Source organism: Streptomyces pseudovenezuelae (assembly GCF_029892565.1).
GTDB lineage: Bacteria > Actinomycetota > Actinomycetes > Streptomycetales > Streptomycetaceae > Streptomyces > Streptomyces pseudovenezuelae_A.
This window is the reverse complement of the sequence record NZ_JARXVH010000024.1, coordinates 1-57671: the sequence shown is the minus strand read 5'-3', so window position 1 is coordinate 57671 and position 57671 is coordinate 1. Positions and strand designations below refer to the sequence as shown.

At 68.0% G+C, this 57671-nt stretch carries 48 protein-coding genes and 11 pseudogenes; 32 read left to right on the top strand and 27 right to left on the bottom strand.

The features are described from left to right. Nucleotides 1-68 precede the first annotated feature (68 nt). Nucleotides 69-2291, bottom strand: coding sequence for an MMPL family transporter (locus M2283_RS44620; protein ID WP_280882321.1), 2223 nt, complete (start codon nt 2289-2291; stop codon nt 69-71). Nucleotides 2292-2500: 209 nt separating this feature from the next. Beyond that, nucleotides 2501-2935, bottom strand: coding sequence for a DoxX family protein (locus M2283_RS44615; protein ID WP_280882320.1), 435 nt, complete (start codon nt 2933-2935; stop codon nt 2501-2503). A 534-nt stretch (nt 2936-3469) separates the two neighbouring features. Here M2283_RS44615 and M2283_RS44610 point away from each other — a divergent pair. Beyond that, nucleotides 3470-4696, top strand: coding sequence for a sensor histidine kinase (locus tag M2283_RS44610; RefSeq protein WP_280882319.1), 1227 nt, complete (start codon nt 3470-3472; stop codon nt 4694-4696). Next, a complete protein-coding gene (locus M2283_RS44605) occupies nt 4693-5373 on the top strand; it encodes a response regulator transcription factor (RefSeq protein ID WP_280882318.1) in 681 nt (226 codons plus the stop codon). The genes M2283_RS44610 and M2283_RS44605 overlap by 4 nt, the downstream gene beginning before the upstream one ends. A gap of 161 nt (nt 5374-5534) precedes the next feature. On the opposite strand, the gene M2283_RS44600 is transcribed toward M2283_RS44605, so the two are convergent. The 8 genes from M2283_RS44600 to M2283_RS44565 all read right to left on the bottom strand — a co-directional run bounded on the left by M2283_RS44600 (nt 5535) and on the right by M2283_RS44565 (nt 15230). Continuing rightward, complete coding sequence (locus M2283_RS44600) at nt 5535-6467, bottom strand: SGNH/GDSL hydrolase family protein (protein WP_280882316.1); 933 nt, start codon at nt 6465-6467, stop codon at nt 5535-5537. A 196-nt stretch (nt 6468-6663) separates the two neighbouring features. Then, on the bottom strand, nt 6664-7335 hold the full coding sequence (locus M2283_RS44595; RefSeq protein ID WP_280882315.1) for a response regulator transcription factor: 672 nt from the start codon (nt 7333-7335) through the stop codon (nt 6664-6666). Between the two features lie 16 nt (nt 7336-7351). Then, nucleotides 7352-8515 (bottom strand): sensor histidine kinase, encoded by a 1164-nt coding sequence (locus tag M2283_RS44590; RefSeq protein ID WP_280882314.1) that lies wholly within the window; start codon nt 8513-8515, stop codon nt 7352-7354. Nucleotides 8516-8627: 112 nt separating this feature from the next. Continuing rightward, nucleotides 8628-10886 (bottom strand): MMPL family transporter, encoded by a 2259-nt coding sequence (locus tag M2283_RS44585; RefSeq protein WP_280882313.1) that lies wholly within the window; start codon nt 10884-10886, stop codon nt 8628-8630. A 284-nt stretch (nt 10887-11170) separates the two neighbouring features. Next, entirely contained in the window at nt 11171-12688 is a 1518-nt protein-coding gene (locus M2283_RS44580) for a sensor histidine kinase (RefSeq protein ID WP_280882312.1), read from the bottom strand. Continuing rightward, nucleotides 12685-13389, bottom strand: a complete 705-nt coding sequence (locus M2283_RS44575) for a response regulator transcription factor (RefSeq protein ID WP_280882311.1) — start codon at nt 13387-13389, stop codon at nt 12685-12687. Before M2283_RS44575 ends, M2283_RS44580 begins: the two co-directional genes overlap by 4 nt. Nucleotides 13390-13437: 48 nt before the next feature. Continuing rightward, nucleotides 13438-14214, bottom strand: a complete 777-nt coding sequence (locus M2283_RS44570; RefSeq protein ID WP_280882310.1) for an ABC transporter permease — start codon at nt 14212-14214, stop codon at nt 13438-13440. Between the two features lie 101 nt (nt 14215-14315). Further along, the gene (locus M2283_RS44565) at nt 14316-15230 is read right to left on the bottom strand and encodes an ABC transporter ATP-binding protein (protein WP_280882309.1); all 915 of its coding nucleotides are present in this window, start codon (nt 15228-15230) and stop codon (nt 14316-14318) included. 161 nt (nt 15231-15391) lie between these two features. Here M2283_RS44565 and M2283_RS44560 point away from each other — a divergent pair, with 161 nt between their 5' ends. The 3 genes from M2283_RS44560 (at nt 15392) to M2283_RS44550 (ending at nt 20321) form a co-directional block, all read left to right on the top strand. Further along, nucleotides 15392-16585, top strand: a complete 1194-nt coding sequence (locus tag M2283_RS44560; RefSeq protein WP_280882308.1) for an RNA-guided endonuclease InsQ/TnpB family protein — start codon at nt 15392-15394, stop codon at nt 16583-16585. A gap of 525 nt (nt 16586-17110) precedes the next feature. Further along, nucleotides 17111-17269: a hypothetical protein gene (locus M2283_RS44555; protein WP_280882307.1), complete on the top strand. Its 159-nt coding sequence runs from the start codon at nt 17111-17113 to the stop codon at nt 17267-17269. 388 nt (nt 17270-17657) lie between these two features. Continuing rightward, a complete protein-coding gene (locus tag M2283_RS44550; RefSeq protein WP_280882306.1) occupies nt 17658-20321 on the top strand; it encodes a WD40/YVTN/BNR-like repeat-containing protein in 2664 nt (887 codons plus the stop codon). A gap of 38 nt (nt 20322-20359) precedes the next feature. Here M2283_RS44550 and M2283_RS44545 read toward each other — a convergent pair whose 3' ends face one another. Continuing rightward, nucleotides 20360-20614 carry an acetyl-CoA synthetase gene (locus M2283_RS44545; protein ID WP_280882305.1) on the bottom strand — a complete coding sequence of 85 codons (255 nt, stop codon included), beginning with the start codon at nt 20612-20614 and terminating at the stop codon, nt 20360-20362. A gap of 463 nt (nt 20615-21077) precedes the next feature. Here M2283_RS44545 and M2283_RS44540 point away from each other — a divergent pair, with 463 nt between their 5' ends. From M2283_RS44540 to M2283_RS52080, 3 genes and pseudogenes are all read left to right on the top strand, one after another. Continuing rightward, the gene (locus M2283_RS44540; RefSeq protein WP_280882304.1) at nt 21078-21389 is read left to right on the top strand and encodes a hypothetical protein; all 312 of its coding nucleotides are present in this window, start codon (nt 21078-21080) and stop codon (nt 21387-21389) included. 211 nt (nt 21390-21600) lie between these two features. Next, nucleotides 21601-22374 (top strand): annotated as a pseudogene (locus M2283_RS52085) (IS1634 family transposase); the annotation flags it as partial. Between the two features lie 420 nt (nt 22375-22794). Continuing rightward, nucleotides 22795-23124: pseudogene (locus M2283_RS52080) on the top strand (winged helix-turn-helix domain-containing protein); the annotation flags it as partial. 175 nt (nt 23125-23299) lie between these two features. Here the strand turns inward: M2283_RS52080 and M2283_RS44530 are convergent. Then, on the bottom strand, nt 23300-24106 hold the full coding sequence (locus M2283_RS44530) for a carbon-nitrogen hydrolase family protein (protein WP_280882302.1): 807 nt from the start codon (nt 24104-24106) through the stop codon (nt 23300-23302). 74 nt (nt 24107-24180) lie between these two features. Then, nucleotides 24181-24954: a flavin reductase family protein gene (locus M2283_RS44525; RefSeq protein ID WP_280882301.1), complete on the bottom strand. Its 774-nt coding sequence runs from the start codon at nt 24952-24954 to the stop codon at nt 24181-24183. A gap of 417 nt (nt 24955-25371) precedes the next feature. Between M2283_RS44525 and M2283_RS44520 the strand changes: the two genes are divergently transcribed. From M2283_RS44520 to M2283_RS44500, 5 genes are all read left to right on the top strand, one after another. After that, nucleotides 25372-27270: a WD40 repeat domain-containing protein gene (locus M2283_RS44520; RefSeq protein ID WP_280882300.1), complete on the top strand. Its 1899-nt coding sequence runs from the start codon at nt 25372-25374 to the stop codon at nt 27268-27270. 6 nt (nt 27271-27276) lie between these two features. Beyond that, a complete protein-coding gene (locus M2283_RS44515; protein WP_280882299.1) occupies nt 27277-28548 on the top strand; it encodes an MFS transporter in 1272 nt (423 codons plus the stop codon). A 66-nt stretch (nt 28549-28614) separates the two neighbouring features. Further along, nucleotides 28615-30474 carry a WD40 repeat domain-containing protein gene (locus tag M2283_RS44510; RefSeq protein WP_280882298.1) on the top strand — a complete coding sequence of 620 codons (1860 nt, stop codon included), beginning with the start codon at nt 28615-28617 and terminating at the stop codon, nt 30472-30474. Beyond that, a complete protein-coding gene (ribA, locus tag M2283_RS44505) occupies nt 30471-31121 on the top strand; it encodes a GTP cyclohydrolase II RibA (protein WP_280882297.1) in 651 nt (216 codons plus the stop codon). The genes M2283_RS44510 and ribA overlap by 4 nt, the downstream gene beginning before the upstream one ends. Nucleotides 31122-31249: 128 nt before the next feature. Further along, nucleotides 31250-32086, top strand: a complete 837-nt coding sequence (locus M2283_RS44500; protein WP_280882296.1) for a formylglycine-generating enzyme family protein — start codon at nt 31250-31252, stop codon at nt 32084-32086. 24 nt (nt 32087-32110) lie between these two features. Here the strand turns inward: M2283_RS44500 and M2283_RS44495 are convergent, their stop codons facing one another. After that, nucleotides 32111-32416: a hypothetical protein gene (locus M2283_RS44495; RefSeq protein WP_280882295.1), complete on the bottom strand. Its 306-nt coding sequence runs from the start codon at nt 32414-32416 to the stop codon at nt 32111-32113. Next, nucleotides 32386-33303 (bottom strand): IS1634 family transposase, encoded by a 918-nt coding sequence (locus tag M2283_RS44490; RefSeq protein WP_280882294.1) that lies wholly within the window; start codon nt 33301-33303, stop codon nt 32386-32388. Before M2283_RS44490 ends, M2283_RS44495 begins: the two co-directional genes overlap by 31 nt. Before the next feature lie 73 nt (nt 33304-33376). Here M2283_RS44490 and M2283_RS44485 point away from each other — a divergent pair, with 73 nt between their 5' ends. Further along, nucleotides 33377-34069 (top strand): haloacid dehalogenase type II, encoded by a 693-nt coding sequence (locus M2283_RS44485; RefSeq protein ID WP_280882293.1) that lies wholly within the window; start codon nt 33377-33379, stop codon nt 34067-34069. A 235-nt stretch (nt 34070-34304) separates the two neighbouring features. Next, nucleotides 34305-34630: pseudogene (locus M2283_RS44480) on the top strand (hypothetical protein); the annotation flags it as partial. A gap of 91 nt (nt 34631-34721) precedes the next feature. Here M2283_RS44480 and M2283_RS44475 read toward each other — a convergent pair. Beyond that, nucleotides 34722-35003: pseudogene (locus tag M2283_RS44475) on the bottom strand (transposase); the annotation flags it as partial. A 335-nt stretch (nt 35004-35338) separates the two neighbouring features. Here M2283_RS44475 and M2283_RS44470 point away from each other — a divergent pair. Then, nucleotides 35339-36253, top strand: coding sequence for a DUF2236 domain-containing protein (locus tag M2283_RS44470; RefSeq protein ID WP_280882292.1), 915 nt, complete (start codon nt 35339-35341; stop codon nt 36251-36253). Between the two features lie 24 nt (nt 36254-36277). Here the strand turns inward: M2283_RS44470 and M2283_RS44465 are convergent, their stop codons facing one another. Beyond that, the gene (locus tag M2283_RS44465) at nt 36278-36439 is read right to left on the bottom strand and encodes a hypothetical protein (protein WP_280882291.1); all 162 of its coding nucleotides are present in this window, start codon (nt 36437-36439) and stop codon (nt 36278-36280) included. 58 nt (nt 36440-36497) lie between these two features. On the opposite strand from M2283_RS44465, the pseudogene M2283_RS44460 reads away from it, so the two are divergent. The 6 genes and pseudogenes from M2283_RS44460 to M2283_RS44435 all read left to right on the top strand — a co-directional run. Continuing rightward, nucleotides 36498-36923: pseudogene (locus tag M2283_RS44460) on the top strand (hypothetical protein); the annotation flags it as partial. Nucleotides 36924-37030: 107 nt separating this feature from the next. Continuing rightward, the gene (locus M2283_RS44455; protein ID WP_280882290.1) at nt 37031-38176 is read left to right on the top strand and encodes an ABC transporter substrate-binding protein; all 1146 of its coding nucleotides are present in this window, start codon (nt 37031-37033) and stop codon (nt 38174-38176) included. Between the two features lie 112 nt (nt 38177-38288). Continuing rightward, nucleotides 38289-39485, top strand: coding sequence for a sensor histidine kinase (locus M2283_RS44450; RefSeq protein WP_280882289.1), 1197 nt, complete (start codon nt 38289-38291; stop codon nt 39483-39485). Continuing rightward, nucleotides 39482-40147 carry a response regulator transcription factor gene (locus M2283_RS44445; RefSeq protein WP_280882288.1) on the top strand — a complete coding sequence of 222 codons (666 nt, stop codon included), beginning with the start codon at nt 39482-39484 and terminating at the stop codon, nt 40145-40147. The genes M2283_RS44450 and M2283_RS44445 overlap by 4 nt, the downstream gene beginning before the upstream one ends. Before the next feature lie 374 nt (nt 40148-40521). Beyond that, nucleotides 40522-40737, top strand: a complete 216-nt coding sequence (locus M2283_RS44440; protein WP_280882287.1) for a DUF6243 family protein — start codon at nt 40522-40524, stop codon at nt 40735-40737. 285 nt (nt 40738-41022) lie between these two features. Continuing rightward, nucleotides 41023-41484 (top strand): hypothetical protein, encoded by a 462-nt coding sequence (locus tag M2283_RS44435; protein ID WP_280882286.1) that lies wholly within the window; start codon nt 41023-41025, stop codon nt 41482-41484. 1 nt (nt 41485) lies between these two features. Here the strand turns inward: M2283_RS44435 and M2283_RS44430 are convergent. Continuing rightward, nucleotides 41486-41716, bottom strand: a pseudogene (locus M2283_RS44430) (hypothetical protein); the annotation flags it as partial. Between the two features lie 3 nt (nt 41717-41719). Between M2283_RS44430 and M2283_RS44425 the strand changes: the two are divergent. Continuing rightward, nucleotides 41720-42199, top strand: coding sequence for a hypothetical protein (locus M2283_RS44425; RefSeq protein ID WP_280882285.1), 480 nt, complete (start codon nt 41720-41722; stop codon nt 42197-42199). A 33-nt stretch (nt 42200-42232) separates the two neighbouring features. Here M2283_RS44425 and M2283_RS44420 read toward each other — a convergent pair whose 3' ends face one another. Beyond that, nucleotides 42233-42604, bottom strand: a complete 372-nt coding sequence (locus M2283_RS44420) for a fic family toxin-antitoxin system, toxin component (protein ID WP_280882284.1) — start codon at nt 42602-42604, stop codon at nt 42233-42235. Further along, on the bottom strand, nt 42601-42858 hold the full coding sequence (locus M2283_RS44415; RefSeq protein WP_280882283.1) for a hypothetical protein: 258 nt from the start codon (nt 42856-42858) through the stop codon (nt 42601-42603). The genes M2283_RS44420 and M2283_RS44415 overlap by 4 nt, the downstream gene beginning before the upstream one ends. Nucleotides 42859-43092: 234 nt before the next feature. On the opposite strand from M2283_RS44415, the pseudogene M2283_RS44410 reads away from it, so the two are divergent. Further along, nucleotides 43093-43325: pseudogene (locus tag M2283_RS44410) on the top strand (helix-turn-helix domain-containing protein); the annotation flags it as partial. 8 nt (nt 43326-43333) lie between these two features. Here M2283_RS44410 and M2283_RS44405 read toward each other — a convergent pair. Next, nucleotides 43334-43792 (bottom strand): annotated as a pseudogene (locus tag M2283_RS44405) (helix-turn-helix domain-containing protein); the annotation flags it as partial. Between the two features lie 171 nt (nt 43793-43963). Here M2283_RS44405 and M2283_RS44400 point away from each other — a divergent pair. The 4 genes and pseudogenes from M2283_RS44400 to M2283_RS44380 all read left to right on the top strand — a co-directional run bounded on the left by M2283_RS44400 (nt 43964) and on the right by M2283_RS44380 (nt 46590). Next, nucleotides 43964-44902 carry an alpha/beta hydrolase gene (locus M2283_RS44400; RefSeq protein WP_280882282.1) on the top strand — a complete coding sequence of 313 codons (939 nt, stop codon included), beginning with the start codon at nt 43964-43966 and terminating at the stop codon, nt 44900-44902. Between the two features lie 10 nt (nt 44903-44912). Then, a complete protein-coding gene (locus M2283_RS44395) occupies nt 44913-45632 on the top strand; it encodes a helix-turn-helix transcriptional regulator (RefSeq protein WP_280882281.1) in 720 nt (239 codons plus the stop codon). A 90-nt stretch (nt 45633-45722) separates the two neighbouring features. Beyond that, a pseudogene (locus tag M2283_RS52075) lies at nt 45723-46423 on the top strand (IS701 family transposase). Beyond that, entirely contained in the window at nt 46306-46590 is a 285-nt protein-coding gene (locus M2283_RS44380) for a transposase (protein ID WP_280882367.1), read from the top strand. The pseudogene M2283_RS52075 and the gene M2283_RS44380 overlap by 118 nt, the downstream one beginning before the upstream one ends. A 246-nt stretch (nt 46591-46836) precedes the next feature. Here M2283_RS44380 and M2283_RS44375 read toward each other — a convergent pair whose 3' ends face one another. Continuing rightward, entirely contained in the window at nt 46837-47319 is a 483-nt protein-coding gene (locus M2283_RS44375; RefSeq protein WP_280882278.1) for an SRPBCC family protein, read from the bottom strand. Nucleotides 47320-47420: 101 nt separating this feature from the next. Here M2283_RS44375 and M2283_RS44370 point away from each other — a divergent pair, with 101 nt between their 5' ends. The 3 genes from M2283_RS44370 (at nt 47421) to M2283_RS44360 (ending at nt 49748) form a co-directional block, all read left to right on the top strand. Next, nucleotides 47421-48134: a TetR family transcriptional regulator gene (locus M2283_RS44370; protein ID WP_280882277.1), complete on the top strand. Its 714-nt coding sequence runs from the start codon at nt 47421-47423 to the stop codon at nt 48132-48134. A 364-nt stretch (nt 48135-48498) separates the two neighbouring features. Further along, nucleotides 48499-49329 (top strand): IS5 family transposase, encoded by an 831-nt coding sequence (locus tag M2283_RS44365; RefSeq protein WP_280882276.1) that lies wholly within the window; start codon nt 48499-48501, stop codon nt 49327-49329. Then, the gene (locus tag M2283_RS44360; RefSeq protein ID WP_280882275.1) at nt 49326-49748 is read left to right on the top strand and encodes a hypothetical protein; all 423 of its coding nucleotides are present in this window, start codon (nt 49326-49328) and stop codon (nt 49746-49748) included. The genes M2283_RS44365 and M2283_RS44360 overlap by 4 nt, the downstream gene beginning before the upstream one ends. A gap of 176 nt (nt 49749-49924) precedes the next feature. On the opposite strand, the gene M2283_RS44355 is transcribed toward M2283_RS44360, so the two are convergent. From M2283_RS44355 to M2283_RS44335, 5 genes and pseudogenes are all read right to left on the bottom strand, one after another. Then, a complete protein-coding gene (locus M2283_RS44355; RefSeq protein ID WP_280882274.1) occupies nt 49925-50926 on the bottom strand; it encodes a helix-turn-helix transcriptional regulator in 1002 nt (333 codons plus the stop codon). 69 nt (nt 50927-50995) lie between these two features. Further along, on the bottom strand, nt 50996-54664 hold the full coding sequence (locus M2283_RS44350) for a S8 family serine peptidase (protein WP_280882273.1): 3669 nt from the start codon (nt 54662-54664) through the stop codon (nt 50996-50998). A gap of 267 nt (nt 54665-54931) precedes the next feature. Beyond that, nucleotides 54932-55405, bottom strand: a pseudogene (locus M2283_RS44345) (transposase); the annotation flags it as partial. A gap of 79 nt (nt 55406-55484) precedes the next feature. Continuing rightward, nucleotides 55485-55713, bottom strand: a pseudogene (locus M2283_RS44340) (site-specific integrase); the annotation flags it as partial. Nucleotides 55714-56010: 297 nt separating this feature from the next. Beyond that, nucleotides 56011-56655 carry a TetR/AcrR family transcriptional regulator gene (locus tag M2283_RS44335; RefSeq protein ID WP_280882272.1) on the bottom strand — a complete coding sequence of 215 codons (645 nt, stop codon included), beginning with the start codon at nt 56653-56655 and terminating at the stop codon, nt 56011-56013. Between the two features lie 144 nt (nt 56656-56799). Between M2283_RS44335 and M2283_RS44330 the strand changes: the two genes are divergently transcribed. Then, nucleotides 56800-57579, top strand: a complete 780-nt coding sequence (locus M2283_RS44330) for an SDR family oxidoreductase (protein WP_280882271.1) — start codon at nt 56800-56802, stop codon at nt 57577-57579. The last annotated feature ends 92 nt before the right edge of the window (nt 57580-57671 follow it).

The window sequence follows — 57671 nt, the reverse complement described above, 5'->3', positions numbered from 1 at the left end:
CGCGCTGCACTGCGGCAGCGGCTGGTGGGAGATGGCGGTGGCCCGGGCGCGTGCCGCAGACCGGTCGGTCAAACCGTTGTCTGGTCAACGGCCAAGGCGGTGTCGCCGGGTGTTTGCTGCTGCCCCTCCGTGCCCAGTCGTCCGCGGAGCTTCTCGCCTTCGATGTCGACGTCGGGCAGGAGCTTGTTCAGCCAGCGCGGGATCCACCAGGCAGAGCGTCCCAGGAGGGTGAGGGCGGCCGGTACGAGGGTCATGCGGACGATGTAGGCGTCGAGCAGGACACCGGAGGCGAGCGCGAAGCCCATCATTTTGATCATGGGGTCGGCCGACAGGACGAAGCCGAAGAAGACGCTGATCATGATGGCGGCGGCAGCGGTGACCACGCGTGCGCTGTTTACGAAGCCGGACACCACTGCCTGGGTCGGCTGGGCGCCGTGGACGTACTCCTCGCGCATCCGTGCGACGAGGAAGACCTGGTAGTCCATGGCCAGGCCGAAGACGATGCCGATGAGGAAGATCGGCATCATGCTGACGATCGGCCCGGTCTGGGCGACTCCGAGGAGTCCGGCCAGCCAGCCCCACTGGAAGACCGCCACCACGGCGCCGAAGGTGGCGCCCACGGTGAGCAGGAATCCCAGGACGGCCTTGACGGGGACGAGCACGGAGCGGAACACCAGCATCAGCAGCAGCATCGCCATGCCGACGACGAGTGCGAGGTAGGGGATCAGTGCGCTCTGGAGGCGGTCGGACATGTCGATGTTGAGAGCGGTCATGCCGGTGACGGCGACGGTCGCGCCGGACTCGGCGCGCAGGTCCTGGCTCTGGTCCCGGATAGTGGTGACGAGGTCGGTGGTCGAGGGGGCGTTCGGTCCGCCCTTGGGCACGACCTGCAGCAGGGCGGTGTCCCGGGCCGGGTTGACAGTGGCCGGGGAGACGCTCTTCACGTCCGTCAGTGTCTTGACGTGCTCGGTCACGTGTTGCGCCGCGGTCTGGGGGTTGGTGGTGCCTTCGGCGCTCACGACGATGACGAGGGGGCCGTTGAAGCCGGGTCCGAATCCCTCGCTGACCAGGTCGTAGGCCTTGCGCTGGGTGGTGTCCTTCGTGGCCATGCCGTCGTCGGGCAGGCCCAGGCGCAGGTCGAGGGCGGGGAGGGCGGCAACGCCCAGACCCAGGGCCGCGATGATCAGGGCGGTTGCCGGGCGCCGGGTCACCAAGGTGACCCATCGGCGTCCCATCGTGGCGCGCCCCTTCTTCTCCGCCGTCTGACTCTCCGTGCTGTTTGCGGTGACACGGCGGCCGGCGAATCCCAGGAGCGCGGGAAGGAGGGTGAGCGCGATCAGGATGGCGACGGCGACGGCGGCGGCGGCGCCCAGACCCATCTGCGCGAGGAAGGGAACGCCCACCACGGAGAGTCCGGCCAGGGCGATGATGACGGTGAGTCCTGCGAAGACGACGGCGGATCCGGCGGTGCCCATGGCGCGTGCGGCGGCCTCCTCCCGGTCGGCGCGGGGATCGGTTGCCAGCTCGTTGCGGTAGCGGGAGACGATGAGCAGTGCGTAGTCGATGGCGACTGCCAGTCCGATCATCAGTGAGAGGGTCCCTGTTGTCGGGGAGAGGTCGACGAACCCGCTCAGCGTCATGATGCCGGTCATGGCGATGCCCACTCCGATCAGGGCGGTGACCAGCGGAAGTCCGGCCACCAGTACGGAGCGGAAGGTGATCAGCAGGACGAGGGCGGCGATAGCGACGCCGATGATCTCCGTGATGCCGCCGGGGGCCTCATCTTCCAGCGCGTCGCCGCCGATCTCGACGGTCAGTCCCGCCTCGCGGGCCTCGTCGGCGGTCGACAGCAGGGCCTCGCGGGCATCCGCCTGCATGGCCTCTCCGGGAACGTCGTACGTCACCTGGCTGAAGGCGATCGTCCTGTCGGGGCTGACCGTGCCCGTATCGAAGGGGTCCTGCGCGCCGGCGACCTGCGGCCCGTGGGCCAGCTGGGCCACCGTCCGTTCGATGATCCGCCGGTTGGCCGGATCGGTGAGCGGTGAGTCGTCGGGCGAGGCGAATACGACGCGCGCGGTGGCTCCGTCGGCAGCCGCCTGGGGGAACTTCTGCTCGAGCTGGTCCAGCGCGCGTTGGGCTTCCAGGCCGGGAATCTGCTGGGACTGCGAGGTGGGGCCGGAGAGAGTGACGGCGCCGGTCACGCCTGCCACGAGCAGGGCAAGCCAGATGAGCAGCACGAGACGTCGTCGCCTGAACGACAACCGTCCGAGTCGGTACAGAAGAACAGCCATGGGGAACTCCAAGACAGGGGACCACATCGGCGTGCGGATGTCGGCCGCGGCGCGATGAGCTGGTCAGGCGGGAACGGTGAAAGGGGCGGCGAGCAGCCGGACGGACCACACGAGGGGCGACACCGGGGTGGTCCCGAGCGGCGTGGGGTGCGCGAACTCAAGCGCGCCCTGAAGGCATGGGGCCGGCCACGGCCTCAGCGGGCGCGGACTCAGCTTCTGGCAGGTGAACGCCTCGCGCGCAGCTGCTGGAGCACCGCGAGCGAGCGGTCACGGCGGAACCACGCGATGACCGCGGCGGCGATCAGCAGGATGAGGGGGGCGATCGGGCTCTCGTCAACGATGACCATGTCGGTGAGGGCGGCGCCACCCATAACGCCGGTGAGCCCGAGTGCAGCCAGCCCGGACAGACGCGGGATGAGCAGGCCGAGGCCACCGGCGACCTCCAGGGTGCCGGTCACATAGCGCAGCCACTGGCCGGCGCCGATGTCCGCGAAGAGTTCGACACTCTGCTCGCTGCCCAGCAGCTTGCCGGGACCGAAATTGATGATGAAGAGTCCACCGAGGACGATCTGGAGGATCCAGAGCGAGATGTTGCCGCCGTTCGCGCGTATGCCGTTGCCGGTAGTGGTCGTGGGCTGGTCCATGGGACGCTCCTGTTGGTGGATGAAGGAAGCAACGGGTCGCTGATTCGCCGATGGGTTTGCGGATCAGCCCGCAGCTGCACGATCCCGCGAGCAGAGCCGACCTCGCGTCCTCCATCCATGGACATTGCGCCGTACCACGGATGCAGCAGACCGCAATCCTCGCGCTGCGTCATGCCGGGGCCGCGAAGCCAGTTGCTGCCGTAACAGGGCACTGCCATCCCTTCAGCGCCGACGACCGGAGTGCGACTCTTCCAACGCGTTCGGGAAAGCAGCGTCGTGAGATGTTCAGCGGCTCAAGGCGGGGACACGGCCCAAGCCCCAAACACCTCAGGGGTAAAAGCGCAGCCACCACTACTGATCGGGCCCGCGGAAAGAGAACCCCCCGGCACCATGTCCTCGGCTCCTGTGTCGCATGGGCCCGAGGGGCGAGCCGACCGTGCGCGCCGCGTACCACGGCCGTAGTAGCGCGCTTGGTCAACACCTACCGCCGCTACACGACGCGAGCGGCACCGGTGATCCCGTAACGTCCCGGCCATGGCATATCCGGCTATCACTCACCGGCGCATCGCTGCGCTGGCCGCGCGGCACCCCCAGGCCGTGGACGTGATCATCGGTGTGCTTCTCGCGCTCGTCTATCTGCTTGCCGTCTGGGACGGCAAGCCCGAAAGCCGCCACCCGGGCCGCGATCTGCACCTGTGGGATGCAGTCGCGGCGATCGCCATCATCGGGCTCGTCACGGCGCGGCGGCACCGGCCGCGCCTGGTGCTGGTCCTGACCATGGCGGCCACGGTCATCACCATCGCGGTAGGCGAGGCGCGGTCGGCACAGACGGTCACCGCGGCGATCGCCGCATACACCGTGGCAAGCACCTATCCGCGCCGCACCGCATATCTGTTCGGCGGCTCAGCGGCGGCCCTGCTCTACGGCGCGAGCCTGATCTGGCCGGGCCCTGAGTGGCCGGGCGCCGCATGGTGGGAACGCGGGGACCTCAGCCTCCTCGCCGGTGTCGGCATGGCCGTCGCGGTCGGCGACGCACTGCGCACCCGCCGGGCTTACCTGGCGGCGGTGGAGGAACGCGCCCGCCGGGCCGAGCAGTCCCGCGAGGAGGAGGCACACCGTCGGGTGATGGAGGAACGGCTGCGCATCGCCAGAGAGTTGCACGACGTCGTGGCCCACCACCTCGCCCTGATCAGTGTGCAGGCCGGCGTGGCGAAACACCTGATGCAAAGTGAGCCCGAACAAGCAAAGGCCGCGCTGGGGCACGTTCGAGACGCCGCCGGCATCGCCGTCGAGGAACTCGGCACCGTCCTTGCCGTGCTGCGTCGGCACGACGACCCCGACCAGTCCACCGCGCCGGCACCCGGCCTGGCCCATGTGCCCGAACTGCTCGACACCGTGGCCGCGGCCGGGCTGCATGTGCGCTACCGCCAAGCGGGCCGGCCCCGCCCGCTGCCCGCGGCGACAGACCTCGCCGCCTACCGCATCATCCAGGAATCCCTGACCAATGCGCACAAACACGCCGCGGGCACCGCCGTGGAACTCCATCTCGCCTACGCCGGCGAGGGCTTGACCATCAACGTCACTAATCCACACCACTCGCCACGCGACACCCAACGCCCTGCCAGCGGACATGGACTGATCGGCATGCAAGAACGCGCAGCCGCTCTCGGCGGAACCCTCCAAGCCGCACCGGCTGTCGACGGCACCTTCACCGTGCACGCCTTCCTGCCCGCAGCCGACCCCTCAGGAGCATCCCCATGACGATCCGGGTAGTACTGGCCGACGACCAGGCCCTCATCCGGGCAGGCTTCCACGCCCTGATCGACTCCGCGGACGACCTGCAAGTGGTCGGCCAGGCCGGCAACGGCTGCGACGCCATCAAGCTGGTGCGCGACGCCCGCGCCGACGTCGTCTTGATGGACATCCGAATGCCCGTCATGGACGGACTCGCAGCCACCAAGGCCATCACCGGCGACGATTCCCTCGCCGGAGTCCGGGTCCTCATCCTCACCACCTTCGAGATGGACGAGAACGTACTCCTGGCCCTGCGCGCGGGCGCCAGCGGTTTCCTGAACAAGGGCGTCGATCCCACCGACTTGCTCGCCGGCATCCGAACCGTGGCCGCAGGCGAAGCACTGCTGTCGCCGGGCGCCACCCGCAGCCTGATCAACCGCTTCCTCAGCGAACCAGACCCTCCCCAGCCGGTCCCCGCGACGGCGCTCGACGTGCTGACCGACCGAGAACGCGAAGTCCTCACCCTGGTCGCCTCCGGACTGTCCAACCAGGACATCGCCAACCGGCTGTATGTGTCTCCCCTGACCGCCAAAACCCACGTCAACCGGGCCATGACGAAACTCCGCGTCCGCGGACGGGCCCAGTTGGTCATCCTCGCCTACGAGACCGGACTGATCCGCCCCGGCAGCACTCCCGCGAACTGACCACCACCATTCATGGATAGTGTCGGTCAGCTCGAGGAAACCATATGGACGGTGCACATGCAGGCTCCCGGGACGTCTCCGGCGCACCGCGGTGCGAAAGCCGGACGCGGGGAAGCAGCGATGACGACCAGGTCGTCCGTCGGTCCCCAAGCCGGAGAAGCTCACTGTGCCGCCCTCATGGCGCGCAGGACGATCTGTGTGATTGCACGTTGTCCGCGAGCGTTGGGGTGTACCGGTGCTGCCGGGTTACTGGGGATCAGTGGCTCGACCCATCGTGTGTCCCTGGCTGAACAGGCGCTGTGCTTCCGGGATTCCGTGTAGGTGTCCACGTACGTGGCGTCAGCAGTCCGGGCCTGTTGGCGCAGTGCCTTGTTGAGCTGTTCCTCCCTCTCCCGCAGGTAGGCAATATCGCCGGGAGCAAGGGGAAGCCTGCGTCCGCATCCCGTGCCGCCGGGCGGCAGGATCGCGGGGTAGCCGACGATATAGATATGCGCCTTGGGCGCACGCTGCCTGATCTCTTTCATCAGGTCGGACAGTGCGGTTCCCAGAGCTGTCATCCGCTGCTGCGTACTGTCGGTGCCGTCCTTGACGTAGCGATCTCGGCAGGGAGCATCCACCGAGACGTCCTTGCTGCGAATGATGATCTTGTATGCCGTTCCCATTGTGAGGCAGCGGGTCAGCATGCTGCTGAAGCCGATGTCATTGCCTCCGATACCGACGGTGACCAGTCGGGTTCGGCTGGAAAGGGCGGAGAGCTGTGCGGGATTGCGGCCGTTGTCGGTGGACTGAGACGAGGTGAAGTCCACTGTCGTTGCGCCGCTGCAGCTCATGTCGCGGAACATGCCCGGTTTGAGCTTGAGCTGGGCGGTGACCAACGCCGGGTAGTTATGGTCGGAGCGGTCACAGCCAGCGGGTTTGCCGCTCTGAGCTGGTATGCGTGGACCGGAAGTGTAGGAGTCGCCGAGAGCGACATAGGGGCCCTGCAGGTCGCTGTGCCCAGCAGTGTCGCTGTCCATATGGGTCTCGGCGACGGCGGCGGTCAGGGCTACCACGGACAGGAGAATGCCGATCAGGACGACGCGTAGGTGAGTCATGATGCCGTGTGTCCCGTCTTCTGAGTGGGGCTTGAACGTCGGTCAGGACAGGGCATGTCCGGTGCCAGCGGGCGCGGCGGCCGGGGCACGAGATTGCAGCCCTGTTGTGCGGCGTATGTGGGCGAACACTGCGAGGACGGGGCCGGCTTGTCGGCGTCCCCGGGCGTCGGGAGGGCGCCTGCCTCCGCGTTGTCGGTCACCTCGCCGGTTGTACAAGGCCGGCCTGGTAGGCGAAGGCGACGAGCTGTGCGCGATCGCGGGCATCTGTCTTGGTTTTGGCCCGTTGGACGTGGGTGCGGACGGTCAGGGGGCTGAGGAACAGTGCGTCGGCGATCTCGTCGTTGGATTTGCCTTCCGCAACCAGGGCCAGCACCTCGCGCTCTCGCGGAGTGAGGCTGCCGAATTGCTCGGGGTCGGGGGCGCCGGAGCTGGGAGCGGGGGTGGCGAGGAAGCGGGTGATCAGTGAGCGGGTGGCTAGGGGTGACAGCAAGGCGTCACCGGAGGCGACCGTGCGGATGCCATCGAGGAAGGCGTCGGCGGTGGTGTTCTTGCCGAGGAAGCCGCTCGCGCCGAGGCGCAGGGCGTGGGCGACGTGCTCGTCGGTTTGGAACGTGGTGAGGATGAGGACGCGTGTGGCCTGCAGTTCGGGCTGGGCGCAGATGGCGGCGGTCGCGGCCAGTCCGTCGGTGCCGGGCATGCGGATGTCCATGAGGACGATGTCCGGGCGGTGGATGCCGGCGAGCGTAATGGCTTGCTGCCCGTTGGCAGCCTCGTCGACGACTTCCAGGTCGTCGCAGGAGTCGATCAGCACCCGGAAGGTTGCTCGCAGCAGGGCCTGGTCGTCGGCAATCAATATGCGGATCGTCATAGCACTTACTCTCTGGTCAGATACTGATGGGGAGTTCGGCCGTGACGGCGAAGCCGCCTTCCGGGCGACGCCCCGCACGAAGGCGGCCTCCGGCGGACTGAGCGCGTTCTCGCATGCCGATGAGACCGAAGCCGCCGCCGGGTGCGCGCGGGGGCGTGATCGGGTTGCCGTCATCGCTCACGGTGATCGTCAACTGCTCTTGGGCGTAGGCGAGATGGATATGTGCTGTGTTCACCGCGGTGTGTTTGGCGACGTTGGTCAGGGCTTCCTGCACAATGCGGAAGGCGGTCAGGTCCACCCCTGCCGACAGGGGCTGAACGGGGCCGTCGACAGCGATGGTGATGTGCAGTGCGGCGGCGGCGAAGGCAGCGACCAGGTCAGGCAGCCGCTCAAGTCCGGGTGCGGGATTCAGTGATTCCTCGGCGGTCTCAGGCTGGCGCAACAGGCCTACGGTTGCCTCCAGTTCGCGCAGTGCGGCTGTGGTCGTGCCGGTGAGTTCGGTGAGGATTTGGCCGGCCTGCGCGGGGTGGGTGGAGAACAGGTGGGCGGCTGTGCCGGCTTGGGCGTTGGCGAGGGCCATGTGGTGGGCGACCACGTCGTGCAGTTCTCGGGCGATGCGGATGCGTTCTTCGGTGACGCGGTGTTGTGCTTCCTCGTAGCGGGTGCGTTCGGCGTCCTCGGCGCGTGTGCGGACGGTGTCCAGGTACGCGCGGCGCGCTCGCACTGCCGATCCGTGCAGGATGGGCAGCAGGATCCAGAAGGCCAGGCTCACCGCCTCGTTCGCCCAGGGTTTGTCCTCCGAATCCCAGAGCAGTGCGGTGGGCAGGAGGATGACAGCAACCAGGAGGCAGTGGGTGCGGATGGTCCGCTGAGACGCCTGCAGAGTCAGTTCGTACAGCGCGACGATGACCGGGAGCAGCAGGAGGGGGCCGAAGGTGCTGCCCTGGGCGCCCGCGACGGCGGTGGCGAGGGTGGTGAGGACGACGACGGTGCCGGGGCGGCGCCGGCGTGCCAGCAGGGTCGTACAGGTGACTGCGGCAAGGGCGAAGCCCGGCCACCACATGGTGTCGGTGCCGGCCCGGCGGTACTGGTTGCTGGTGGCCGCATAGATGAGCAGGAGGAAGGCCGCTTCGACGAGGCGGGGGTGCCGGTCGGCGTGACGTCGCAGGTGGATGACCATGGGCTTTCTCCTAGCTGCCGTGACCGGCGGCGTGAGGAGGTGGGCAGGGTTTGCGACCCGATCCGGGCCGCTCGCGGGCTTTTGAATGCGAGCGGCCCGGTCAGCGCGTGCGTCAGACGACCCTCATGGGGGTCCGTCGATCGTCGTTGTCAGACGAGTCGCGCGGTGTGTGTGCCTGCTTGGTGAGGGCTTCGCCCTCGACGTCAACGCGGGGCAGCAGTCGGTCCAGCCATTTCGGCAGCCACCAAGCGCGCTTGCCGAGGAGTGCCAGGACCGCGGGCACGAATGCCATACGAACGACGAAGGCGTCGAAGAAGACGGCGCTGGCCAGCCCGAAGCCGACCATCTTGACCATGGATTCGCCGCCCGTCATGAATCCGCCGAACACCGCCATCATGATCAGCGCTGCTGCCCCCACGACGTGGGCGCTGTGCCGGAAGCCGGTGACGACGGCCTGGCCGGGCTTCTCTCCGTGGATGTGCGCCTCGCGGATCCGGGAGACCAGGAAGACCTGATAGTCCATGGCGAGGCCGAAGACGATACCCACCAGGAAGATGGGCATGGTGCTCATGATCGGACCGGTCTCGTCGACGCCGAAGAAACCGGCGCCGTGGCCCTGCTGGAAGACCGTGACGATCGCGCCGAGGGCCGCGCCGACCGACAGCAAGAAGCCGAGCGCGGCCTTGAGCGGCACCAGGATCGAACGGAAGACCAACATCAGGAGGAGGAAGGCGAGACCGACGACGACCGCGAGGTAGGGAATGAGGGCGTCCTGCATCTTCTGGCCCACGTCGATGTTCAGGGCGGTGGTGCCGGTGACCTTGAAGTCGGCGCCGGTGGCCGACTCCACCGCGCTGCGCTCGCTGCGGATGGTGTGCACCAGATCCTGTGTCTGCTGGCTGCTGGGCGCGGTCGAGGGGACGGCGGAGATCACTGCCGTGTCCTTCGCCTTGTTGAAGCGTGCCGGCGAGACGGAGACGATTCCCTTGGTGCCGGCGAGCTTCGCGGAGACCGCTGTCACGGCTGTCTTCGGGTCATCGGCCTTCTTGGCATCGACGACCACGGTCAGCGGGCCGTTGAAGCCCGGGCCGAAACCCTCGGCGAGCGCGTCGTAGGCGCGGCGCTCCGTGGTTGCGGTCGACTTGGCCTCGTCGCCGGGCATGCCCATCCGCAGGTCCAGTGACGGCACCGCGAGCGCCCCGAGGCCGATCACGGACAGGAGCAGTACCGGCAGCGGCCGGCGCACCACGAACTGCGCCCAGCGAACACCCCGGGCGGCCTTCGTACTTGTGCCGGCCTTCTTGGTCCTGCCGATGCGGCTGAAGAGTGTGTTGGGGGTGGGACGTCCGCCCTTGCGATCACGGCGAGAGAGCACCGCATTGGGCCAAAAGCCCAGGAGCGCCGGCACTGCGGTCAGGGCGACCAGGACTCCGACCAGGACTGCGCCTGCCGAGCCGATACCCATCTTGGTGAGCATCGGGACGCCGACCACGGAGAGGCCCAGCAGAGCGATGACGACGGTGAGCCCGGCGAAGACGACCGCACTCCCGGCCGTGCCCGCGGCCAGGGCAGCCGCCTCCTGCGGCTGATGTCCCTTGGCCCGCTCTTCCCGGTAGCGGGAGACCACGAACAGGGAGTAGTCGATGCCGACGGCGAGGCCGAGCATCATCGCCAGTTCACCCACCGTCGAGGAAAATCCGAAGGCGCTGCTCACGGCGGTGATCCCGGCCAGGCTGACACAGACGCCGAGGATGGCGGTCAGCAGCGGCAGGCCGGCGGCGGCGAGTGAACCGAAGGTGATCAGCAGCACCACCGCGGCGACGAGAACGCCGAGTACCTCTCCCAGGCCTTGCCCTGCATCGGTCTCCAGCGCGGAGCCTCCGACCTCGACGGTCAGACCCGCATCCCGGGCCTGCTCGACTGCCTTGGTCAGGTCCGTCTTGCTGGCATCGGTGAGATCGTCACTCTCGACCTTGTAGGTGACGGTGGCGTACGCCGTCGACTTATCCTTGCCGACCGCGTTCGTGTCGAAGGGGCTGGTCGCGCCGGCGACCTGTGACCCGTCGGCCACCGCGGCAACGAGTTTGCCGATGGCCGAGCGGTTGGCTGCGGCGGTGACGTGCTGACCGTGTTCCGCGACGAACACGATGCGGGCCTCGGCACCGTCCGCCTCGGCGCCCGGGAATCGCTTATTGATCAGGTCGAACGCCTGCTGGGATTCGATGCCGGGCATGGAAGACGAGTCGTCCGGTGCCTCGGATGCGCTGGAAGCCCCGAGGAACACGGCGGCCAGCACCGCCACCCAGGCCAGCACCACTATGCGGCGCTTCCGGAAGGCCCATCGGCCCACCCGATGCAAGAAAGTCGCCATGAAAGGACATCTCCATATCTGGATATCGGGAACGTCTCTCACCCTGGCGGGCCGGCCTCTCCATGTCGTCGGCCGTTTCGACAATCCCCTGTACTGAAAAACAAGTAGGACTCGGCGGGTGTCTCATCTCCCGCGGGTAGTCACCCTGCCGCGAACGGCAGGGTGACGCGCGAACAGAACGGCGACACACCTGGGGCACGCCATCGGCTGTTCTTGGGAATCGGCTATGCGTCGGCTACGGCCGGCTGTCCGCAGCAGCTGGCCGAGGGGTTACCAGGCGGTCCTCAGGAATTGCTAACGGAGCTGTCGGGATGCAACGGCAGCAGGACGCGGAACGTGGCGCCCTCCCCTGGCCCAGAGCGAACCTCAACACGGCCGCGGTGAGCGGTCACCAGGGAGCGGACGATGGACAGTCCCAGACCGGCACCGCCGGTCTGTGTACGGCCGCGAGCGGTGTCGGCACGGTAGAAACGGTCGAAGACGTGGGCGGCCTGCTCGGCCGCGATTCCTGGCCCCTCATCGCTCAGCTCAAGGACTGCCTGATCCTCTAGCGTGCCGACACCGATGCGTACCGGCGTGCCGGGCGGGGTGTGGGCGATGGCGTTGCCGACGAGATTGGAGGTGACCTGTCGCAGTCGGGACTCGTCGCCCAGAACGGGGGCGCCACCGGGCGGACCGCCGTCCGGGCCGGTCAGGGTGATGGGACGTTCGGGGGCTAATGCCCGTAGGTCGTGCAGGGCGTCGGCAGCCAGAGTGCGCAGGTCCATGGGGGTGAGACGAAGGGTCAGATGCACGTCAGCGGTGGCGTCTTCGTCGAGCCTGGCGAGCAGCAGCAGGTCCTCGACAATGCGGACGAGGCGGGCCGCTTCGCGTTCGATACGGCTCATGGCGGCATCGACATCGGCGCGCTCTGGCATGCCACCCATCCGATACAGCTCGGTGAAGCCTTTGATCCCGAACAGCGGGGTGCGCAGTTCGTGGCTGGCGTCCGCGACGAAGGTGCGCATGCGCTCGTTGGTGGCGGCGCGGGCGGCGTCGCCGGCTTCGATACGGTCCAGCATTCCGTTGAGCGCGGCGGACAGCCGGCCCAGTTCGGTGCGGGTCGTGGCCGGCTGCGGGACACGGCTGGACAGATCCCCGCCCGCGATGGCCGCTGCCGTCGTCTCGATGCGCCGCAGCGGCCGCAGACCGGCCCGCACGGCGAACCAGGCGATGATGCCCAAGCAGACGAGCACCAGGGAATCGATCACCAGCATCCACACGCCCAGGTGCCGGATCGTCGTGTGGACCGGCGCCAGGGAACCGGCCACGACGACGCTGCCGCCCTTGGCTACGTTGGTGTCGTGGTCGGCGGCCAACGGGGCAGCGATGACACGCCACTCATCGCCGTCACCCTTGCCCGGGACCTGAAAGGGGTGCTGGTCGCGGGCCGCGATCGCTGCGGTGTCGAGGACCGGAAGTTGTGGGGTGCCATGGGTGGCCGGACGCAGCGTATGACGCAGATGCCCTTCGGCATCGAGGTAGGCGACGTAGACATCGCCCGTCAGGTCGCGCTCCACCGCGTCGCGCGTCTCCGGTGCCGTCCCGCCGGGCGTGTCTTCCGTGTTCGACAGCCGTGCCGCAGTCGTGGCAGCGGTGCGCAGCCGGTCATCCAGTTGCTGCACCAGTTGCTGTTGCAGCAGGGTGACGAGTAGGGCGTTGCTGGCCAGCAGGGCGGCGATGACCAGCAGCAACGTGATGGCCACGACCCGCCCGCGCAGCGACAGACGGCTGATTGGCCCGCGTGTGGAGGCGGTGCTCATGAGCGGGGCCGGCGCAGGACGTAGCCGGTGCCGCGCACCGTGTGGATCAGCTTCGGTTCGCCGGTGTCGATTTTGCGGCGTAGGTAGCTAATGTAGGAGGCGACGATGGAGTCGTCGCCGTCGAAGTCGTAGTGCCAGACTTGGTCTAGGAGCTGATCCCTGGACAGGACCTGCCCAGCGTTTTGCATCAGCACGCGCAGCAGGTTGAATTCGGTCGGAGACAGCTGCACCGGCTCGCCGCCTCGCGTCACCTGGTGGCTGTCGACATCGAGTTCCAGGTCATCGACAGCCAAGAGCCCATCGGGCCGGCGGCCGCTGGTGCGGCGCAGCACGGCCTGAATGCGCAGGATGAGTTCCTCGAGGTTGAAAGGCTTGGTCACGTAGTCGTCCCCCCCGGCCCGCAGACCGCTGATGCGGTCCTCGGCTGCATCCCGGGCCGTCAGGAAGAGGATCGGCGGGTGCCCGCTTCCGGAACCGGAGGGATGCTCGCGCAGGCGGCGTGCGACCTCGAAGCCGTCGAAGTCGGGCAGCATCACGTCCAGGACAATCAGATCGGGGCGCTTGTCGCGGACCGCTTCCAGGGCCTGGCCGCCGGCTTCGACCGGAATCACTTCAAAGCCGGCCAGCTGCAAGCTGGCAGACAGCAGCTCACGCAGCGTGGGCTCGTCCTCCACCAGTAGCAGTCGTTGTGTCGTCGTCATGGCACCCGTCCCCGGCTGGCGATCCTCTGTCTTCACTGTCCCGCCCGGCTAGGCGTCACGCTTGCGGAAGACGACGAACGCCGCCGTCAGCAGAGCCGCCACGCATCCGGCCATGACGCCCACTCCTGCCCAGGGACTCAGCAACGTGGGGTCCTGATAGCTGGTGATGATCTGCCCGCCGGCGATCGGCGGCCAGTACTTCGACACCCAGTCGCCGAGTCCCGCGGGCAGGGCCGGGGCGAAGGCCTGAACGATCAGCATCACGCCGAACAGGGTGGTCACCGTTGCCGTGGTGGAGCGGATCACCGTGCCCAGAGCCAGTCCGAAGAGCCCGGCCAGTGCCAGATAAAGGCCACCACCTACGATGCCGCGCAGTGCCACGCCCTCGGAGAGTGCCAGGTGCGGAGCGCCCGCCCCGGACAGCGACGCCTGCCCGACGAGAAACCCGGCCAGCGACACCGCGATCCCGACCGGGAGCGCCACACCCACCAGCACCACAGCCTTGGATACCAGCACCCGCGCCCGGTGCGGAACAGCGATCAGGGTGGGGACGATCGTGCGCGCACCGTACTCCGAGGTGATGACCAGGCCGCCCAACAGGCCGAGCGCGATCTGCGCAAGCAGGTAACCGCGCAGGCTGGTCGCCAACGGGTCGAACGAGGCCTGGTCCGCGGGACTCAGGTCCGCGAACTCACTGCCGGCGGACGAGGCATTCAGCGCGGCGAGAGCGATGCAGAACGCCAGGGTGCCCAGGATCACGTACAACGTCGACCGCATCGTACGGATCTTGATCCACTCGGCCTGCAGGCAGTGCCAGAAGGTCACCTTCCCCCTCCGCGCACGATCCGGGTCTGACTGAAGGCGGGACACGAGCAAGTACCGGCGGGCTTTTGTCGGCCTTGCAGGGAGTTGCGTAGAGGCGTGCGTCATCGGCTCGTCTCCTTCTCCGACTGGTACTCCACCGCATCCCGCGTCAGGTCCATGAATGCCTTTTCCAGCGACACCTGGCGCGGAGCAAGCTCGTGCAGTTCCACTCCGCCGAGCGACGCCAGAGCGCCGATCTCGGCAGCTTCCAGACCCGTCACCACCAAAGCATCACCGCCTTCGGTCCGCACCTGAACGGCTGCGGTGATCATGCTGCGCAGGGCCTCGGCCTGGGGGGTGCGAACAAAGACCTCGCGCTCGGAGTGTGCCTCGATGAAGTCCTTCATCGTCATGTCAGCGATCAGCTTTCCGCGGCCGATGACGATGAGGTGGTCGGCGGTCAGCTCCATCTCGCTCATCAGATGGCTGGACATCAAAACCGCGCGTCCTTGGGCCGCCATCCTCCGCATCAGCGAGCGGATCCACACGATGCCCTCCGGGTCCAGCCCGTTGAGCGGCTCGTCGAACACCAGTATCGGGGGATCACCCAGCAGGGCCGCGGCGATGCCCAGCCGCTGACGCATTCCGAGGGAGAACGTCCCCGCACGCCGGCGACTCACCTTCTCCAAGCCGACTTCCGCCAATACCTCCTCCACCCGGCGGCGCGGAATCCCGTTGCCGGCCGCCAACGCCGACAAATGATGATAGGCGGTGCGACTGGGCAGCACTGCGCCCGGATCCAGGAGCGCCCCGACCACCTTCAGTGGCGCGGGCTGCACAGCGTACGGCCGTCCGGCCACTGTCGCGGTCCCGGAACTGGCAGCGTCCAGGCCCAGGATCATGCGCATCGTGGTCGACTTGCCGGCTCCATTGGGCCCCAGGAACCCGGTCACTTCCCCAGGCCGGACAGCGAATGTCAGATCATCCACAACCAGGACCTCGCCATAGCGTTTCGACAGGCCGCATACTTCGATCATCGGGCCTCTCCTTTGTGGATACCCCCGGCTTCAGCCGGGGGAGGAAACGAAGTTCCTGCGAAGCAGGGCAGGGAAGGCCGGTTCGCCGCCCGGGCGGACCGGCGTGCGTCGTCCACCGGCCGACACCTGTCGATCACACGGAATCCGATAAGGTGTGAGCTATGGCGCGGCAGGTCAAGCGGGCGTTCAAGTACCGCTTTTACCCCACAGGCGAGCAGGCGGCGGAGCTGTCGCGCACGTTCGGCTGCGTGCGCCTGGTTTACAACAAGGCGCTGGAGGAGCGCACCCGGGCCTGGTACGGCGAGCAGCGCCGTCTGTCCTACGTGCAGTCGTCGGCCGCACTCACGGAGTGGAAGAAGACTGCGGAGCTGGCCTTCCTGGCGGAGGTGTCGTCGGTCCCGCTGCAGCAGGCGCTGCGCCATCTGCAGACGGCGTTCGGGAACTTCTTCGCCCAGCGTGCGCAGTATCCGCGTTTCAAGTCCCGCAAGAAATCCCGTGCGTCGGCCGAGTACACCCGCTCGGCCTTTTCGTGGCGTGAGGGACGGCTGACGTTGGCGAAGATGGCCGCCCCTTTGGACATCCGCTGGTCGCGTCCACTCCCGGAGGGCAGCGAGCCGACCACGGCGACCGTGTCCCGCGACGCGGCGGGACGCTGGTTCGTGTCGCTGCTGTGCGACGACGGCATTACCCCGGCTCCGGCCACGAAGAACGCGGTCGGCATCGACGCCGGCATCACCTCCCTGGTGACGCTGTCCACCGGCGAGAAGGTCGCCAACCCCCGGCACGAGCGCCGTGACCGTGCTCGTCTGGCCGGGGCGCAGCGTGAGCTGTCGCGGAAGGCGAAGGGCTCGGCGAACCGGGAGAAGGCCCGCGAGCGGGTTGCCCGCGTGCATGCGCGGATCGCCGACCGGCGCCGCGATGTCCTGCACAAGCTGTCGACTCGGCTCGTCCGTGAGAACCAAACGGTCGTGATCGAGGACCTCACCGTCCGCAACCTGCTGAACAACCACACGTTGGCGCGGGCGATCTCGGATGTGTCGTGGAGGCAGCTGCGGTCGATGCTGGAGTACAAGTGCGCTTGGTATGGGCGTGAACTCGTCGTGGTCGACCGCTTCTTCCCCAGCAGCAAGCTGTGCGGGAACTGCGGCACGGTCGCGGCGAAGATGGCGCTGAATGTCCGCGAGTGGACGTGCGACACCTGTGGTGTCGTGCATGACCGCGACATCAACGCGGCCCGCAACATCAAGGCGGCCGGGCTGGCCGTCTCGGCCTGTGGAGCCGGTGTAAGACCTCAAGGGAGTTCTCCTGGCGGGCAGCCGGCGTTGAAGCAGGAACCCCTACAGCGCGAGCCGTAGGAATCCCCCTCCTTCAGGAGGGGGGAAGAAGTCAACGAGACTCCAGACCGGCAGTGGTGCACGCGACCGTCGCGTGCACCACTCACTGTCCGCCACCGACGTGAGCCTGATCTGGACGAACATGAACGTTTCATGGGAACGCCAAGCCTCTGACCTGGGAAGACCCCAGAGACAGCACCCGATGACCCTGGGACTCACATGAAACTCACATGATGGCCTCCGGCCAGCAGTCATCGACGGCCATACCCCCAACGGCAGGTCAGAGATCGTGCAGGAAGCGACCGACTGGGCCTTCGCCACGGCCTGCAGTGAGACTGCAGACGGTAGATGGCCTCGACGGTGACGCGAGGGGAACATCCTGATCTGCGCCCGAGCCTCTCATCGCGACGGGCGGCGACCGCGCCACGGGTGCGTCCAGGGCGGAGTCCCGGAAATCCACATCATGCGGCAGCGTGGTCGGTCGATCATGCCGAGCTTCCCGTATCCCGATTTCCTCTGCCAACCTGCCAACGCATCGTCCCTCCGATGCGCCCTGCTCTCACCAAGGTCGTCGGGTACCTGGGCGCCAACGACCGGACTGGGATCGTCGACGGCACGGAGATCCGTGGACAGCGGCGAAACCCGCCGCCGGCCGGCCTTGCGGTGCAACTCGTCATCGCGGTCAGCAGGTACGCGTACCGGTAGGCGCACCCCCTGGCCGCCTGGGTCCGCGCGGCCGAACCAACGGGCCCGGTCCGGTACGGGGCTTCGCCGGATTCCTACGCCAGGACTGGGACGACGTCCTCGCCGGGATGACGCTCGCCTGCAGTTCCGGCGTCGTCGAAGGCCCCGTCAACCGTTTAAGACGATCAAGCGGCAGATGTACGGCCGCGGCTGCTGCCACACACTGCGGCTGAGACAGGAACCTGGCGGGTAGCGGCCGACCGCAGCGCCACGGGACGCGCCCGCACCTCCGCAACACGCATAGGCATGGCAGGTTCCGGACAAGACTTGCCCAAGCCCCGACGGAATCCCCTGTACCCCGTGATCGTGTCTGTCCCAAAGCTGTGCCCATGCTGTTTGGGAGGACTTGGTGTCAGTACCGACCCGCAAGAGACGTTGGTTCACGATCTGCGCCATCACCGCATCCGCCGCACTCGTGGCGATACCCGCCGGCGCCGCGCCCGGCCCGGGAGGCAGCCCCTTCGGGGTTCGCGCACTGGCTCAACTCGCCGCCGAACAAGAGCAGTCGATGGGTGCAGTCAGCCCGAAAGCCAAGGCCGAAGACGGCGGCGGCGGTGACGACGGCAACGAGGCCGACGAGATAGCCGAAGGCGCCGACCAGTACGCTGAGGCCCGCACCTCACCCGGCATCGTCGCCCCGGGCGCGTACGGCGCCGCCTGGACGAGTCTGACCAACCTGTCCAGTACCGGCGGCAGTTGGCGCAACATCACCGACCTGCCGTACAACTCCGACGACCCGCGCTATCGCGACTACGACTCCAACTCCAGCGGCGGCTCGGGCAATGTCACCGGCCGGATGGCCGCGATGGCGGCCGACGACGACGGGTACGTGTACGCGGGCAGCGCGGGCGGCGGAGTGTGGCGCTCGCACACCGGAGGCGGCCGCTGGCAGCCCATCAGCGACAAACTGTCGTCGCAGTCGACCGGCGCGCTCGCGCTGGACGGTGCCGGGCGGCTGTGGCTGGGCACCGGCGAGGCGACGACCAACGCAGACGCCTACCTCGGCAGCGGCGTCTACGTTCTGTCCGACCCGCGGCACGGCACGTTCTCCTCCCGCAGCCGGGTCGGCGGCGACGAGCTGGAGTCCACCACCATCCACGAACTGCGCTTCGGCGGCGGCAACGTGTGGGCGGCGACCAGCGAGGGTGTGTGGAGCCACTCCACGAAGACGCTGAAGGGCGCGTGGAAGCTGGAGTTCGCACCCAACCCCGACTATCTGCCGGGCGGTCCACTCGCGAACGACGACTCGGCCGCGTACAAGAACATCGCCAACGACATCGCGATCGACCCGAAGGACCCCTCGAAGGTGGTTCTCGCGGTCGGCTGGCGCAGCGGTGACGACTACAACGGCTTCTACACCAAGGGCGCGGGCGGCACCTGGACGCGGATCACCAGCGGCCTGGGCGACCTGCCCGCCGACGCGGACGACGTCGGCAACGTCACCTTCGCCCGCTCTGCCGACGGCTCGCGCTACTACGCCATCGACCAGTCCCCGGAGCAGCTCAACACCAACCCGGACAGCGGTCTGGAGGGCATCTACGTCTCCAAGTCCGGTTCTCCCACCGGCCCTTGGACGAAGGTCGCCGACTACAAGGGCCTGGCCGCCGACGGTTCCGCGCTGACCTCCAGCGGCTACATGCCGGGCGTGCAGGCCTGGTACAACCAGTTCCTGACCGTCGACCCGGCCAACGCGGAACACGTCTACGCGGGCCTGGAGGAGGTCTACGAGACCAAGGACGGCGGCAGCACCTGGTCGACTGTCGGCCCGTACTGGAACTTCGGCTTCCCCTGCTGGAGCATCGACCCCACCAAGCAGACGGGCAACTGCAGCCCGACCACCCACTCCGATCAGCACGGCGTCGCGATCGGCAGCTATCACGGCAAGAGCTTCGTCTACGTCGGCAACGACGGCGGCGTCTACAAGCGCCCCCTCAACGGCTCCCAGGACGCCTCCGGGCACGCCACCGACTGGACCTCGCTCAACGACGGCACCATCGACACCCTCCAGTACTACTCGGTGGGCGTCGGCAAGGACCTGACCTACGGAGGCGTCTCCGTCACCGGCGGCCTCCAGGACAACGGCCAGTCCATCCTGCGCAGCAACGACACGGTCATGGGCTCCGACTTCGGCGGCGACGGCGGCGACACCCTCACCGACCCCGCCAACGGCTGCAACCTCGCCGAGGAGTACGTCTACCTGGCGATCCAGGTGACCCAGAACTGCGCGATCAACGACGGCAGTTGGGTCACCGACCCCAGCAAGATCACGTCGTACAACGTCGCCCCCGCCGACAACGCCACCGGCGAGGCCCGCTTCATCGCCCCGCTCGCCGCCGACGCGAAGAACAGCTCGACCTGGATCGCCGGCGGCCGCCACATCTGGGTGCAGACCCACGGCTACGCCATCCGCAGCGGCGACGAGTGGACCAGCGTGTACGATCTGGGCGCCGGCCGCACCGCGACCGCCGTCGCGGCCTCGGGCGGCAAGGTGTACGCGGCCTGGTGCGGCCCCTGCAACAACCAGGGCTTCGCCCGCGGCATCTCCGTCGGCAACACGGACGGCACCGGCTGGCACGACATCACCCTCCCGGCCACCGGCACGGACGGCACCGTACCCAACCGCTACCTCGCCGGCTTCGCCGTCGACCCGAAGCACGCCGACCACGTCTACCTCGCGGTCAACGGCTTCTCCCGGCACTGGACCGAAGGCCCCGGCGCCGGCGTCGGCCACGTCTTCGAGTCCACCGACGGCGGCACCACCTGGAAGGACATCTCGAAGAACCTCCCCGACGTGCCGACCAACTCCGCGGTCGTCACACCGAACGGCGGCCTCGCCGTCGCCACCGACCTGGGCGTCGTCTACCGCGCGCCCGGCCGTACGACCTGGCAGCGCGTCGGTAACCTCCCGGCCGTCGCCGTACTCCAGTTGAGGCTAAGCCCGGACGGCCGGACGCTGTACGCGGCCACCCACGGCCGCGGCATCTACACGATCGACGTGCGCGACTGCCACTGACGCAGCGGCTTCGCAGGGGTGACCCCGGGTTGCCGGGGTCACCCCTGCGTCGTGTACGGCACCACACTCACCTCGAGCGTGAAGGCGACGCGCGACGCGCCCGCTACGTCCGGCGCTTTCGCCATCGCCGTGATCTTCGCGGTACCGCCCCGGGCGCCAGCGCAGCGCAGCGCGGCGTGGGCCGTGCCGTCCGCCGCTACCCCCCACCCGGACACCAGGACGAAGGCTGGCGCGGAACTCAGCAGACCCGTCCACAGCTTGTCGTCGTTCCGCGGCTGGAGGACAAGGGACACCACAGTTCCGGGCCGCACGCACAGGTCGTGGACAGAGGCGTCCCCCGGGCGGTGGGTGACGGTAATGGAGCCCGCGGCGCACCCTGGGGGCGTGGAGGCTGTCCCATGAGGGGCCGGGGCTCGTGTCGACGGCGTCGACAGTGACGTCGCCGACCTAGTCGCAGAGGGCGAGCTGGGGATTCCCGGCGTGCCGGGGCCGCTCTCCGAGGGAGTGGCGGTGGCTGAACCGGTAGCAGGACGCGGCGGCGCCGAGTCCGCCTCCGAATCGTCACCTCCCCCTCCGCAGGCGGTCACAACACAGGAGAGGGCAATCATGACGGTCGCGAGCGAGGTCCAGGATCCGCGACCCCGTCTGCAGTCCTCCAGCATCATGACCACTCCCTTGCTCCGCCGAACGTCACTGCGACGCCGTCGGCCGCAGTTCGGTTCCCGTCGCCCGAGGAGAAGCGGAGGGCCTCACCGTATGCCCAAGTCGAAGGGGATGGGGCCCACCGGCGAGCGGACCCGGTCGGCTACCGGCTCTCTGCTGACCAGTCCGCTGCAGGTTCACGCTCTCGCCGGCCGTCTGCGTGCCGGCGGCGACCCGCGCGTCTCCGCCCGGGAGTTGCTCTCCCATCTGGCCACCAGCATCCTCCAGCGCGAGCACCCACGGACCTCGCGCGACGCGTGGGAGGCTCTGCCTCGTCTCGCCGCGCGCATCCTGGACCAGCAAGGTTCCGTCCAGGCCAGTTCGTTTACCCCGCAGCATCTAGTCCCGTACTTCGCGGGTCGTTGATTCGTATGGTGTGACCGGTCCGGGGGTGTCCTGGGCCGGTGGTGTGGCGTTGGGTGGGGTGTGTCGATGACTTCCCGGTCTCCGCGTCCTCGCTTTCAGCGTCAGCGCCTTGATGTGGTGGTGACGTCCGTGGTGGAGAAGCGTCTGGGCGCTCTTGCCTGCCGCTGCCGAGTTTTTGCGCCGGCTGGATGTCGCCGGGATCGTCGACGAGGTGTGTCCGGGAGGTGCGAGCGCGCATCTGACCCACGGGCAGGTGATCGAGGCGTTGGTGGTCAACCGGCTGACCTCGCCCGCGCCGCTGGTGCGGGTCGGTGACTGGGCCCGTACCTGGGCGGTGGAGGAGGTGTTCGGCATCGAGCCGGCTCTGCTCAATGACGACCGTCTGGCCCGGGCCCTGGACGCGATCGCGCCGGAGCTGGACAGGATCGCGGGGACGGTCGGTGCCCGGGCGATCGCCGAGTTCGGGATCGACGTGTCGAGGCTGCACTGGGACATGACCAGCATGTCTGTCCATGGCGCCTTCCCCGCCGGGGACCAGGACGAGCAGTACCCGGTCATCGGCTACGGGCGTCCGGGGGACCGGCGGGTGGACCTAAAGCAGGTCCAGGCCGGACTCGCGGTGTCCGCCGACGGCGGCATTCAAGTCCATGCCCGTGTCTTCGACGGGGGTGCGGCCGAGGTCAGCCAGGTCGTCGGCGCGATGAAGGACCTGCAGGGCATGGCTGGCGCACGGGAGTTCTTGATGGAAGCCGATTCCAAGCTGGTGTCCTATACGAATGTCGCCGCACTGCTCGCGGCCGGGGTGGATTTCAGCGCGCCGGTCCCGGCCGCCCAGGTCAAGGACGAGGTCTACGCAGCCTTGGACCTTGAACAGGCACAGGCGGTGGACTGGGTGCCTGAACGGGACGTGGGCAAACCGGCCGCCGAGCGGGAGAGCTACCGGGTGCTGGAGGACATTCACACCATGGCCGGGCGCCGCAAGCGGGATCCGGTGCACCGGGTGCGCCGGATCCTGGTGCACTCCACCGCTGTCGCGGCGGGCCAGCCCCGGGGATCGCGAGAAGCGACTGGCCCGGGCCGGCGAGGAGATGGACAAGCTTGCCGGCGCGGCGGGCGGCCGACACTACGGCACCCACCAGAAGATCACCGCCCGGATCGGAGTCATCGCGGCCAAGCGGCACGTCACCTCCTGCCTGCGCTGGACGATCACCGGAGGCGAAGGCGAACCTCCCGCCCTTCAGTGGCACTTCGACCAGGACGTCCGGGCGGCCGAGGCCGCGGTGGACGGCTGGTGGGCGCTGCTGACGAGCATCCCGGCCGAGCAGGTCGGCTCGGCCCGGACCGGATCCTTGTCCGCTACAAAGGTCAGGGTGCGGTCGAACGCCGTTACCACGACTTCAAAAGCGCGAAGGATCTCCGGGTCAGTAAGCGGTCGGTGGAACGCTGGCGTGCCTGGCGGGAGGGCGGGATGGACGCCCTGGCTTCCACGGGGCCACCGAAACGTCCCAAGCTGTCCGATGGCCAGGTCGCCGAGTTGGAGAAGGAGCTGGCGCTCGGACCCGCCGAGCACGGCTGGGAGGACCAGCGGTGGACCCTGGCCCGGGTCAGAGTCCTGATCGCCTGGAAGTTCCAGGTCGACTGCTCGATGGCGGATGTGTGGAGGCTGTTGCACCGGCACGTCTGGTCTTGCCAGTGTCCCACCCGCCGGGCCGTCGAGCGTGACGCGCATGCGATGGCCGAGGGCACCTGCCGCGAGGTCCTGGCCGAGCAAGGTGTCTGCCTGCCTTACGTTCCGGTACGCGCATGTGGGCGGAGTCATGCACGGCGCGGGAACACGCACCCGTGCCCGGCCAACAGGTGTTCGCCCACGGCCTTCTGGTGCCGGCGCTTGCGCCGGCGAGACAGGCAGATCAGCCGACGCGCCGCAGGGTGGGGTGCGACTTCCCCTCTTCGTGGACCGGTTGGCGTGCCCGGAACTCCGCCAGCATGTGCAGGAACTGTCTGACGTTCGCAATGGCGGCGGGGTCCAGGTCCGTCAGAAGGGTCTGCTCGCGCACTCCGTGCGCCTGTGTGACGATTGCGCCGTCAGGACCGTGAACCGCGCTGCCGCCGGCCGCGGGCCGGCCCAGTGGGCCGCCGACCGGGTTGACGAACACGCTGTAGACCGTGTTCTCCAAGGCACGCGCGGCCATATAGACGGCCGCCCGCGGCTCGTTCCCCGCGGCGAAGGCGCTGGAGCACAGGTAGGCGTGGGCACCCGCCGCCGTGGCAGATCGGGCATGTTCGGGGAAGGACATGTCGTAGCAGATGGCGATTCCCAGCCGCCAGCCGTCGACTTCCAGGCACCCTCCCGCACGGCCGGGGCGGAAGAGGGCCGCCTCGTCGGCGTGCCAGAGATTCTCTTTGTCATACAGGACGGAGACGATTCCCTCTGGGGTGACCAGCAGGGTGGAATTTGCCAGGGCGCCGTCCGGGCTGCGGACCGCGGCGCCCGCCAGAACGGCGACGGCTCCCTGCACGGCGGCGCCGGTCAGGGGTTCCAGCCGTGCGTCCCACACCCGCCCCGCTTCGTCACACATGATCTCGGACCTGGTGTCCTGCGCGAGAGCAGTCAAGTCATAGCCCGGGAGGTGCAGTTCTGGCAGCACCGCCACCCGTGCGCCCTCTCGGGCTGCGGCGCTGACCAGCCCGGCGGCTCGGCCGGCGTTGCCCGCCACGTCGCCTGGCACGGCCTCCGTCTGGACGGCGGCAAGGCGGAGCGGAGCGGAGGGCAATGTGAGAGGCGGCGGCCTCACGGCCAGATCCTCGAGTCGAGGCGCGCGTACCCGGGCTCGGCTCCAGTGCGTTCCACCTTGATGCGTGCCCCGGCGAGCGGAGCCGGCGGCAGCGGCAGGTCGACAAGTAAATCTCCGTACTCACCGGACGGGTGCATGCCGAGGTCGACGGAGGGCTCACCCGGGACCAGCAGCCTCACCCGCCAGTCCGGTGGCTCGGAAGCATCAGGACCGGTGGCTGCCACGCGCAGGACGGGGCCGTCGAGGACCTGTGCGCCAGCCACGACCGCGGTGCGGTGCACCGGCATGCCCAGCGCATGTAGGGGGCCGTGTTTCACCAGCGGTCGCGGACTGTGGTCCGGGACGTGCACGGCGCTCACCTCGCCTACGTACATGCGGTGGACCGGGAAGCAGACCGTGTCACGGAGGATGCACTCCAAAGCGATCAGACCTCCCCTGACCCAGGGGGTCCGGGTGCTCTCCGCCTCGCCGAACTCGAGGAGCTCGCTGCTGGATTTGTCGATCTCGCTCAGGGAGAAGCTCCCGGCGAAGTCCGCGAGCCCGGCCTGTTCTTCTGAGCAGAGGGTGAGGCTGAACTCTCCCGCTGACGGCAGGAGCTGGCGGCTCTCTGAACTCGGGCCGAGAACTACGGCCGCGTAAAGCGGGGTCTTATTGACGAAGTAGGACCACTCCGCGGACATGACGTTGATAGCCCCGCCACTTCGGACGGCAACGAGTCCCACCGTGCTCGTCAATTTCTTCCACAGTTGATCAGGGATATCGCGAGACATGCACACTTCCTCCATCTCAATTGACCAGAATTTTGCCAGCCTGCTTCAAACAAGACGACAATTTTGCAGGCGACTACCCAGTCGGGTTTGCCTGAAAATCGAGGGGCGAGAATTCGATGGCCTTTGGCTGAAAACCGTTCAGAAGAATCGGACAATCACCCTGAATGTCCGCAATATACGTGTGGCGCAGATCACACTGCACGGAACTTGCGGTCGTCATCGCGGTGGTGCATACGATCGCAGTGCTTTGCAAAGCGGGATCACTCGCCTTCGGTATGAATGGGGGTGTTTTCAGATGACGAAGCCTGTCCGCCGTAACGTCCGCATGGTCCGTTGACCACGATCGGAGGCCGGCCGGGATCAATCGGCCGGCCTCCCTCCCGACTGTCCGAAATCACTGGCCAAAGGGAGGCCGGCGTGGAATTAACGGACCGCATCGTCAGAATTGTCTACGTCGAGGGTACGGGGCTTATCTGCTCCGATGCCTTCGGGCGGGTGCATCTTCTGGATGACGACCTGAATGTCATTCGGTCCTCGCCCCGGCCACCGCAGGGCCGCCCGCTGTACGGACTGACCGTGGCTGGGCCGTGGGTCATCGGCAAAGACCGTATGGGTGCGGTGCTGCGGTGGTCCCTTGACACATTAGACCTGGTCAACCGCTTGGACCCGGCCAACGTCTGCGATCCGTCGACGCTGATCGAGCGCGAAGAGCCCTCTCCTGTCACGTCACGCGGAATCGGAGTGTGGGACGGCCGGGTCTACGTGACGAGCGGCTACCACCACCAGATGCTGGTCATCGACCTGGAAACGTTCGAGGTTCTGGAGATCCGGCCGAACATCTGCGGTGAAAGCCCGATGGAATGGGCGTCGACGGACCACCCGACACAGCATGCGATATCAGACAAAGAGGGTAATCTCCGATTTGGCAACTTCGCCACCATGGAATTCCCCAAACACGTGAAGCTCGATGACGGAAGCATCCACCGTGTCCGTTACGACGCCCGTCACCACCGTTTTTGGTGCACACAGGATTTTGGTGAGGGAGAGACGGCCGATGTCGCCAACGGGATCGTCGTCGTTTCGACGGACGGAGAGAAGGAAGACGAAGCACTCTTCGCTCGGGACGATGTCGAGTTCGTCATCTTCTCACCGGACTATATGCGCGCTTACTCGGGTGGGTTCGACAGTGAACTGCACATCTTCGACAACTCGGAGAAGAGTCTGCGGATCGAGCGCGTCGTCGGCGGGTTCTCGCACCAGCTCAGCGACATCACCGTTGGTCCGACAGGCGACGTATTCGTACTGTGCCAGGACGGAGAAATCGTCAAGCTCACTGAGGACGGCACTTTCGTGCGAGGCCTCGGATTCCGGCGGCAGGCGGTCTGGGACATTCAGCCGTCCGTGGAGGATCTGTCCGTTCTCTACTGCGCCACCGACTCCGGTGTGGCCGTCGCCGAGGTCCACCAGGCCGCCAGCGGGCCGACGCTTCGCATTCTGGAGGACCATGAGACGGGGTACGGATTCACCCGTCGCGTCGCCCCGGTCGACGGTGGATGGCTGGCCATCACCCGGGACAGGCACGTCTTCAGGGCGGTCCGCGGCAGCCCGCCGCAGTGGGACATCGAGTTGCCCTCGCTCCTGCACACCGTGGCCGTCTCGCCCGACGGCAACCGGGCACTTGTAGCGAGCAACTCGGGCGCGGTCGAACTCGACGCCCGAAGCGGTGAACAGCTCGCCGTCCTGTCGGTTGATGGCCTGCCCGTATGGACCAGCGCCTATCTGCCGACCGGTGAACGTGTCCTGGGCACCAGGAACGGGGTCATCGCCCTCTTCGACGACGGGTCCACGGAGCCGACGTGGCGGCTCGATCAGGGTGACTACCCCAAACGCCTCTGGGCGCAGGGAAACTACCTGTACGTCGTCGGCGACGGCGGCCTCAAGGAGATCGAGATCGGGCACGGAGTGCGACGGCAATGGGGTGACCTGCTGTCGAACACCGCCGAGAACGCGACCATCCACGACGGACTCGTGTGTGTCAGTTCCTACGGGATGCAGATCGGCGCCTATTCCTACGAGGGCGACGAGTTCCTGGGCTTCCTCGAAGAACTGCCCGGCTACCCCAAGGCACTGGCCACGATACGGGACACGGCCGGTGTGGCACATCTCTTGGTCGGCTGCCGGACCGGGGTCCTGTCGCTGTATCGGTTGGACAAACCCGCGCAGGAAGGCACTTTCGGCAAGCTGGAGGACTGCTGGCTGCCGCGCCGGGCCGCTCATTACCGCCTGGGCGACATGCCTGTCCCGGAGCAGGCGTGATCGAGTATGACGCAGACTCAGCAGGCGGACATCGAGGCGGCTCCTTGGCGGGAGCGCAGGTTCCTCGTCTTCGCCTGCGGCAACTTCGCCAACAACCTGGGTGAGTCGGCCTACAAGGTCGGGCTGCCGCTGTACATCTACGACCTCACGGGCTCGCTGCGCACGATGTCCCTGCTGGCGGCCCTCGCCCCGGCCGTTGTGCTTCTCAGCCCGTTGCTCGGCGCAGTCGTGGACCACTGGGGACCTCGGGTGTTCGTCGTGCCAGGGCTCCTGGTGCAGCTCACCGGCGCAGTGGCCCTCAACCTCTGCGTACTGAACGATCACGTATCCATGCCGGTGTTGTTCGGTCTGGCAACAGTGGTGCAGGTGGGCGGCGAGATGTACCGCAGCGGCTGGATCGCGGGGGTGCGGGGCATGTTCCCGCACAATGCCGCGCGCTCGCGTGCCGCCCTGAGCACCCTCTTCGTCACCTCGAACGTCGTGGGTCCGATCGTCGTCGCGGTCGGCGTCGGCCTGGTCGGATACCTGGGACTGCTCTGGTTCAACGTGGCCTCCTTCCTCGCCCCGATCGCCGTGTGGTTGGCCGGGGTTCACCCGCCGGCCAAGGATCGGCCGGTGCCGAGACGGCCGATCACTCTCGGGCGGGACATCATCGACGGCTGGCACATCGTCAAGGCCGAGAAAAGAGTCATGTACGTACAACTGACCGCGCTTCCGCTGCAGTTCGCCAGCGGCATCGGAGTCCTGTCCTTCATGGTCTGGTACCTGCGCGATCACTGGGACGTGTCGGCCAGCGGAGTGAGTGTCGCGCAGGGGACGGCGAACGTGGGCGCGCTCGCGGGCAGCGCCTACATCGCGGCCCGGGCACGCGCCCGTCCCCGATACGTGCTGGCCGTGTCGGTCGCGGTCATGACCGCCGCGCTGTTCGCCATGACCGTCGACTCACCCTGGACCTTCGTGCCCTGCATGGTGGCGTTCTTCACCATGCGATCGGCGATGACCGCCGTGTCAGCGATGATCATCGTCAAGTACCTCCCGTCCGAGGTGCTCGGCAGAGCCGAGGGACTCTTCAACCTCTTCATCGGTATCCCACTGCTCATCGCCCCGCTTCTGATCCCGGTCGTACAGGGCGCGTTGGGCAGCACCGCCGTCCTGGTGGCACTCGGTATGACGGCGGGGCTGTCCCTACTGTGTCTGGCCCGCTTCTGGCCGCAGTGGGACGACTCGGACTCTGCCGACAGTCCTCCGCTCACCAGCAAGGACGTTCCCGTCGAGTAACCGACCAGCGCACGGCCCGCAGTGCCGGTCGGCCTTCGCGCAGCCGCCAACAGCAAGGACCACAGCATGCGCACGATCAGTCTGCCGGCCAATCCGACCGGCCACTCCGCACCAGTCACTCATGTGGCGTTCAGCTCTGACGGCCGACATTTGGCGAGTTGTTCGTACGACGGCAGCGTCCTGGTCTGGGACACCACCGTCCCCGCACGGCCCCGCATCAAGGCCCAACTGCGCCACCGCAGGCTGGTGAACGCATCGGCCTGGAACCCGGTCGACTCCAGCCTCCTGGCCACGGCTTCCGCGGACAAGACGGCAGGGATCTGGCGGATATCCGAAGAAGGGCCGGCGAAACTCGTCAACGTCCTGGCCCGTCACACCGACGACATCAACTCCGTCGCGTGGATGCCCGACGGGGAACGTCTCATCTGCGTGTCGGAGGACGGCCGGGCCACCCTGTGGAACGCACTGGCCGGAACGTTCCTCGGCGAGGTCGGCTCCCACGCCGCCCACTGCATGATGGTCTCCGTCAGCCCCGGCGGCCTGGTGGCGACCGTGGGCGAAGACGGAATGGTGGCCGTAAGCGATCCCGACTCCGAGATCCCGCCTGCGACCAGGCACTACGCCTCCTCTGTAGAAGGGTGCGCCTGGTCCCATGACGGCAAGACACTGGCGATCGCCTGTGACGACGGCTCGGTCAGCCTCCTGACCGGTACCCTCCAACCTGTCCTCACTGTCCAGGTGTCCGAATCCGCTGCCAGGGCCGTCAGCTGGGCCGATGACGACGAAACCTTCGCGGTCGGCGCCTACGACGGGTTCCTACATGTCTACAGCGCGCGCGGCACCGCCCTTCACAAGATCTACGACGCCCGAGTCTGGCCTCGGTCCGTGTCGGTCGTCCAGGGGACCCTGGCAGCGGGGAGTTTCTGGAACGCACCCCACCTGCTCGACCTTGCGTCCGCGGCCCGGATATCCGGGCCGGACACCCCCAACCACGGCACCAACGCCATGGCTCTCATGGGTGACGAACTCCTGTTGGGCTGCGATTCCGGCAGTGTGCTGGCCGTCGATCTCGCGACAGCACACGACACCGCCCGTCAACTGCACGTGACGGAGGCGCCGATCCTTTCCCTGATCACCCGCGGAGTGACGCTGTACGCGGGCACCTATTCGGGTCACGTGGTCCGGTACGAGGACGGCACCACCACGTCCAGCCAGAAAATCAACGCGCCCATCCCCTCTCTGTGCCACGACGGCGAGCGAATCGTCGCCGGCACCTACAACGGCGAACTCGTGGGGCTGGACCCGCAGACCCTGAACATCACCGACCGCAGTGCGGCGCACGAGGGTTCCGTGAAGTCCCTGGCGACGTCAGGCAGCGGGTTCCTCTCGGCCGCCACTGACCGCACCGTGGCCGGCGGCTCCTTCCAGGAGCGCACCACTCTCTGGGAGCACGGCAACCTCGTCAACGCCGTCGCCGCGCTGGGCGCGCACGTCGCCGCAAGCGCGTCACGCGACCACACCGTAAAAGTGGGCCGGTTCGAGACCACCGAGAGTGGTGAACAGAGGCTGCTGGACATACAGACACTCCTCGGACCGGACGAGTCGGTCAAATGTGTGGCTCTCGTGGGCGCTCCCGAGGCGCCGTTCGTCCTCGCCGGCTCCTACGACTTCGGGCTGTACGCATGGCACATCGACTGGCGCGACAACGCCCGCACACTTGCCTCCGGTCAGTTACTGGCCGAGTTCACCCAGGGACTGTCCTGCATGATCGCCCTGGACAACTCCCGTGTCGCCGTGGCCGGCTGGGACGGTCGCGTCCTTGTCGTCGGACAGGACGCAAACGGCAGGGTGAGCGTACAACGCACCATGCACGTGGACGAGTTGGCCGCCGCCGCTCGCGCGGCCGGGAGGGCCGTCACAGCATGACGAAAACACCGCTTGCCACCGCTCTCACAGCAGCCACCGTACGGGCCCGGGTGAGCGTCACACTGACGAGGGCGAACAACGCGCAGGCGGAACTCGTAACGTTCGAGGGACTTCCCGACCCCGGTGAGCACATCGCCGTACTGGTCCCGCCCCAGGAAATCCCGCATGCCGAGACTCCGCTGGTGCGCGTCCACAGCGAATGCATGACGGGAGACATCTTCGGGTCCGCCCGCTGTGACTGCGGGCCACAACTCGACGAGGCCCTCACACGCCTGGCCGTGGAGGGTGGCGTGCTGCTCTACCTCCGTCAGGAGGGTCGCGGCATCGGCCTCTACAACAAGCTGGACACCTACGTGCTCCAGGACCGGGGCAAGGACACCTTCGAAGCGAACCGCCTCATCGGCCGGGGCGAGGACGAGCGCAACTACGCGGTGGCCGCCGCGATGCTCCACGTCCTCGGGCTCAACCGCATCAGACTGCTCACCAACAACCCGGAGAAGGCACGCCAGTTGCAGGAACACGGCATCACCCTCTCGTCCATCGTCGCCACCGAGGTGCACCTGACCGCTGAGAACGCCAGATACCTCGAAGCGAAGGCAAAGTTGGGCGGACACAACCTCACGGGCGCCGACTGGAGGCCGGCATGAGACTGGAGGACGTGTCGAAGTCTCCGCACTTCCGGCATCATGCGCCCTTGGCGTCCCGCCGTACAGTCTGTCCCAGCCCGGATGAAGCCCGCCTACTCGCCGGCTCCGAAACCGACGGACTCGCCGCCATGGTCGAAGACCCGTGCGCTCCGCTGGCGCAGCGACTGGTGGCAGGTGGCATGCTCGCCCTGCTCGGCGACCCGCGCATCACCTCGACACCCGCAGTGTGCGCCGTTCCCGGAGGAACGGCGGAAATCGGCCTCCCCCCGGCTGCCGTCAACGATATCGTCGCCAACTGGCGCCATGTCGGAGTCGAAGCGTCCTGGATCAACAAGGAGACACCGGTCCACGAAGTCCGACTCAATACCTTTTGGATCGCCACCTATCCCGTCACCAACGGGGAGTACCTGGACTTCCTCTCGGAGACCGGCCACGACGACCGGCCAAGCACCTGGTATCTGGGGGCCTTCCCGTACGACCGCGGCAACCATCCTGTGGCCGGAGTGCTCCCCGGATCGGCGGACGCCTATGCGCGGTGGCTCAGCGCGCGCTCCGGCCACCCGTGGCGGCTGCCGACAGAGAGCGAGTGGGAGCACGCGGCCAAGGGGACGGACGGCAGAGAGTACCCGTGGGGTGCCGCATTCGATCCCGGGGCGGCCAACACCCGCGAGACGGGCGTGCACACCACCACCCCCGTGGGCGTGTTCCCGGCCGGACGCTCACCCTACGGAGTCCTCGACATGGGCGGCAACGTGGAGGAGTACGTCGCGGACGACTACCATCCCTACCCCGGTGGCGCCCATGTCGAGGACCATCTGGTCGAGACCATGGGCACCTACCGAATCGCCCGGGGCGGCAGTTTCTCCCGCTTCGGCGACCTCACCCGCACACGTAGGCGGCACGGCGCCTTCCCTGGACCGCTGTATCCGGTCGGCTTCCGGTTGGCGACCGGCGTCGCACCCTAGACCCGGACTTCGCGGGTCGCCGTTTCAGGTTTGTGGCCAGCGGGTTTGTCCGATGTCGGTGTCGAGGAGGTCGAGGAGGTGGAGTTGGACGCCGCGGGTGATCTGGACGGTGGGCGGGTCGGTGATGTGGCCGATCCGCAGGGTGAGTTCGCCGAGGTGGTAGAAGATCATGCGGCCGGTGAGCCGCACCCGGCGGTTGTCCGGGTAGAGGCCGACCATCGTCTGTTCGGGCCCCAGGGCTTGTCTGACCTGGCGCTCGATCAGGCAGAAGACCAGCAGCGCCAGGCAGATGACCTGGATCAGGGCGGCGACGCGGTGGTTGTGCTGCACGAACAGCGGGGTGACCGCCAGGGGGCCTTGCAGTCCGCGTAGCGGCGCTCGACCGAGCCCTGCCCCTTGTACTGGACCAGGACCTGGCCCGGGTCGGCCTGCTCGGGGGTCAGCGCGGTAAGCAGCGCGTACCAGCCGTCGGCCGCCGCCTCGTCGTCCAGGACCTGTTGGTCGAAGTGCCAGGCCAGGGTGGTCCTGCCGGCCTCGTCCTGGCCGATCTCGGTGCGCAGGCAAGAGGCGACCCCCCGGGTCTTGGTGATCACCCCGATCCGTTCGGCGATCTTCTTCTCGGTGTTGTAGTACTTCCCGTCGGCTCCGTTTCTGACCTTGTCCAGGTCCTCACTCGCGCGGGTGAGGCGTTTGGCGCGGGCGGCTTGCTGGCCTGCCGCGTTGCCGGTGGAGTGGACCAGGATGCGGCGAACGGTCAGCACCGGGTCGCGCTTGCGGGGACCGTTCAGGGTGTGGACGTCCTCCAGCACCCGGTAGACCTCGCGCTGGGCGGGGTCCTTGCCCGTGTCCCGGTCGGGTACCCAGTCCACGACGGTTGCCACCTCCAGGTCCAAGGCGGCATAGAAACCGTCCTTGACCTGGGCTGCCGGGACCGGGGCGATGAACGCCGTCCCGGCTGCCAGCAGCGCGGCGACGTTCGCGTAGGACACCAGCTTGGAGTCGGCCACCAGCAGGAACCCCGGCTCGCCGGCCAGCTTCCGCAGGTCCTTCATCGCCCCCACGACCTGGGAGACCTCGGCCGCGCCGCCGCCGAAGACCCGGGCGTGGACCGGGATTCCGCCATCGCCGGTGACCGCGAGCCCGGCCTGGACCTGCTTCAGGTCCACCCGGCGGTCCTTGGGATGCCCGTGCTTGATCACCGGGAACGACGTCACCATCTTGACCGATGACGAGGCTGTGGCAAGGTCGTCACCTGCTGAACCGGTGACACCAGTACGAACAGGAGAACGCGTGACCGAGATCCGCGACATCGAGGTCGTCGTCTTCGACGTCCTCGGAACACTGGTTGACGAACCCAGCGGGCTTCGAGCGGAAATCCGCGACGCGGTGCCCGCGTCCGACGATGCGTCCGTCGACGAGCTGGTCACCTCGTGGCAGCAGCATGTCAAGCTCGAGCAGCAACGCATCAGGCAAGGGCACCGCGCGTACGTCAACACCGAGATCATCGACAGCGAGGCAGCTCAACGGGTCGCCGACCATGCCGGACTCGCCGATCCGGCAACCATCGCCCGGCTGGCCACAGCGGGTCAGCGCCTGCCCCCCTGGGGCGACTCTGTCGCCGGTCTCGAGCGGCTCACGCAGCACTTCCCCGTGCTTGGACTCTCCAACGCCAGCCGCACCGCTCTGCTGCGACTCAACGCCCATGCCGGGCTGCGCTGGCACCAAGCCTTGTCTAGCGAAGCCGTCCTGGCCTACAAGCCAGCGCCGGAGGTCTACCAGCTCGCCATCGACACCGCCGGATGTCCACCAGAACGCGTGCTCATGGTGGCCGCCCATGCCTGGGACCTCCGCGGAGCTCAGGCGAGGGGCATGCGGACCGCCTACGTCCAGCGACCGGTCGGGGATCCGCCGACCAGCTCCGATGTCTTCAACTGGCGGTTCAACGGACTAGACGAACTGGTCACCGCGCTGATGGCAAGGTAGCTGGGCCAATCCGCACTCCACCGCCCCGGCATGACGAGTCTCGGATCCAACACGCCTCACGCCGGCCCCCACCTCATCGGGGCCAGCGCGAGGTTCGAGAAAAGGGATCTTCGTCGAACGACCAACGACGACCACACCAGCGAAGAATCAGGAGGCGATCAGCAAGTCGCATGACACGCCCATCCACAAGTCTTGATTATTGCTCGTTTAAGTCGTCAAGGGGCACAGGGACGCGGTGCGCTCCGGTCGAACAAGCCAGTGGTCAGACGCTGGCGAAGGCGGACAGGAGTGTGTCCGGCTGCGCGCGGACGGCACCGCTCCGCTGCGTTACCGCGTCGAGGGCCCGGCCGGCGATGAACGGCTGCTGTCCATCAGCCCGTTCGGTCCGGACATCACCATCAAGCGGGCCCGGCCGATCGCCGACACGCCCCGTGAACACGTCGTACGGGCCGAGTTCATCCTGCGCGGCAAGCTCACCGCTCCGCTGCGCGAGGTACCGCTCTCCCCCACCCCCTCCAGCCCCTCGTCGACGCCATATCCGACCTGCGGGCCAAAACAGGCAAAGCGGGCGGCGGCAAGACCGAACGGGCCCTGGCCCAGGCGATCGGCTGGGCACACACGGGCGGCGGGCTGGTCTTCGTCGACCCCCACCGCGGCGGCGCGCGAGCGCCGGCAGCGCCTGCTTGTGTCCCTTGCCTTGGGCGCGCTTGCGCGCGTAGTACGCCTTCGACGCCGGACAGCTCTTCAGGCTCGACAGCGCGAAGAGATACATCGCGTCGAGCAGGCCACGGTGGAACCGGGTGGGTCTGCGGAGATTGCCGCGAACACGTCCGGAGTCGCATGGGACCGGAGCCAGGCCGGCGTATCCGGCGAGCCGGTCGGCGCTGCCGAAGACATCCATGTCGCCGCCGGTGGCCGCGATGAAGGCGGCCCCCTGTCCGGCGGCGAGACGGTCTCGGTTGCCGGGGCGGAAGCGGACACGGGCGAAGCGGAGATGGAGGAGCATCGGTTGAGCTGCTTGCTTCCATGCCGGGAGGTTGTTCGCCGCGGATCGATGCGCCGGAACTGCGCGGGTCGCGGGAGCCAGTCCGAGCCGGACGGGATGTCGGCAACGCGATGGTCCGCGAACCTACGGACAGACTTGTGACAGCCAAACGCGCAACCCGGCTCGTCCCCCAAGCGTCATCGCCCCCGTACGACCGACTGCTCCCCTCCCCCTGACAGCAGCTACGGCGGAGCATTCCATGAGCGCGAGGCGAGGAACCGACGATGCGTCGTAGGTACAAATGGGTGGACCGTGAACTGGTCCGGATGGACCCGGAGACCGAGTGGGAGCGGATGATCTCGCTCTACGTCAGCCATCGGATCCCGGAGTTCGCCCTGGCGATGATGATCTATCCGGGGACCATGCACATGATGCAACCAGCCCTTGTGTCCGCCACTTTGGCTCACACCCGGAAGCTGGAAGACAGGCCGCACCGGCGGTTCCAAGACGGGAACGACTTCCTCGTGGCCTGGATGGTGAACGGCATATCCAGCACGGCGGGCCGCGATGCCGCCGAGCGGCTCAACCGCATCCACAAGGCTGTCGCGAGGAAGACCCCGGCCCTCCCCGGGAACTTCGACGACATCGACGACTTCGTCTATCCGCTGGTCCTGCTGGCCACGTTCCCCCACCGCCTCCAGACCTCGCTGGGCTTACCCGGCACCACCAAGCCCATGAAGGTCGCCTGGCACCGATGGGCACAAGCGGTCTTCCGCCTCCTGGACCGCGAATCCGGCCCACTGGCCGGAGAAGCCTTCCCCGAGGACTGGAGCGCCATGACGGAGTTCGCGGCGAAATTCGACGCCCGGCCGTACGAGCAGACCTCGTCCGGTCACCACGTCGCGACCGCGATGATGAACTTCTTCGCCGAGCGCTGGTTCCCCGCTCCCCTCCACGCTTTCGGCCGCGATCTGTCCCGCTACCTCACCGGCAGGCGGATCTGCGAACTGCACCGGATCGGCTGGATGACTCCCCGGCGCGAACGCTTGGTCCGGCTCTTCCTCAAAACCCTGTTCCGTGCCCAGCGCATGCTCCCCGACCACCGCACACCACTCACGGAACGCCTCCACCGCACCCGACTCACCAACACACGCCTCAAGAACCTTGAACGCACCACGGCCCGGCGACCTGCCCGCTGAGTAGGGTCGCGACTAGCGTCTCGTTCATGTCCGAAGGGGCATTGGTGGCTGGTCCAGGTCCTGGCTGGTGCAGCTGACCAGGTCGTGGGCCTGGATCGCGTAGCCGCCGGCCAGGACCAGCTGATAGAGGTGTCCGCTGGCCAGTGCCTCGCTCAGCAACCGTCGGTGGAGTTCGGGGAGCCCCATGCCTCGGTAGTAGCCGCCAATTCAGGGAAGCGCCCTTCCCAGCAGATGCGACGCGGGCGTCTCCGAACTGGCCCGTGTCGAGGGCTCACGCTGGGCCATCGAAGAGTGTTTCCAGGCCGCGAAGAACGAGTGCGGCCTCGACGAATACGAAGTCCGCCGCTACGTGGGCTGGTACCGACCCATCACCCTGGCCATGCTCGCCCACGCCTTCTTGACCGTCCTGGCAGCGCAGGCCCAGGAGGTCGCAAAGGGGGCCGCAGAAACGACACCACCAGCCTCGTCCCCCTCACCGTGGCAGAGATCCGGCGCCTGCTGGACACTTTCCTTCCCCACCCAAGACCCCACCAAGCCACCGCCCGCCACTGCCACTACCAAAGAAGAACCAGCTCAGGACACGAATTCTCACTGGAGTACTAAGGACCAAGACGCCCCCGAAGCACCGCCACCACCGACGCTGATCACATCCGTTCAACCGAACGATTGAATCTGTAGGCAGCCTTTGGACGACGCGAAACAACCCAATTCATCGGCACGATGGGGGCGCCGCCGCCTACAGAATGTGGCGGCGGAACCAGCAGGAGGACCCTCACGATGCCCAGGAACTTCAGCAGGCGCCGGCTGCTCGCCACCGGGGCCGGTGTCGCCCTCGGCGGTGCCGCCGCGGCCGTCGCGACCGATGCGCAGGCGGCCACCCCCGTCAGCGCCTCACTCACCGGTGTTCGCGAGGAGACCCGCTCCATCGACGAGCTCTACGAGGCGGCGATCGCCGAAGGCGGCAAGCTCGTCCTCTACCAGGGCGGAGACGTCGACGGCCAGGCAGCGGGAGTACGGGCCGCCTGGGCAACCCGCTTCCCGAAGGTCCCGCTGACGGTCGCCGTGGACTACAGCAAGTACCACGACGTCCGCGTGGACAACCAGCTCGCGACCGACACTCTGGTTCCCGACGTCGTCCAGCTGCAGACGCTCCAGGACTTCACCCGCTGGAAGCAGGAGGGCAAGCTCCTGCGTTACAAGCCTGCCGGCTTCTCCAAGGTCCACAAGGGCTTCAAGGACCCGGACGGCGCGTGGACGGCGCTCATGGTGATCGCCTTCAGCTTCATGTACGACATCCAGGCCGCTGGGGCGAACGCGCCCAGGACGCCGCTGGACCTGCTCGACGAGCGCTGGAAGGGCGCCATCGCCTCCTCGTACCCGAACGACGACGACGCGGTGCTGTACCTCTACTCCCTTTACCAGCAGAGGTACGGCTGGGACTGGGTGGCGAGGTTCGCCGCGCAGCAGCCCCAGTTCGGCCGGGGCACGAACACCCCGGGCGACGCGGTCAACGGCAAGAAGAAGACCATCGGAGTGGGCGGCTCGGGCAGCACGGTCTCCACGTCGACCACCGTGAAGTGGGTCGTTCCGACCGGCGACCACCCGTTCATGGCCTGGGGGCAGCGGGCCGCGATCCTGAAGAAGGCAGCAAACCCGACCGCGGCGAAGTTGTACCTGAACTGGGTGCTCTCCGAGGAGCGCCAGCTGGCCAGCTTCAACGGCTGGTCGGTGCGTACGGACGTCACACCGAACGCCAGCCTGAAGCCGGTGTGGGAGTTCCCGAACGCCCACACCGACGGCTTCCCCAGGTTCATGGAAGACCGCGCCGCGGCCGAACGGCTGCGGCAGACGTTTTCCCTCTACTTCGGCGAGGTCAAGGGCGATCCGTCGCCGGGCTGGCTCGGTCTGCATCCGGGGCGCTGACATCAGCGCGGGCACGGCCCCATCTGGGCGTTTACAGCGTTCAAACAGGTCCCGGCTTACACTGCTGGCCCTGTTGTCGCCTCCGCCCGGCCCGCCCCAGGGAGCCGCAGCCGTGCCCGTCACCGCCCTCGCCGTACGTCGGCCCTCTGTCTCCGCGCGGTGTCTCCCGCACCTGGTGTTCATGGTCGCAGCCGTCGGAACCCTCGTGCGGCTCTTCGAGCTCAACAACGAGCTGTGCTGGCGCATCGCGCCGCCCACCGCCGCGCTGGCCCTGCTGTACGCAGCCGGGTTGGCCCGGTGGAACCGGCTGGACCGCTGGGCCCAACCTGCCTGGCTCGGCCTTCTCATGCTGCTGTGGTCCTGGGTGGCATGGAACCTCCCGGCGCAGCTTGCCTTCGGGTACGCATGGCTGGCCGTGCCGCTAGCCGTGCTGGCGCTGCGGATGCCCACTCGCGCGGCAGCGGCCATGGCGCTCGGCAGCCTCACGGCACTACTGGTGGCGGCTCTATTGCGGGCCGGCGGTGGCTTCGACGCCGATGTGCTGGCACCACCGGTTGCCGCCCTGTGGGCGACCGTGTTCCTCTACCACGCCCAGCAGCAACTGGCCCGCGAACTCACTGCCGCACGGGGCGAGTTGGCACAGCAACAGCGAGAGGCCGGGCGGCTCGCCGAGCGAGCCCGGATCGCACGGGACCTGCACGACACGCTCGCCCAGGAACTCTCGGGCAGCCGCATGCTGCTGCAGGCCGCCGAACGGGACTGGGACCGCCGACCAGACATTGCCCGGCGGCAGGTACGGTCGGTGACCGGAGCTCTCGGCGAGCATCTCGCGCAAACCCGCGGCATCATCGACGACCTCACTCCACCCCTGCTCGCACGGGACGGCTTGGAGGCGGCGCTGCGGGACTTGTGCGCCCGCACCGGCTCCGTAGCCGGCTCGCCCGGGATCACCTTCCGTACCGAGCGCGAGCCCTGCTCCCTGCGCACAGATCAGGCCGTGGCCCTCCTTCGGGTCGCTCAGGGAGTCCTGGCTAACGCCTGCGAACACGCACGCGCCCGGCACGTACGCGTCACCCTGACCTACGGCGACGCGGGGAGCGCAGCCATCGAGGTCCTGGACGACGGAGTGGGGTTCGGCCCGACGGCCCTACAACCGCCAGGCACTGGTCGCGGATTCGGGCTGGCCGCGGCACGTGACCGGCTGGGCGTGTTCGGCGGCACCCTCACCATCGACAGCACGCCAGGCCAGGGCACCCGCGTGCTGGCGGCCCTGCAGGCCAACTACCGGATCCCGGTGAGCGCCCGATGAACGAGAATCCTGGTCCGGCACTGCGGATTCTGATCGTGGACGACCACACCGTGGTACGAGCCGGTCTGCGTGCGCTCCTTGACAGCGAACCCGGCTTTGCCGTCGCCGGCGAGACCGGCGACGGCACCGACGCGGTGTATCTGGTCAAGCAGCTACGCCCCGATGTGGTGCTGATGGACCTCCGGCTGTCGGACACCGGCACTGCGAGCAGCGGCATCGACGGCGTCGAGGCGACCCGCCGGATCCTGGCCACCTCCACCACTGCCCGGGTCGTCGTACTCACGAGCCATGGCCACCAGGCCGACGTCCTACGAGCCGTAGAGGCCGGCGCGCGCGGCTACGTCCTCAAGGCGGGCCCTCCCGAGGAATTGTTCCGGGCCATACGCGCCGCGGCGGCCGGAGGGATGGCGCTGGCACCGGAAGCGGCGGCACAGTTCATCGGCCATCCTGCCGAGTCGGGTCCGCTGCTGAGCGAGCGCGAGATCGAGGTAGTCCGGCTCCTGGCTCATGGACACACCAACCGGACAATCGCCGACACCCTGCATCTGGCTGAGGCAACGATCAAGACCCACCTCGTCCGCATCTACCGCAAGCTCGGCACCGAGAACCGCGCCGGCACCGTCATAGAAGCAGTCCGACTTGGTCTGATCGAACTCAACTGATCTTGATTCGCGCGCTGGTCCTTGGCAGCTCCGTATCCGATCCACCAGAGATGGAGGCCGAGGCTTCGCTCCGCGCGTTTCGGTGGCTTACAGCGCTGCCCGATCGCCTGTGCACGCGCGTGGCTATCCTGCTACCACTGAGATTCCCCGAAGGAAACGGCTGCGGGGCACTCGCCTAAGGCCCTACCGACGCCGGGGCGGCGAACAGGTTGGTGTGCGGAGCCGACGGAACCGGGTAACGTCCTTGTCATGTTCTTCCAGACGCCGATTCACGAGTGAGAGCGTGATGGGCTCCTGCGGACGTCTTTCGACGTCGCCGCCCGTCCGCCACCGATGAATCCGTAGATCACTTCACATCACTACCGGGAGAGCCCGTGACCGTGAGCAAGAACATCAACAACCCCGTGGGCATGGGCGGCGGCCAGCGCAAGAAGCTGTCCCGCGCCGAACGGCAGAACCACGGTCCGCACCGCAACCTCGACCGCCAGGGTGCAGCCGACCAGAAGGCGGAACTGGTGCGCAAGATGCGCGAGAAGGCAGGCGCAGCTGAGGGCGCCGGGCAGGCGGGCGACGACACCGCACAGAGCTGACGCACCGCCGCCGCATGGCGGCACCGCACGGGGCAGGGCCCGGGCCGTGACGCGCGGTCCGGGTCCTGCTGCCGTACCGGGCGCGGCCAGTCCCGCTCAGCTCTCTGCCGACCACCGGCGTCTCAGCGGACCACCCGGGGCAGCCACGGGCCGCCCTTGGCGTAGTTGGGTGTCGGGCGTGGTCGGGGAATTACCGGGGCTTTCGCAGGGAGTCGTGCGCCTGAAGCGCACCGTTAAGGGATCACCCGTGGGGGGTAGAGCACCGGTACTTTTCCGGGGGGCCTGGTGGGCGAGATCTTCGGGGTGATCGCGTCGATTGGCGTGGTTGCGTCACTGCTCGTGGCGAGCTGGCAGACGCGGGAATTGACGCGGCAGACGTCGCTCAACAACGTCATGGCCGGCGTGTCCGCCATGTACAACGGGATGGAACGGCTGCACCACATCGACAGTTTCATCGCCGCGGAGCCATGGCTGTACAGCCACATCTACGGCGGCGCTTCGCTTCCCGAGGACGAGGATGAGCGGGCCCGTGTTCTCGCCATCGCGGGCATGCTCGCCGATGTGGCTGACTACGGTCTCGTGATCACTGAGCTGAATCCCGGAGTTCAGTTCTACGTGGGGTGGCGTGACTTCGCTCTGTCCCTCCGGCGTACCTGTCCGGCGATGGTCCAACTGGTTGGGGAGCACTCGGCTTGGTGGTCGGCATTGACCAAGTACTGGGCCGAGCATCCAGAACCGAGCGCGTAGCTCACCCGAACTTGTTGCGCTTGAACGTCGCTTTGCGGATGTGGAAGGTGTTGCCGCTGCTGTGGCCGCGCGGGCTGAATACCTGCACGGCGATCCACCCGCCGAAGATCACGCCAGCCAGGATGATCAATTGGTGGATGAACGCGGCCAGTGCGGCGATGAACGAGGTGAGCAGGAGCAGTCCGCCGCACACGGCGAGGAACCCGACGCCTCCGAGCGCGGTGCCGCTTGCGCGGTGTCCGAGGAACCAGTGCTCCGTCGGGTCGCGGCGCGCTTCCCCAGCCTAGCTGCGGAACTCGCCGCAACACTCGCGCAGGACGGCGACGAGGAGGTACGGATCCTGCTGGCCTGCCACCACCCGCTGGCTCCGGCACACCTCCTCCTGGATGTCTTCGTCACTCGCCCGGCCCACCGACCGCACCTGCTGACCCTGCCCGTGTTCCCCCGCACCGGCTGGGCCCAGCTCATCGGCCACCCGGATCCCGACGTACGGGCCCTGGCCGCAGCCGATCCCACCCTGGCCGAGGCCCCAGTGGAAGACCCCGACGAGTCGGTGTGCCGAGCAGCCGCTACCAACCCGAGCTTGACGCCGGAAGCCCTGGATACCCTCCTCGCTGACTCGCGCACCGCAGAGGGCGCCGCGGCCAACCTGTCTCTCCCCGTGCCCCGCATGCACGCACTGCTCGACCGCTGCCTGAACGACACCGCCACCTAGGAATCACCCTCCCGGGAACCTGGTCGCCCCGGGTCAGGGTTTCCAGGTACGCAGGAGGGGCGCGATCCGGGCAGCGGTACAGCGCGGGTTGTTCAGCTCGTGGGCGAGCGCGGTGAGCTGTTCGCGGGTGGGGTTGACGGGGATGTTGCTGGCTTCGAGGTACATGACGGCGACGGCGCAGGCGACGGTGAGGTTGGAGCGCTCCAGCCAGCGGCAGCGGCCCAGGGTGTGGACCAGCGCGGCAGCGCGGGCGTAGGGGCCGTCGTAGACGGGGGTGTCGAGGAGTTCGCCGCGATGGCGGGCGACTGCGGCGATGGGCACGCCGTAGTCGTCAGGGGCAGGGTCGCGGTGCCCGGCCCGCTCGGCCACTTCGAGGATCCAGGATTCGTCGACGTGCAGGATCACGCGGCAGCGCCCGGCTGCGGGTTGGTGTACGGGGCGTCGAGCTGCTCTTCCAGATCATCGAGGAAGCCGCCGTGCTCATCGATGAGCCGCTGGGCCGCGGTCATACCCGCGGCACGGGCGCCGGTGGTGTCCTCGATGATCAGCCGTTCCACGTACCGGTTGAAGTCCAGCCGGCGAGCGCGGGCGGCGGCCTTGCCGGCCTCCAACACGTCTTCCTCCAGCCGGACCTGCGTCTGCTTCTTCACGATAGCCACCCCCGCATGGTAGCAGGGTGGTAGCAGGCATGAGGGCGGGGATCCGCCTTGAGGGGCCAGTCGGTCGGCCACCGGAGTTCCTCGAACGCTGCGACGTCCGTGGTGCACAGGCGCGCCAAGTCGGCGGCCGACAGGCCACTGCGCCCCGCCGCGAGAGCGCGGCAGTGCCTGTTCCTGACCTAGTGAGTTTCAGGAACAGGCGCCGCTGAGAGCTCGTAACACGATCTTGTTGATGTGTCCAATTCTGCCCTCCGCTTCCTCGCCGCCCGACTGAGGGAACACCGGCGCGCTCTCGGCACCCGATGGCGGCGCCTGAGCGCGAGCCGACAGGCCCTGCTCTGCTCACCATCGCCCACCTCCGCAATGGCCAGCCCTTTGCCCAGCTTGCGGCCGGTTTCGGCATCGGCACTTCCACCGTCTACCGCTACATCACCGAGGCCGTCGAGCTCCTGGCCGCCCTCGCCCCCAAACAGTTCTTGGTGCGCTGGAAGGTGATCCCGCGGCGGGCCGGCAGACAGCGCAGGGCCTCCCGGCCGATGCGGATGCCCCGCCCGTGCACCTTGCGCAGGTAGGCGGCGAGCTTGCGGATCGACCAGCGAGTGAAGGGCTGGCCGAGCTTGCGTGGCCGGGTCTTGGCCGTCTGGACGACGAAGTTCTCGTCATCAGGACTGAGTTGGCGGGGACGGCCGCCCGCCCACCGGGGGTCCAGACAGGCCAGACCGATCTGGTTGAAGCGGTGGATGACGCCGCGGACGGTGCCCTGGTAAGCCTGAACGAGCCTCGCGATGACCGGGACGCTGTTGCCGCCCGCCGATGCCAGCAGCATCATCGCCCTGCGGAACCGCACCGTGCTGGTATTGCCCCGCCGCGCGATCCGCTGCAGAGTCTGCCCCTCCTGTTCGGACAGCCTGCGCACCCTGACCGGCTCTGCCATCAGATCTCCCCGTGCTGATCGGACATGTCACCGCAGACGGCCGCCGTGAGGCCACCTTGCACCAACCCGGTGTTCGATCCCGGTCACACCCGGAGCACGGCAGAAGCGTGACGCAGTTCACAAAGAAAGGGTGACAGGGCGTTGTCGCGGGCCGCTGAGACTGTCGACGGCATGACGATCACCGATGAGGACTGCCTCCCCGAAACCCTGGGGTTCAACGAGCAATTTGAGGCTGCCGCCGCGAGCCGTCCAGCTCGCGGGCAGGCGCCGAGCGCCGCCACGCTGGCGCTCCTACGGCGCAACCGGCTCGGCGGCGACACGCCACCGGTAAGACTGCCGCACGGCCAAGACCGCGTCGTTGAGGGCGCAGTGAAGGTACGGGTCTTCGTGCCGGACCAAGTCGACGGCGTGTACCTGCACATCCACGGAGGCGGTTGGGCGTTCGGTTCCGCGGACGGACAGGACGAGCGGCTTTGGCGGCTCGCCGAGCAGACAGGGCTGGCCGTGGTAAGCGTGGACTACCGCCTCGCGCCGGAACACCCGTTCCCCGCCGGGCCCGACGACTGCGAAGCGGCTGCCCGGTGGCTGGTGAAACACGCCGCGGCCGAGTTCGGTACCGACCGGCTGCTGATCGGCGGTGAATCGGCCGGTGCTCACCTCAGCGTCGTGACGCTGCTGCGCCTTCGAGACCGGCACGGCATCACCGGCGCGTTCCGGGCAGCTCACCTGCTCTTCGGCCCCTACGACCTGTCGATGACACCAAGCCAGCGGAGGTTTGGCCCCCGACAGCTGCTGAGTAATACCGACACGCTTCGGGGCGGCTACGAGCTGTTCACACCGGGGATGGGGGAAGAGCAGCGCCGTAGCCCGGAGGTCTCGCCCCTGTTCGCGGACCTGGCCGGGCTGCCACCCGCCCGGATCGTCGTCGGCACCGAAGATCCTCTGCTGGACGACTCGTTGTTCCTGGCCGCACGGTGGCAGGCGGCGGGTGCGCCTGTGCAGCTCGGCGTCGTCGCCGGCGCGATGCACGGCTTCACTCTGTTCCCCCTGACCATCACCGAGCGGGAACTACGGCGAGAGCGGGGCTTCCTGGCCTCCGCGTCACGGTAGCGTCGGCGGCATGAACCGCACTGACCGGCTGTATGCGCTGGTGGAAGAGTTGCGCGCGGCGGCACCGCGGCTGCTGACGGTCGCGGCGCTCGCCACGCGGTTCGAGGTCAGCACACGCACGGTACAGCGCGACCTTCAGACACTGATGCAGACCGGTGTCCCGGTGCGCTCCATACCCGGGCGAGGTGGCGGCTGGTCGATCGACCCGGAGATGACCCTGCCCCCGATCCACCTCACCGCCGATGAAGCCTCGGCACTGACCGCCGCGCTCGCCGCGGCCGACGCCTCCACCCCGTACGCCGGCGCGGCCCGCACGGCGGCTCAAAAGATCGTGGCCTCGATGGCCGGCCCCGCCTCGGCGGCGGCCCAAGAACTCGCCGCACGGATCGTTACCCTGCCGACGCACGGCGACTCCGCGATCCGTACCGCGGTGGAGCACGCCCTCGCCAACAACATGGTGCTGCGGCTGTCCTACACCGACGCGGCAGGACACGAAAGCAACCGCGTCGTGGAACCGGCCGGACTGCTCACCGCCGACGGCCGCTGGTACCTCATCGCCTGGTGCCGCACACGCCGGGCTGGCCGGGGCTTCCGGCTGGACCGGATCGCAGCAGCGGCTCCAACCGGCGAACAGGCACAGCCCCATAACCTGACCGAACTACTACGCGGCTCGGCCGCCGCCGGCGCAGTACAACCCACCGCACTGGCCTCACTCACACCCCCACGATGAGAATCCGAAGGCACCAACCCGGCGAACCTTCCCGGTCACGGCACCAGCGATGGTTTGTTGACGCCGGATCGGGGCGGTAGTACGTCGGAAGTGAGAGTTCCAACTTGCCTTCGTGGAGCCCCAGATGACGAGCGGCTGCCTCGCCCGCCTGCGCCCGGTCCGTTGAAAGCCTATGCCGCCCGCTTCGATGATCTCTTCGAGACCCTGGCGCAGCGGCGTGGGTTTCGCGAGTATCTGGCCGGGCTGCCGCTTCCACGGGACCGGAACAAGACGCTGACCTGCCTCGCCGACACTGAGCCGGTGGTCGGTGCCCAGCATGCCGCGGTGCAGCGGCTGCAGTTCTTCCTCTCGGAGTCGACCTGGGACAACCACCGGGTCAACGGGCGCCGCCTGGAGCTGCTACTGGCCGATCCGGTCACCGCGCCACACGCAAGCGGGGTGCTGGTGATCGATGATTCCGGGGCCGAAAGTCAGGGACGGCAACCGCGCACGTGGGCAAGCAGTACCTGGGCTCGGTCGGGAAGATCGAGCGGGGTTTAGTCACCGTGACCACCTGCTGGGCGGACGAGCGCGTCTACTACCCCGTGCACGCCCGCCTCTACACCCCGGCCCACCACTTCCCTCAGGGGAAAAGGACCCGGGTTTCCAGTCCAAGCTGCAGATCGCGGTGGCCCTGGCCGCCCAGGCCAAGGCGGCCGGGCTCCTCTTCAGGGCGGTGGCCGCCGACTGCGCCTACGGCGACCACGACAGCTTCCGTGCCGGCCTGCACGCAGCCGGCCTGGCGTTCGTGATGGCCCTCAAACCCCGGCACGGCACCTGGTCCTACGGCACCGACGCCTACACCCCCGTCGACGCCGCTCACGCTCTGACCTGGGCCGACGCCGACCACCCCGGGGGGCTGGACGCGCATCGAGCGCACCTTCCGCGACGGGCACACTGCCACCTGGTGGGCCGCTGAAGCCCGGCTCGGCTGGTGGGGCCCGGACGGGAACGTCCGACTGGTCGTGGCCACCACCGACCCCGGCACAGGCGTCCAGTCTCGATCAGGGGTGCGGTGCGGTGGACCATGCGGGTCCTTCTGTCTTTGGGGATGACGATGGCTGGGGGCACGGGTGGTGTCCCGTGCCCCCGGCCACGGTGCGGGCGCCGGCGAACGGTGAGGTTCGGAGTACCCGCTGTTCAGCGGGTACTCGCGTCGGCTCTGCTAGAGCCGCTTGGGGCTCAGAGGGCTTTCCGGGCGCAGGGCGCCTTGGTCATCGAGGTCGTTCAGCACTGCGGGCAGGCCCCTGGTGAGCATCTTGGCGCGGACGGTGCCGAGGATTTTGGCCATGCAGAAGCCTCCGGCGCCGGTGAAACCGGTGTGGTCGAAGGTGAAGCGCGTTCCGCTGCGGTGCGGTTCGAGGCTGTAGGCGACCTCGGTCACCTCGCCGCCGCCTTCGTCCTGCCACGAGTAGCGCAGCAGCGATGGCTCGCGAACCTCCAACACCTGGCACACGACGACGCCGCTCCAGCCGGGCTTCGGTTTCGCGACAAACTTGAACGTGGTGCCGGGGATGGTCGTGAAGCCCTCCGGCCGCCCGCCGGCGCCTGTGGCTGTCCAGAGCGGGACCAGCTCTGGATCAGTGACCGCACGCCAGACTTTCTGGGGCGGGTGCGGGTAGTCACGGACGATGTGGATGGCGCTCATGGAAGCTCCTAGGGCGTGCAGGCACCAAGACCATCAGTGTTTACAGTCACTAAAAACTTACAGTAGCAGAATATATAGGGCGATTGAACTATGCTTCAGTGATGAGTACGCGCACCGTGGACTGGACGGCCTTGCGACGCCGTGAAGAGGAGCCTGCAGTCGAGGGGCTACGGGAGCGCAAGAAGCGGCTCCTACGGCAGCAGTTGTCCGACACGGCCACCGAGATGTTCATGGACCGGGGCTTCGATGCGGTGCGTGTCTCTGAGATCGCTGACGCCTGCGGGGTGTCGGAGAAGACCGTGTTCAACTACTTCCCCACCAAGGAATCCCTCGTTCTGGACCTGGGCGAAACCACGTTGAATTCCCTGCAGACCACACTGGCCAATCTGGACCTGTCGCCGGTCGAGGCGGTGTTGGAGATTCTGTCCGGCCAACTGGCGGGCCTCACGTCCTGGCTGACGGCGCAGGACGACTGGGGCCAGGCCAAAGCCGTTCTCCTTCGCTTCGGCATGCTGATCGGATCCACCCCGTCCCTGCGGGCGTATCAGCGCGACATGACCGACCAGCAGGTCGCCGTAGCCGCCGAAGTCCTGGCCCGACGCACCGAGATGAGCCCGGACGACCCGGAACCTCAGATCGCCGCGGCCGCCCTGCTCGCGCTGTGGCCCCTCCAGTTCCATGCGCTGCGCAGGCACCTGCACCGCGCCAAGACCCCCGAGGAACTGCACGATGAGGTCAGCGCCGACGTCCATCGCGCAGCCCAACTCCTCGACACCGGACTCAACTCACTCACCCCTGCCCGGCGCAGTTGGTGAAACGACCGGCCGGCCGGGGTAAGCGGCGAGCGACATCACAGTTCCTCCGGCCCGCCTGTCGACCGGGCCCATCACCAACCTCTGGGGGCGCGTGAACTGATCCGCCACGAACCGATGACCCACGTTTCTCTGTCGGGTATCACGCCCGAATTCTGTCAACCTTCTGGTCGCGGACTCCCGCTGACCGCCCCAGGTCACCGCCTGCTGTCGCGGGGCGCGAGCAGGCTGGTCACCTCGGCGACGGCATCCGGCGAGGGCTTGAGAGGGCGGTATGAGAGTGCGTAGGTGTTTTGTCGTCACCTGAACGTGTGGCGGTGCGGTACCCCGGCCGGTCGGCGGCCATGGGCATGTTGGGCTGGTCACCGTGAGCGAGCGCAAGCCCTACAAGACCGACCTGAGCGATGAGCAGTGGGCGCTGGTCGAGCCGGTGATCATCGCGTGGAAGGCCGCGCATCCCTCGGTCAGCGGCCATCAGGGCCGGTACGTGATGCGGGAGATCGTCAACGCACTGCTCTACCAGGGCCGGAGCGGGTGCCAGTGGGAGCTGCTCCCGCACGACTTTCCGCCACCCGGCGCGGTGAAGTACTACTTCTACGCCTGGCGTGACGACGGCATCGACCAGACCATTCATGACCTGCTGCGCTGGCAGGTGCGGGAAAAGATGGGCCGGAAGGCGGACCCGAGCCTGGTGGTGCTCGATACCCAGAGCGTGCACGCGGCGGCCGGGGTGCCCGCCGAGTCGACGGGGCGTGATGCGGCAAAAAAAGTACCGGGCCGCAAGCGCGGCCTGGCCGTTGACGTTCTGGGGCTGATGCTCGCGGTAGTCGTGGCGGCCGCGTCGGCGCACGAGAACGCCGTCGGCATCGCGCTGCTGGACAAGGTCGCCGCCGACACCGACACCGTGGAGAAAGCCCTGGTCGACGAGGGCTTCAAGAACGCCGTCGTCGCGCACGGGGAGAAGGTGGGCATCGCGGTTGAGGTCGTGGAGCGCAACCCCGCGCAGACCGGGTTCGTTCCCCAGGCCAAGCGGTGGGTCGTGGAACGCGCCTATGGGATCTTGATGCTGTCCCGCAGGCTGGTCCGCGACTACGAACACCGGCCTCGCAGTTCGGAGTCGCGGGTGTACTGGGTGATGACCGCGGTGATACTGCGCCGGCTGACCGGGGCCACCGCTGCTGCCTGGCGCACCGCATGACCGGCGGAGAGGTGACACTCGGGGCGCTGCCGGCCCGGCTGGAGGAGCGGGAACGCGAGATCACCGCGCAGGCCGAGGCAACGAAGGAGCAGATCAGGCAGCTGACCGCACAGCTCAACGAACTCGATCGGGCCGCCGAGGAAGTCTGGATCACCCGCAAGACACTGCTGGAGCTGCCCGACCCGCAACCGCCCGCGACGCCGGCACCGAAACTGCCGGACCATCCGGCCTACCGGCAGATCATGGCGGTGTTCACCACGGCCGACCATCCGCTGCGTGCACGGCAGGTGTGCGAGGCGATGGACCTGACGGTCGCGCCCAACAACATCAACAACATCCGCCTGAAGCTCAAGCGGCTGACCGACCGCGGGATCCTGGTCGAGACCGAGCAGGGCTTGTTCACCCAGCCCCGGCCGTAGCCGTCCTTCGCCGCCGCGACCTGCCCGCTCATCCCGGACGAAACGAAGAATCAGGCATCAACTCTCATACCGCCCTCTCAGTACGTCCTGCGCAACCTGATCCGCAACTAGCGGCTCCGGTACGGCAGTTGAGGGCCGCATCCTCGGCGACGGGGGTGCGGCCCTCCGCCGTTCCGCTACAGCCAGCCCCGCTGCGCCGCCCGCAGCCCGAGCTGGAACCGACTCGCCGCCCCCAGCCGTTCCTGAAGGTCGCTCACCCGCCGCCGCACCGTGCGCAGACTCACCCCCAGATGGCGGGCCACCGCCTCGTCCTTCAGCCCGGCCGCCAGCAGCCGCGTCAACGCCTCCTCGTCCTCGGAGAGTTCGCCGTTGCCCGCGGGCCGGCCGAGCGGACTCGCTTGCCGCCAGGCCAGCTCGAAAAGCTTCTGCAGGGCCTCGGTCACCGCGGAGTGCCATACGACGACGGCGCAGTAGCCGCCCGCCGCCGACGAGGTCAGCGGGAGCAGGGCCCGACGTCCGTCGACCACCAGCAGCTTGAGCGGCACGGACGGCAACACCCGGGCCTGCTCGCCGAGTTCGACCATGTTCCAGGCGCGGGACAGGGCGTTCGGATCCTCCAGGGCGGTCGCCGCGTAGATGCCGCGCGAGACGATCCCGCGCTTGAGCAGGTCGGCCTGGAGGTCCACCTGCGGTGCGGGCGGGGCGAGGTACGGCGGGGTGTCGAAGAGGCACACCTCGTGCTCCGCGCGGGCGTACATCTCTTCCAGGCGGGCCGCGATGGCGCCCTCGCCGGAGGCGACCTCGATCAGCCGGGACGGCTCCTCGCGCAGCAACCCCGCCTCGTACGCGGTGGCCATCTCCTCGGCGGTGGCGGCGACCAGTTCGGACTCCGTCTCGCGCCGCCGGATCAGCGCACGGATCGCCACCCGCGGGTCGACCGCGCGTAACCCGCCCATGGAGTCCGGCGGTTGGAGCAGTCCCAGCGCGAGCAGCCGGTCGCAGGCCTCGCGCAGCTCTGCCGGGGTCGCCCCGCTCAGCAGCGTCCAGCCGCCCGCGCCGGCGTCGGGCTGATGGAGAATCGACTGGTACACCCGCTCGTCGAAGGCGGAGACCCCCACCGCGGCCCAGGGGCTCGCGGCAGGGGTCTGTCGTGCAGGATCTTGTGCCGTGTTCACCATGGCTCGCCACGGTAGAGCGTGATTGTTAAGAATCCTTACCGTGGCTCGGACCGTCCGCTCACTTCAGGCTCACTTCAGGCCGAAGGCCCGCAGTACGGTCTGGTCGATCCCGTTGCCGTCGCGGTCGGTGGCCCGTACGCGCAGCGACACCGAGGCGGCGCCCTTCGCGGGCCTGAACCGTGCTTCGCCCTTCGTGACACTCACTTCCTTCCAGGACGTGCCGTCGTCGTAGGAGACCCAGGCCTTCTGACTGCTCGCCCGGACGCTCCCCGACTGGTTCGCGACCGGCAGCCCGACCGTCAACTCCCGCTTGGCATCGGCCCTGTTGAGGAGGTCGAGGCCCTTCGGAGCGATGCCGACGGTGAGCAGCGGCAGTGCCGTCGCGGAGTCGGTGTGCGCCGAGGCGAAGGTCCACTCGGTGTGCGTGCTCGTGGAGTACGCGGCCCAGGCCGCCTTGCGCTGCACGTCCAGATCGAAGCGGTACGAGGCCTTCGCCGCCGGGACGTCGAAGACGCCGTACCCGCCGAGCGCCGAGTCGCCGACGAACTGTCCGTCCGCGTAGAGCCTGCCCTGCGCGGTGGTGTCGACGCCGTCCACATATCCGTAGTGGCCCGGTGTGGAGTCGGTCAACTCCGGTATCGAGAGGGTGAGTTCGTCACCGGTGCGTTCGGAGAGCCCGTACTCCTCGCTGCTGCCCGGCCGGACGACCTGACGCAGCCAGTTCTCGGTGGGCTCGGTGCCCGCCTCGGTGAAGGTCCGCAGCGGGCTCCACTCGCCCCGGTACGTCTGCCAGTTCGGGTAGACGACGTGCCTGGTACGGGTGTCCGGGTCGACGTAGTAGTACTCGTCGCGTTCCGTGCCCAGCTGCGTGTACACGCTGTTCTCGATGCTGAAGAGCTGCCAGGGACGGAAGGTGTACAGGGTGTCCGCGCCCATCTCGCCGGCCGTGCCACCGTAGTAACGGGCCTTCCGTTTCACGGTGTTGGACTTGTCCAAGCGGTAGGTCTGGTTCGCGGTGATGGCGCCGCTCTGTGCGGCCAGCAGGTTGTAGACGTACGGGCTGACCGGCGTGCCGCTCAGCTTCAGCGTGACCTTCTTGCCGGTCTTCAGGAGGGCGGCCAGTCCGGCGCCCTGCTCGCCGGTGGCGATCATCAGCGGGACGGTGGTCGCCCGGTCCACTGCCTCGATCCAGAAACCGGGTGTCTTGCGGTAGACGATGAGGTATCCCGCCCCGGCCTTGGTCGCGTTGTCCAGAGCGCTCTGCGCCCGCTCGGTGGCACCGATCCCGACCACCGCCACCTTGCCCCTGACGTCGAGTCCCGCGAAGTCGGCCGTGGTACCGCCGCCCGCGTCCACCGCCCGCACCGTGTGGTCACCGCTGATCTTCAACGGGAATTCGTTGTACGTCTGGGAGTAGTAGAGCGACGACAGCGAGGTCTTCTCCGGGCCGGTGACGCTCGCCGTCAACTCCTTCGCGTACAGCCGGAACTTGGCGGAGAATTCCAGGGTGCCCACGGTGACCCGCGGGGTCGGCGCCACGTAGACGTGATCGGTCCAGAAGCCCTGGCTGTAGGTGAGCCCCCAGGCGCTGCCCGGCCCCTCCCGGTGCCAGTTGGTGCTGAAGCCCTTGAACTCGGAGTCCTCCTTGGTCTTCGGCTTGATCTCCACCGCCTTGCGGGCGTCGAGGACGACCGCGGTGTCCCCGTCGACCTTGATCTCGGGGTTGCCGACGACCGACGTGCCCACGGCCAGGCCGGCCGCGTCCAGGTCCGGGATCCAGGTCGCGATGGAGTAGGTGCCGGCCGGCACCTGCCAGGTCCAGCCGGTGCCGAGGAAGCCGTACTCGTCGGGGTAGGCGCCGTTCAGCTCCTGGAGCGTGTAGAGCGACGCCCCGGTCGACGGGTTGCCCTCGCGGTCCACGATCGAGACCTTGAGGTCGTAGGTCTTCGGTGCTTTCTCGAAGCCGACGCCCGTGGTGACCTGGACGCCGCCGTCGGCGGTCGCCGTGACATGGCCCGTGTACCGGCCCTGGGATTCCTTCGCCGGGTCGACGCCGACGGAGACGGTGGCGGTGCCCCGCGCGGGCACGGTCACCGTACCGGCGCCCAGTGCGAGGTCGGCGAGCGACGACGAGAGCGTCAACTCCACTGCGTTGTCGGTGGTGTTGGTGTAGGTGATGTCCTTGCTGACGACACCGTCGTCACCGTCCTCGAACTTGCCGAAGCTCAGCGTCGAGGTCGCGAAGACGTCCTGCTCGACCGCCCGTACGGCGTCGACCCGGCCGTCGCCCTGCTCGAACACGGAGTTGTCGGTATTCGTCTTCGCCGTACTGGCCAGCGCCTCCTTGATCTGTTCGCCGGTCCAGTCCGGATGGGCCTGCACGACCAGCGCCGCCGCACCCGCCACATGCGGGGTGGCCATCGAAGTGCCGCTGGCCGTCGTGTAGTTGTCGTCGACGGGCGTGCCCATGGTGGTGCCGGCGGCGCGGGCCGCGGTGATGTTCACGCCCGGCGCGGTGATCTCCGGCTTGACCGCGTAGTCGCCGGGGCGCGGACCTCGGCTGGAGAACGAGGCCAACTGGTCCGACTTGTCGACCGCGCCCACGGTCAGCGCCGAGTCGGCGATGCCCGGGGTGCCCACGGTCTGCTCGCCCGGGCCCGCGTTGCCGGCCGCGATCACGAACAACGCGCCGGTGGACGCGGACAGTTGGTCGACGGTTTCGCTGAGCACGTCGGAGGGACCGTAGGCCGTACCGCCCAAGGACATCGAGACGATCTTCGCGCCGGAGTGCGCCGCCCACTCCATGCCCGCGATGATCCAGGACGACTGGCCGTGGCCCGTGTCGTCCAGCACCTTGCCGACCAGCAGTCGCGCGCCCGGCGCCACCCCCTTGTACCGGCCGCCCGAGGCCGCGCCCGAGCCGACGATCGTGGACGCCACATGGGTGCCGTGACCGAAGCCGTCCTGGATCGTCTCGTCCGGTACGAAGCTCTCCGAGCCGGCGATCTTCCCGGCCAGGTCCGGGTGCCCGGTGTCCACGCCGGTGTCCAGGACCGCGACCTCGACGCCTGTGCCGTCGTAGCCCGCCTTCCACACCTCGGGCGCGCCGATCTGCGGCACGCTCACGTCGAGGGACGCCTCCACCCTGGCGTCCAGCCATATCTTGTCGATGCCGTCGCCGAGCTGCTTCGCGGCCTTCGCGGTGGGTTCGGTGCCGAGTGCCGGGGCGATGTCCGACCAGAAGGCCGTGGACTTCTTCGCACTGAGCGCGGCGCCGTCGATCCCGGGCAGCGCCAGCGTCCGGCGCGCGCCCTCGGGGGTCTCGGTGCCCTTGCCGTACGTCGCGATGACCGGGGTGGAGCCGGTCTTCGCGTCGGTGTAGCCCTGCTTGACCAGCTGGGTGATGTTGAACAGGGCCGGGTCGAGGCGGCCCGCCTTGATCAGCGGGACGGCGTCCGTCGGCAGGACGCTGATCTCGCCGTTCTTCTCGCTGGACAGGAAGGTGGCGGCCTCGCGGCCCTTGCCGCGCCGGACGTCGACGGCGTTCCTGCCGTCCGGTCCGGCGGTGAGGGTCACGGTGTCGCCGGTGATGAGGGTGACGGTCTGCGGTGGGGCGGTGCTCGGGCCCGTGAGGTGGGTGGAGACCGTGGAACCGGTGGCGGCTGTCGCGGGCGTGATGGCCCCCGCGAGCAGTCCGGCCAATCCGGCCACGGCCCACAGGGCGTGGAGTCTTCGCATGGGTGGACGTCCTCCCCTGAACGCGGAAACGCTTCCGCCCGGTGAGCGGAAGCCAGCCATCAGAGTGAGTGCCGGGGCGACGGCGACTCAAGGGAATCAGGTGGCCGGAGAGTGCCAACGCCCGCTTTGGCCAGGGTAGTTGGTGAAGACGTCGGTCGCCGGGCGGAGTCATGGCCGGTCACCGGCCCGTGCCCTCGCCCTGGACTCCCGCCCGTATGCACGGATGCGGCTCAGTTGGAACACAGGATTCCCCCAGCGGGCCGGGACCGCGGCCGCCACGACTACCGCGAGCATCAGCCCCAGAACGTCAACGGCCAGGCCGCGCTTGCGGCCCGGTACTTTTTTTGCCGCATCACGCCCCGTCGACTCGGCGGGCACCCCGGCCGCCGCGTGCACGCTCTGGGTATCGAGCACCACCAGGCTCGGGTCCGCCTTCCGGCCCATCTTTTCCCGCACCTGCCAGCGCAGCAGGTCATGAATGGTCTGGTCGATGCCGTCGTCACGCCAGGCGTAGAAGTAGTACTTCACCGCGCCGGGTGGCGGAAAGTCGTGCGGGAGCAGCTCCCACTGGCACCCGCTCCGGCCCTGGTAGAGCAGTGCGTTGACGATCTCCCGCATCGCGTACCGGCCCTGATGGCCGCTGACCGAGGGATGCGCGGCCTTCCACGCGGTGATCACCGGCTCGACCAGCGCCCACTGCTCATCGCTCAGGTCGGTCTTGTAGGGCTTGCGCTCGCTCACGGTGACCAGCCCAACATGCCCATGGCCGCCGACCGGCCGGGGTACCGCACCGCCACACGTTCAGGTGACGACAAAACACCTACGCACTCTCATACCGCCCTCTGAAATAGCGGCGGACGTTCTCCGGCTTCCGATGCCTCGACTTCACTATCAGCATCAGCAGCGACGCACCCTGCTCGCCGGGATGGGTCAGGCCGGAGTGCCGCCACTCGTCCAGATCCCAACCCGTGGCCAGCGGTGTGTTCGTCCCGCAGCATGCGGGACTGGCCGTACGACAGCCGGACCAGCCCGGTGTCCGGGCACACGTCGGGCTGACGACCTTTCCCGACTCTTCACAGATGAGGGTGTAGTTGCGGGCCTGGCTTGCGGGTCTTGGGCCACCCCTCTTGCTGCCGTTGGGAGTTTCCACCCCGAGAGCGCAGCCTTGCACGTTTGGGCCCGCTGCTGAGACCTCTTGTCGGGCCGTGCCGATCGAGACTCCCTCCTTCCATGTCCGCCCCGGGATGCCCTGGGATTCCCCGCGAACGCCCTTGGTGCCGACGGCCTCGATTGCGTAGGCATCAGCTCCTTTGGCGGTGGCGGGACTCAGTCGCGGTCGGCGGGACTCAGTCGTTGGTGGACACCCCTGGCCCAGTCGCGGCGTACCGGGCGGCGATGGTGCGGACGGCCTCGTCGACTACCTGAGCGACGCGTTCGGCGCTCACCTCCCAGCCCGGCACCAGGAGCGTCGGCCAGAAGACGTAGTTGGAGATCATGCCCAGGAACTGGGTGGCTGCGAGGTCCACGTCCTCGACCCGTACCGTTCCCGCCTCGTGCTCAGCCAGGAGGTAGCTGCGTACGGACTCGAAGTAGGGCATCTTCCCGTGCGAGAACTGCGCATGGGCCAGCTCAGGGAACCGCGGCAGCTCGGCGATGACGATCCTGAACAGGTCGGTCATCTGGGCACGGCCCAGCAGCTCGGCGTAACGGCGACCGATGATGCTGAGCCCGTCAACGACGTTGCCTGCCGGCGGAGGATCCTCCTCGTCAGCGGTCGACCAGGACTCGGTCACGATGGCGTCGAACAGGGCAGCTTTGCTCGGAAACTGCTTGAACAAGGTGGCCCGCGAAACGCCCGAGCACTCTGCGATCCGCGCCAGCGACGTCCGGTCGTAGCCCAACTCGAGAAACAGTTCGGTCGCGGCCTTCACGATCAGCGCGCGCTTCTCCTGGGCGACGCGCTGGTGATACGTCGTCACGATCCTGCTCATGGGCCGAGCATACGAGGTGAGTGGCTTGACTCGCCACTGCCGCCGACCTAGCGTCAGAGGGATGGTGAGTCGCCCGGCTCACCACTGGCCGCCGTTCATCACTGGTGATCCCGGTCATTCACCCACGTACCGAAGGAACATCTGATGCCCCGCTTCGACAACCAGACCGTGCTCGTGACCGGTGGGACCGGCGGCCAGGGCTCAAGCCACGTGCGCGCCTTTCACGCGGAGGGAGCGAACGTGGTGATCGGCGCCATCGACGCGGAACGCGGCGCCGCTCTCGCCGACGAACTCGGGACCCGCGCTCGCTTCGCCCGCCTTGACGTTACCGACGAGAGCTCGTGGTCCGCCGCTGTGCTGACCGCCGAGAGCGCCTTCGGCGCCCTGAACGTGCTCGTCAACAACGCGGGCGTGCAGAATCCGCCTGCAACAATCGAAAACACGGAACAGGCCACGTGGTCGCGCATCCTCGACATCAACCTCACCGGGACCTTCCTCGGCATCAAGGTCACAGCCCCCGCTCTGCGCCGCGCAGCAGGGGGAGCCATCGTCAACGTCGCCTCGACCATGGGCCTGGGCGGCACGGCTCACTACGCGCCGTACGTCGCCAGCAAGTGGGCCGTGCGAGGTCTCACGCAAACGGCAGCGCTCGAGCTCGGCCGCGACCACATCCGGGTGAACACCATCCACCCCGGCGTGATATCGACCTCCTTCATCCACGAACCAGCAGCTGGCGCAGTCGCGGCAATCGCCGACTTCTACTCACCCGAGCCGTTCGCCATCCCCCGGCTCGGGGAGCCGACCGACGTCAGCCGACTTCTCCTGTTCCTCACGTCATCGGACGCGTCGTTCATCACGGGGTCGGAGTACGTCATCGACGGTGGACTCCTCCTCGGCCCCGCCCTTCAGGCCGAGACCGCATGAGTTTCCTGAGTCAACCTCTATGCCGCCAAGGGCTCTTCAGCGGCTGTGCTGACCTTGTTGTTGGCTTGGTGGATGGAGGGGTCGTAGCAGGC

Bases quoted from the DNA above. Each gene is read 5' to 3' on its own strand.
- ribA (WP_280882297.1), top strand. From the start codon at position 30,471: ATGACGAAAACACCGCTTGCCACCGCTCTCACAGCAGCCACCGTACGG.
- M2283_RS44620 (WP_280882321.1), bottom strand. From the start codon at position 2,291: ATGGCTGTTCTTCTGTACCGACTCGGACGGTTGTCGTTCAGGCGACGA.
- M2283_RS44540 (WP_280882304.1), top strand. From the start codon at position 21,078: ATGCCCAAGTCGAAGGGGATGGGGCCCACCGGCGAGCGGACCCGGTCG.
- M2283_RS44605 (WP_280882318.1), top strand. From the start codon at position 4,693: ATGACGATCCGGGTAGTACTGGCCGACGACCAGGCCCTCATCCGGGCA.
- M2283_RS44555 (WP_280882307.1), top strand. From the start codon at position 17,111: ATGCGCCCTGCTCTCACCAAGGTCGTCGGGTACCTGGGCGCCAACGAC.
- M2283_RS44375 (WP_280882278.1), bottom strand. From the start codon at position 47,319: ATGAGCGCCATCCACATCGTCCGTGACTACCCGCACCCGCCCCAGAAA.
- M2283_RS44510 (WP_280882298.1), top strand. From the start codon at position 28,615: ATGCGCACGATCAGTCTGCCGGCCAATCCGACCGGCCACTCCGCACCA.
- M2283_RS44615 (WP_280882320.1), bottom strand. From the start codon at position 2,935: ATGGACCAGCCCACGACCACTACCGGCAACGGCATACGCGCGAACGGC.
- M2283_RS44575 (WP_280882311.1), bottom strand. From the start codon at position 13,389: ATGACGACGACACAACGACTGCTACTGGTGGAGGACGAGCCCACGCTG.
- M2283_RS44330 (WP_280882271.1), top strand. From the start codon at position 56,800: ATGCCCCGCTTCGACAACCAGACCGTGCTCGTGACCGGTGGGACCGGC.
- M2283_RS44515 (WP_280882299.1), top strand. From the start codon at position 27,277: ATGACGCAGACTCAGCAGGCGGACATCGAGGCGGCTCCTTGGCGGGAG.
- M2283_RS44465 (WP_280882291.1), bottom strand. From the start codon at position 36,439: ATGGGGCTCCCCGAACTCCACCGACGGTTGCTGAGCGAGGCACTGGCC.
- M2283_RS44490 (WP_280882294.1), bottom strand. From the start codon at position 33,303: ATGGTGACGTCGTTCCCGGTGATCAAGCACGGGCATCCCAAGGACCGC.
- M2283_RS44525 (WP_280882301.1), bottom strand. From the start codon at position 24,954: ATGTCTCGCGATATCCCTGATCAACTGTGGAAGAAATTGACGAGCACG.
- M2283_RS44350 (WP_280882273.1), bottom strand. From the start codon at position 54,664: ATGCGAAGACTCCACGCCCTGTGGGCCGTGGCCGGATTGGCCGGACTG.
- M2283_RS44370 (WP_280882277.1), top strand. From the start codon at position 47,421: ATGAGTACGCGCACCGTGGACTGGACGGCCTTGCGACGCCGTGAAGAG.
- M2283_RS44585 (WP_280882313.1), bottom strand. From the start codon at position 10,886: ATGGCGACTTTCTTGCATCGGGTGGGCCGATGGGCCTTCCGGAAGCGC.
- M2283_RS44610 (WP_280882319.1), top strand. From the start codon at position 3,470: ATGGCATATCCGGCTATCACTCACCGGCGCATCGCTGCGCTGGCCGCG.
- M2283_RS44590 (WP_280882314.1), bottom strand. From the start codon at position 8,515: ATGGTCATCCACCTGCGACGTCACGCCGACCGGCACCCCCGCCTCGTC.
- M2283_RS44400 (WP_280882282.1), top strand. From the start codon at position 43,964: ATGACGATCACCGATGAGGACTGCCTCCCCGAAACCCTGGGGTTCAAC.
- M2283_RS44600 (WP_280882316.1), bottom strand. From the start codon at position 6,467: ATGACTCACCTACGCGTCGTCCTGATCGGCATTCTCCTGTCCGTGGTA.
- M2283_RS44560 (WP_280882308.1), top strand. From the start codon at position 15,392: ATGGCGCGGCAGGTCAAGCGGGCGTTCAAGTACCGCTTTTACCCCACA.
- M2283_RS44395 (WP_280882281.1), top strand. From the start codon at position 44,913: ATGAACCGCACTGACCGGCTGTATGCGCTGGTGGAAGAGTTGCGCGCG.
- M2283_RS44470 (WP_280882292.1), top strand. From the start codon at position 35,339: ATGCGTCGTAGGTACAAATGGGTGGACCGTGAACTGGTCCGGATGGAC.
- M2283_RS44455 (WP_280882290.1), top strand. From the start codon at position 37,031: ATGCCCAGGAACTTCAGCAGGCGCCGGCTGCTCGCCACCGGGGCCGGT.
- M2283_RS44565 (WP_280882309.1), bottom strand. From the start codon at position 15,230: ATGATCGAAGTATGCGGCCTGTCGAAACGCTATGGCGAGGTCCTGGTT.
- M2283_RS44445 (WP_280882288.1), top strand. From the start codon at position 39,482: ATGAACGAGAATCCTGGTCCGGCACTGCGGATTCTGATCGTGGACGAC.
- M2283_RS44335 (WP_280882272.1), bottom strand. From the start codon at position 56,655: ATGAGCAGGATCGTGACGACGTATCACCAGCGCGTCGCCCAGGAGAAG.
- M2283_RS44360 (WP_280882275.1), top strand. From the start codon at position 49,326: ATGACCGGCGGAGAGGTGACACTCGGGGCGCTGCCGGCCCGGCTGGAG.
- M2283_RS44595 (WP_280882315.1), bottom strand. From the start codon at position 7,335: ATGACGATCCGCATATTGATTGCCGACGACCAGGCCCTGCTGCGAGCA.
- M2283_RS44355 (WP_280882274.1), bottom strand. From the start codon at position 50,926: ATGGTGAACACGGCACAAGATCCTGCACGACAGACCCCTGCCGCGAGC.
- M2283_RS44580 (WP_280882312.1), bottom strand. From the start codon at position 12,688: ATGAGCACCGCCTCCACACGCGGGCCAATCAGCCGTCTGTCGCTGCGC.
- M2283_RS44500 (WP_280882296.1), top strand. From the start codon at position 31,250: ATGGTCGAAGACCCGTGCGCTCCGCTGGCGCAGCGACTGGTGGCAGGT.